Consider the following 56,249-nt stretch of genomic DNA (forward strand, 5'->3'; position numbering starts at 1 on the left):
CTATATGCCCAAGCCCGTCTGAACCCTTCGGGCATTGCGCCCACGACCACAAAAACGTCCACTCCTCGCCATGGCCAGCGTCAGGTCAGGCCCCGGCTCGTCTGGGCACTGGTGTCTTTCACGTTAAAAGGAAGCGGGTGTGCCTGGGTGGCGCACCCGCCGTCATAAGTTTCATGTGTCTGCTGGCCAATGTCGGCCGTTGAAAGGAGTGTGTCATGACCACCCAAACTAGCGTTAGTCTCAACTCTGCCCCGGACGTGGCAGCCCTGATTGAAAAAGACCGCATCCGCGGCAGCGTCTATACCAACGAGGCGCTGTTCGAGCAGGAGATGAAAAAAATCTTCCACAGCGGCTGGGTGTTCGTGGGGCACGACTCCGAAATCCCGAGCGCCGGCGAGTACGTGCGCCGCACGCTGGGCCTCGAAGAAGTGCTGATGGTGCGCCAGCGCGACGACTCGATCGCCGTGCTGGTCAACCGCTGCACGCACCGCGGCAACATGCTGCGCGTCGAAAAGCACGGCAAAGAGAAATACTTCACCTGCGCCTACCACGGCTGGGTGTTTGACCTCGGGGGCAATCTCAAAGACGTGCCCTACCCTGGTGGCTTCAAGAAAGACAAGTCTGATCTGGGCCTGCGCAAGTTGCGCACCGAGAGCTACCGCGGCTTCGTGTTCGCGAGCTTCAAGGACGACGTGCCGCCGCTGGCCGAGCACCTGGGGCGCGCAAAGATTTTGCTCGACCGTTCCTGCGACATGTCGCCCACGGGCCGCATCAAGCTCACGGCCGGCTGGGCCAAGCAGCGTTTTGCCTCGAACTGGAAGATGCTGCCTGAAAACGACACCGACGGCTACCACGTCAACGACGTGCACGCTTCGTTCGCGCAGGTCATCCGCTCGCAGTACGACACGGCCGTGATCGCCACCGAAGAAAGCCTGAAGTCGGAAACCAAGGACTGGGGCAACGGCCACACCGAACTGTATTTCTCGCCCACCTACAAACGGTATCTGGAGTGGCTCAACACCAGCGCCGACCGCTACCCCGACTATGTGGCGCAGATGAAAGCCTTCCACGGCGAAGCCAAGGCCGACCAGATTCTGCGCGACGGCCCGCCGCACGCGGCCATCTTCCCGAACCTGTTCCTCGGCGAGATGAACATCGTCATCTTCCAGCCCGTGAACGCGCACGAGTGCGTTCAGTGGCACACGCCCATGCTGCTCGAAGGTGCCTCCGACGAGCTCAACGCACGCATCATCCGCAACTCCGAGGGCGCGATGGGGCCGGCCGCTTTCCTGCTGGCCGACGACAGCGTGATCTCCGAGCGCCAGCAGATCGCCCTGCGCGGCGAAGACGCCTGGCTCGACCTCTCGCGCGGCCTGAATCGCGAGCATGTCGATGACATGGGCGTGGTCGTGAGCCACATCAGCGACGAGACGACCAACCGCGGCTTCTGGAACCACTACAAGTAGGTCATGACGGAGACGGCCTGAAACCCTGCTCCAGCAGAAAGACTTTTCCTTCCCCATTTCTTCCTTCATCCATCACCGCGCGCCGCGATGCTGCGCGCACCAGGAGCGTTGACATGACAACGATGACAGCCACGAAAGAACAAACCGCGACCGCCCCGGTCAGCGAGCGCGAGTACCGCATGGTGTGTGACTTCCTCTACCAGGAGGCGCGCCTTGCCGACGAGTCGCGCTACCTCGAATGGGAGGCGCTGGTCGAGGACGACATGGTCTATTGGGTGCCGCTGGGCGAGGGTGACTTCGACATGAACAAGCATGTCTCCATCATCGCCGACAACCGCTCGCGCCTGCGCACCCGCGTCGCGCAGCTGGCCACCGGCAAGCGCCATGCCCAGGTGCCGGTGTCGCCCATGCGCCGCCTGCTCAGCAATATCGAGGTGCAGCGTCTCTCCGACGACAGCTGGAAGGCGCAATGCAACTTCGTGCTCTACGAGCTGCGCAAGTCTTCCACGGGCCAGCTGGAAGTCTGGCCCGGCCGCGTCGAATACCACCTGCGCCGCCGCGCCGACGGCAGCCTGGGCATGTTCTTCAAGAAGGTCATGCTCGTGAACGGCGAGGAAGACGTGCCCAGCCTGGCGTTCATCATCTGATGCCCGCCATGGCAAAGTCCACAACGGAAAAGCCCCAGGCGAAAGCCGCCATCACGGGCTTGGGTTTCAGCGCCATGTCGCGCCAGCCCATAGGCAGCGTGCGCGAGCTGGCCGCATCGGCCATCCTCGCGGCGATTGCCGATGCGGGCCTGCGGGTCAAGGACATCGACGGCCTGCTGCTGAACAAAAGCCCTACGGCGCACACCGAAGAACTGCCGCTGCGCATGCAAAACGACATCGGCCTGCGCGATCTTTCCTTGCTCGCCGCTCTGGATTCGGAAGGCTCCACGGCGGTGCAGATGGTGCAATACGCTACGCTGGCTGTCGCTGCGGGGCTTGCCAAGGCGGTCGTTTGCGTGTTCTCTGACACGCCTATCAAGGAAAAAGGCAAGGGCGGAGGCGACACTTTCGCGCTGGCCATGCCCTTGTCCGGCATCGAGAGCTGGGAGGCGCGGCAGGGCTTTCTGGGCGCAACGGCGGGCTATGCGCTCGCGGCACGCCGGCACATGGCGCTGTACGGCACCACGCAGGAGCAGCTCGGCGCCTATGCGATCGCCTGCCGCCAATGGGCAGCGCTGAACCCGCAGGCGTTTTTGCGCAAGCCGATCACGCTGCAGGACTATTTGGCCTCGCCCTACGTGGTTGAGCCGTTTCGCGTGCTCGACTGCTGCTTTCCGGTCAACGGAGCGATCGCGCTCGTGGTCACGGCAGTGGATCGCGCGGCCGATGCGCCCAAGCCCCCCGCCTACATTCATGGTATGGGACAAGGTCACCGTGGCCGCTCGGGCCTGCGTGGCGACGAGCCCGAAGTGCTGACGGGTGCGGTGCAAGCAGGCAAGGCCGCGTACCGCAGCGCAGGTGTCACGGCGCGTGACGTAACGCAGTGCCAGTTCTATGACGCCTTTTCTTACGCGGGCGTGCTGAGTCTCGAAGGCTATGGCCTTGCCAAGCGCGGCGCCGGCGGTGCCTTCGTCGAACGCGGCCATACCGCGCCGGGCGGCAAGCTGCCGGTCAATACGGGCGGCGGCCATCTGTCGGGCTTTTACCTGCAAGGCATGACGCCGCTGTCCGAGGCCGTGATCCAAGCACGGGGCGCCGGCGGCGAACGCCAGGTCAAAAACGACCTGATCCTGGTCAGCGGCAATGGCGGCTGCCTCGACTACCACACCTGTGTGCTGGTGAGCCCGCACCAAAAACTCAATTGAGCGCGCCTGCCTGGAGAACACCCTATGGAAGCCATCGAACTGCACCGCTACGACGAGGAGTTCCTCGCCGGCATCGCCCAAAAGCAGCTGCTGATCGCCGTGAATCAGAAAACCGGCGCCGCGCTGGGCTACCACGAGCGCGGCTGGTGCGCCCAGCAAGACCCGAACGTGCGCTGGCAGCGCGCGAGCGGCAAGGCCGAGCTGTTGTCGTACACCGTCACGCGCCGCGCCTACTCGCCCGACTTTCCCGTGCCGCTGGTGCATGGCCTGGTTGAGCTCGAGGAAGGTCCGCGCTTGGTCTGTCGCATCGAGACCGATGCACCCGAGAGCGTGCAAGTTGGCATGGCCCTCCAAGCCGCTTTTGACGGCAAGGGCCTGATTTTCCGCATTGTGCGCGGTCGCACTGTGACCACCGCCGGACGCAAAACGGCGCGCACCACCACAAACCAAAGCAAGCCCATGGCGGCTTGAACTGAAGAAACCAGGAGATCCTTTTTCATGCTACCCCGCGACATGGTTCGGCGCTGTGCGCAGAACTATCCGACCAAGACCGCCTATCTGTGCGGCGACCGCAGCGCCACGTGGCGCCAGATGCACGAACGCTCCGACCGCTTTGCCGTGGCGCTGCAAAAGCTCGGCCACCGCAAGGATGACACCGTCGCCATCCTCACGCTGGAGACCATCGAAGTCTATGAACACTTCTTCGCCTGCATGAAGATAGGCGCGCCGCGCGTGGGTCTGAACACCCAGTACGCCTGGCCCGAAATGCTGCATGTGCTCAAAGACAGCGACACCAAGTACCTGCTCGTGCAGGCGCGCTGCAAGCACCTGATTGCAGATCACCTGGGCGACATCGCCGCTTTGGGCATCACGCTGATCGGCTACGGTGAAGGCCATGGCCTGCCGCTGGACTATGAGCAACTGCTCGCGCAGGCGCAGGGCGAGCCCGTCTGGCCGGCACTTGCGGGCGACGACGTGCTGTTCATCAGCTACACCTCGGGCACCACGGGCGTGCCCAAGGGCGTGCTGCTCACGCACGAGGGCGGCGCCAACTGCATCCTGCACTCGCTGATCCAGTTCGGCTTTTGCACGGACGATATCTGGTACATGCCGGCGGCCTCGGCCTGGGTCGTGATCATGATGACCTCGCTGGGTCTGGGCAACGGCATGACCATGGTGCTGCCCGATGGAGCGTTTCAGTTGCAGAACTATCTGCATGACGTGGAGCGCTTCAAAGTCACCGTAGGTCTGCTCGTGCCGACCATGCTGCAGCGCGCCATTGCCGAGGTGCGTGCCAACCCGGTGTATGACCTGTCTTCGCTGCGCCTGATGATCTACGGTTCGTCCCCGGCCACGCCCAAGCTCATCCGCGATGCCAAGGACACCTTCAAGGTGGCCTTGATGCAGACCTACGCGATGACCGAGGCCACGGGCGGCTGGATCAGCTACCTGACCGACAAAGACCACGATATGGCGCTGCGCGACGAACCGGGCTTGTTGAAATCGGTCGGGCGCATCGGCATCCACTACGACTGCACCATCCGCGACGGCGAGGGCACCATCTTGGCCCCGGGCGAAGTGGGCGAAGTCTGGCTGCGCGGCAACACGCTGATGAAGGGCTACCGCAACCTGCCCGAGGCCACGGCAGAGGCCCTGCCCGACGGCTGGCTGCGTACCAACGACATCGGCCGCCTCGACGAGCGCGGCTACTTGTATCTGATGGATCGCCAGAAGTTCCTCATCATCACCGGCGCCGTGAACGTGTTCCCGACCACGGTCGAAGCCGTGCTGGTCGAGCACCCGGCGGTCGAAGAAGTGGCCGTGGTCGGTGTGCCGCACCCCGAATGGGGCGAGGCCGTGGTCGCAGCGGTCGTCAAGCGCGCAGGGCATGCGCAAACCACGGCGGCGGAGCTCATCGACTTCTGCCACGGCAAGCTCAGCCGCCCCGAGACACCCAAGCACGTGGTGTTCGTGGACACGCTGCCCAAGACCTCGAACGCCAAGCTCAAGAAAAACGAGATCAAGGCCTGGCTCAGTTCCGAACCGGGACTCGTGCCTTGGAGTACGCAGGTCGAATAAACAGGAAAAGAAGTTTTCGGGAGCAGGTGCGCGCCACTTGCTCCCGGCAAGAAGACCCCCTCAACGCGAATCTCTCCTGGCAGGCCAGAGAGAACGCTTCACATCGAAAGACCAAGGAGACCATGATGAAAAACCGTTTCACCACACGCCTGGCGGCCACGCTGGCATTGGCCGCTTCGGCGCTGCTCGGCGCCACCGCCTGGGCGCAGGCTAAACCGCCTTTGAAGATCGGCGCCTATCTTTCCGTGACTGGCCCTGCGTCCTACCTGGGCGCGGGCGCCATGAAAACGGTCGAAATGTATGTGGACATGATCAATGCCGGCGGCGGCATCGATGGCCGCAAGATTGAGTTGTTCCGCTACGACGACGAATCCAGCCCGCCGCGTGCGAACACGCTCGTCAAGCGCATGCTCGACAACGACGGCGTGCAGGTGATCATCGGCGGCTCTACCACCGGGACGACGATGTCGGCCGTACCGCTGGTCGAGCGCGCTGGTGTGCCCATGCTGTCGCTCGCTGGCGGAACGGTGATCATCGACCCTGTGAAAAAGTTCGTCTTCAAGATGAATCAGACGGACGCCATGGCCATTACGCGCCTCTACGACCACATGCGCAAACGCGGCCTGGCCAACGTAGGTGTGATCGCGGGCACGGACGCCTTTGGCCGGGCCTGCCTCGCCGCGGCGCAGGAGGTAGCGCCGCAGCGAGGTGTCAAGATCGTGCGCGAGGAGTCTTTCAACGCCAAAGACACCGACATGACCGCGCAACTCACCAACTTGCGCCAAGTGCCGGGCATTCAGGCGATCCTGAACTGCGGCTTCGGCGAGCCGGCCGTCATCGTCACCAAGAACTACAAGCAATTGGGGATTCCCCTGCCGCACTACGGCACGCACGCGCTGGCTTCCGATACCTTCGTGAAGCTCGCCGGCGCTGCCGCAGAGGATATGGTGATGGCCAATGGCGCCATCCTGGTGTGGGATCAGCTGCCCGCCAACAACCCGCAGCAGGGTGTGGTGCAGGCCTACGTCAAGGCCTACCAGGCCAAGTATGGCGAGGTTCCGTCGTTTTTTGCCGGCAATGCGCACGATGCCATGCTGCTGATCCGCGAGGCTGTGCAGCGCACGGGCAGCGTAGATCCGGCCAAGCTGCGCGATGCGATCGAAGCCAGCTCCGTGCTCGGCGTGACCGGCCCTTTCCGCATGAGCCCGACGGATCACGTGGGGTTGACTGCCGCGTCCCTGCGCATCGTGCAGGTCAAGGATGGGCGCTGGAAGCTGCTGGAGTAAACACCTGTGGACGCTTTCATTCAGTTTCTGTCCTCCGGCCTCACGGAAGGGGCGCGCTACGCCTTGGTGGCGCTGGGCTTCACGCTGATCTACAACGCCAGCGGGGCGCTCAATTTTGCCCAGGGTGAATCGGTCATGATCGGCGGCATGGTCACGGCCGTGCTGCTGCAGACGCAGATGCCCTTCTGGCTGGCCATGCTGCTCGCGGTGCTCGCGGGCTTGGCGGTGTCTTTGCTGCTGCAGCGGGTGTTCACCTACACCCTGCAGCGTTCCGGGGTGCTGCAGGTGATCATCCTCACGGTGGCCTTCGGCATCATGTTGCGCGGCCTGGCCCATGTGCTGTGGGGTACGCAGACACGCTCGATCCCGCCATTCAGCGGCAGCGAGCCATTGCGCATCGGTGGTGCCACGATATTGCCGCAGGCGCTGTGGGTGATGGGCATCACGGCCGTGGTGCTGGCCGGGCTGGCATGGTTTTTCCGCCACAGCCGCACCGGGCGTGGCTTTGTCGCCGCCTCGCTGGACCCGACCACTGCGCAGCTCATGGGCATAGACGTCAAGCGTGTGCTGCTGTTGGCTTTTGGCCTGTCGGGTGTGCTGGGCGCGATCGGTGGCATCGTCACTGCGCCCATCACCTACACCTATGCCGATGTGGGCGTGATGGTGGGCCTCAAGGGCATCATCGCCGCGATCATCGGCGGCATGGGCAGCCCTTGGGGAGCGGTGTTCGGCGGTTTCGCGATCGGCCTGGCCGAAGCCATGACGGCGGGCTATGTGTCGTCCGCTTACAAGGATGCCGTGCCTTTCGTGATGATCGTGCTGCTGTTCATGGTCAAGCCCACGGGTTTGTTTGGCCGCCGGCGTGTGGAGCGTGTGTGATGGGAGTGATGGAATCTATGGCCCTTGCGGGTAAATCTGCGAAGGGGCGCACGGGCGAAAGTGTGACCCGTGGCGCAAGGCGTGGTGCGGCGCGCACGGCGTGGCTCGCGGCCCTGGCGCTGCTCGCTGCGGCGGTGTTTCCGTTGCTGGTGCCCAATCCGTTCTATCTGGCGGTGGCCAACCTGGTGTTCATCAACGCTGCCGTAGCCGTGTCGCTGACCTTGATGATTGGCACCACGGGGCAGCTGAGCCTGGGCCATGCGGCATTTTTTGCCAGCGGTGCGTACCTGTCGGCGTATCTCTCGACCATGCAGAACTGGCCGGTGCTGCTGGCCATCGTCTGTGCCGTGGCTGGCACGGTGCTGCTGGCCTGGCTCGTGGGGCGGCTGTTTCTCAAGCTGTCGGGCTATTACCTCGCGGTGGCCACGCTGGGGGTGGGTTTTTTGCTTGGCATCGTGTTGCGCAACGAGCCGCAGTGGAGCGGCGGACCGGATGGCATGTCCGTCAACCCGCTCACGTTCGCAGGCCACACCCTGCAAGGCGACGCCGCCTGGTACGGTGTGCTGCTGCTGGTGCTGGTGCTGACGGTGCTCGCCTCGGTCAATCTGCTGCGTTCTCCGGCGGGGCGTGCCTTGCGCGCGCTGCACGATGCCGAGATTGCCGCCACCACCATGGGCGTCGATGTGCAGAGCTACAAGGTGCGCATCTTCGTGTTTTCTGCGGCGATTGCCGGATTCATGGGCGCCTTGTATGCGCATTATTCGGGTTTCGTCACGCCGGATGCGGCTTCGTTTCTGCATTCCGTGCAATTCCTGATGATGGCCGTGGTGGGCGGCATAGGCTCCATCGCCGGAGCCGTGCTGGGCGCCGGCATCGTGACCTTGCTGCCGCATCTGCTGGCCAAGGCGGCCGAGTACGAGACCCTGGTGGTAGGTTGCATTCTGTTTGCGGTGGTGCTGCTCATGCCGCGCGGCATCGTGCCGACGCTGCGTGAACGCTGGCTTGCGCGCCGCGCTGCGCACCCGGGGGCACGCACATGAGCGCCGTCCTGCAAAGTCGTGCGGCAGAAAACGACATCGTGCGCCTGGAAGGCGTGCACAAGGATTTTGGCGGCCCCAAGGTGCTCGAGAACGTCACGTTCTCCTTGAGTCAGGGGCATGTGCACTCGCTGATCGGCCCCAATGGCGCGGGCAAGACGACGCTGCTCAACATCGTGAGCTGCCTCTATCGCCCGAGCGCCGGTCGGGTGCTGATCGACGGCCACGATACCGCCATGCTCGCGCCCCACGAGCTCGCCACGCTCGGCGTCTGCCGCACCTTCCAGAACCTCAAGATCTGCCGCAACATGACGGTGCGCGAAAACATCCTGCTGGGTGCGCACGTTGGTCTGCAGGGCGGACTCTGGGCCGGGATTTTGCGTCTGCCTGCGCTCGTGCGGCGCGACCGCGAGCTGAGCGACAAGGTGGAGGAACTGCTTGCCCTGGTGGGACTGGACGTTTCGCCCGACAGCCTGCCCGACGCCATGTCCTACGGTGCGCTCAAGCGGCTGGAACTCGCGCGGGCGCTGATTCGCACGCCGCGCCTGCTGCTGCTCGACGAACCCGCCGCGGGGCTCAACCCGAGCGAAAAGGTCGAGATGGGGCGCATCATCGAACGCCTGGCTGCGCAGCACATCACGGTGGTGTTGATCGAGCACGACATGAAGCTCGTGATGGGCGTGTCCGACCATGTGGTGGTGCTCAACTATGGCCGCTGCATCGCGCAGGGCACGCCGGCCGAGGTGGCACGCGACCCGGACGTGATCGCCGCTTATCTGGGCACCAAATGAATCCCCCCATCCCGCTTTGCGGTGCAAAGGAGCTATCCATGACGCAGCCTATTCCAAATGCTTCCCGCGCCTCGGGCGCTCAGCCGCTGCTGCGCCTGCGCGGCGTCGACAGCTGGTACGGCCACATCCAGTGCCTGCACGGCGTGAGCCTGGAGGTCATGCCAGGGCAGTTGGTGGCGCTGGTGGGCAGCAACGGCGCGGGCAAAACCACCTTGCTCAAAACCATCTCGGGCCTGCAGCCCCTGCGCGGCGGCAGCATCGAGCTGGACGGACAGCCCCTGGGCAAGCTGCCGGCGCACAGACGTGTCGGGCGCGGCGTTGCGCACTGCCCTGAAGGCCGTTGCGTCTTTGGGGACCTGTCCGTCGATGAAAACCTGCGCCTGGGCGGACAAACCCGCCCCAAGGCCGAAGTCGAGCGCGAGCTCGAACGCATGTACCAGCTGTTCCCCGCGCTCGCGAACCGGCGCAAGGAACATGCGGGGCTGCTCTCGGGTGGCCAGCAGCAGATGCTCGCGATCGGGCGTGCACTGATGAGCCAGCCGCGTCTGCTGCTGCTCGACGAACCCTCAATGGGATTGGCGCCGCTGATCGTCGAGGAGGTGTTCTCCATCATCGCGAACCTGCGGCGCGACGGCATGACCATCCTGCTCGTGGAGCAAAACGCGCACGAGGCGCTGCCGCTGGCCGACTGGGCCTATGTGCTCGAGAGCGGTCGCATTGTTCATGAGGGACGTGGCGCGGCGCTCATGGACGACCCGATGGTGCGCGCCGCCTATCTGGGGCTGGGCGTGGACGAGGATGCCCTGTGCGCGGCTGAGCCGCTGTTGGAGGCAGCCTGAAAATCGCTGCTTTGCCAAACTGCAGCCTGTTGATCAGTGCAACTCAGCTCTTGTGCTCACGAGGCTGGTTATGATGTTTCCCCCTGCGGGCCGCCGCTATGGACGGCCCGTTTCCTTTCCTGATTTTGGTTTATGAGCACTTCTGTTTCTCCCGCACCCCAAGCGCAAGGCGAAGGCGCTGCGCTGGCCTACACATTCATTGCCCGCACGAGCGAGGTCGAGCCCGGCTACGCGCTGCAGGTGCAGGTCGAGGGCCGGCCGCCGCTGGCGGTGGTGTGCCTCGAGGGCGAATACTTCGTCATGGACGACACCTGCACGCACGGTGACGCCTCCATGGCCGAGGGCGAGATCGTCGGCTGCGAGATCGAATGCCCTTTCCATGCCGGGCGCTTCGACATCCGCACCGGCGCGGCGACCACTTATCCCTGCACCAAGGCCTTGATGGTCTATCCGGTCAAGGTCGAGGACGAGCAGATATTCGCTGCGCTCGACGCGGGGCATTGCGCGGACGACGCGGCCTGATTGCGCGCAAGTCCTATATTCGTGGTCTTCTTTCTTGGGGGAGACGCGCCATGGACTTAGGGATAGCAGGCAAGTGGGCGCTCGTGTGCGGCGCGAGCAAGGGTTTGGGTTTTGGCTGCGCGCAGGCGCTGGTGCGCGAGGGCGTGAACGTCGTCATCAACGCGCGCAACGCTGAGACTTTGCAGCAGGCAGTAGCTAAATTGATAGCTGCTAGCCAAGACATATCAAGCGCTAGCGGCCAAAATGGCTTGAAACCCGTGGTGCTCGCGGTGGCTGCCGACATCACCACGCCCGAGGGCCGCGCTGCGGTGTTCAGCGCGCCTGGTGGGCCGGGGCGCGACTTCGACATTGTGGTCACGAACGCGGGCGGGCCGCCGCCGGGTGACTTCCGTGACTGGGAGCGCGCCGACTGGCTGCGCGCCATAGACGCCAACATGCTCACGCCGATCGAGCTCATCAAGGCCACCGTCGATGGCATGGCCGCACGCGGTTTTGGCCGCATCGTCAACATCACCTCGAGTGCGGTCAAGGCACCCATGAACGTGCTGGGCTTGTCAAACGGCGCGCGCAGCGGGCTCACGGGCTTTGTGGCTGGTCTCGCGCGCAGCAAGATCGCCGCGCAGGGCGTGACCATCAACAACCTGCTGCCGGGCAAATTCGCCACCGAGCGGCTGGGGGTTACCTTAGAGGCCATGGCCCAGGCTGCAGGTGTCAGCGGGCAGGAGATGCGCCGCCAGCAGCAGGCGCAGATACCCGCAGGGCGCTTTGGCACGCCTGAGGAATTCGGCGCCATCTGCGCCTTCCTGTGCAGCGTACAGGCCGGCTACCTCACGGGACAGAACATCCTGCCCGACGGCGGCGCCTATCCGGGTACGTTCTGAGCGAGGTGAAGGCGAGCGCGGGGAAACGGCTTCAGGCCCGCTGCGACGACACCCAGATACCGCCCACGATGAGCGCAAAAGCCGCGGCGTGAAACAGCTGCGGCGCCTCGCCCAGCAGCGCCGCCGAAAGCAGCGCCGCGAACAGCGGCGTGAGGTTGGAGAAAAAGCCCGCCACGGCCGGCCCCACGCGCTGCACGCCTATGCCCCAGCAACGGTAGGCCACGACGGCCGGGCCGATGGCGATGAACGCGAGTGCCACCACGAACAGCGCATTCCAGGTGATATGGCCGCGCCCCGTGGCCCACTCGAACGCCGAGAGCGCACCCGACCAGCCCAGACCAAAGACCACCTGGGCCATGAGCAAGCCGGCCCAGTCGCCACGCATGCCCGCGGGCGCGCTGGTGCGCACCAGCAGCCAGCTGTAAAAAGCCCAGGAAATCGCCGCGAGCAGCATGAACAGGTCGCCCGGCACCAGGCGCAGCGCGAGCAGCTGCGCCCACTCGCCGCGGCTGAGCACCAGCAGCACACCGCTGACCGACAGCAGCGCCCCTATCAGTTGCCGGGCTGCGACCCTGGCGCCGAAAAACAGCGCCCCCACGAGCAGCATCCAGACCGGCATGCTCGCGCCCACGAGCGTGACATTGATCGGCGTGGAAGTCTGCAGCGCCATGTATTGCAGCGCGTTATACAGGCCAATGCCCAGCAGCCCGAGCAGCGCAAACCGGCGCCACTGGCCCCATAGCGCACTGCCGGGCCGCAGCACGCCCCAGGCCAGCGGCAGCAGCAGCGCGAAGGCCAGCAGCCAGCGCAGAAAATTGAGCGTGAACGGCGAGACCAGCGTGTGCACCATGCGGCCCGCCACGGCGTTGCCCGCCCACATCAGCGGCGCGATCACGAGCAGGGCAGCGGTTGCAGGGGTGAGCTTTTGCGTCATGCCGCAACTGTAGCGGGCATGGCACGTTTGTGGCGCACAGCGTTTTGGATCATCAGACCTGCATGTTCATGATGTCGGTGTAGGCCTGCACCATGCGGTTGCGCACGTTGAGCGCGGCCTGAAAGCCGATTTGCGCCTTCTGGATCGCGAGCATGGTTTCTTCGAGGCTCACGGCGGGGTTTTCGAGCTGCACCTCGCGCTGCAGCTGCGTGGCCTGGTTTTGTGCCGCGCTCACCGATTGCAGCGCGCCCTTGAGTTCGCTGGCAAAGCCCGCGCTGCCCACACTGCCCGCACCTGCCTGCGGGGCTGCGGCGCGGCGCGCCAGACCGGCGCCCGCGAGGGGGACGGTGGAGCTTGAAATGCGCAGGTCCATGGCGATATCCTTGGGGTGGAACGAGGCGATGGCGCAATGCTAGTGGCGTGCGGGCGCTGCAGCACGCCGAAATAATGGTCAAATGAACGCCTTATCGGACGAACAGACCCGGGGAGCATGCGAATAATCACATGGCCCCAGAGTCTCGGCGCAGCTGCCTTTAGCATGCGCCGCGCGAGGAAACCACCAGAGCTTTTTCACGCACCATGTCCGCACTTGCCGAAATACCCAACACCCCGCCGGCGCGCGCGCCCTGGCAGCAGCGGCTGTCGGCGCTGGACGCGCCGCAGCGCCTGCGCCTGGGGCTTGGCCTGGCCTTGCTCGTGGCGCTGCTCGTGGCCGCCGTGGTGTTCGGCCGCCAGGCCGACTACCGCGTGCTGTTCGCCAATTTGAGCGACAAGGACGGCGGCGCCATCGTCGCGCAGCTCGCGCAGATGAACGTGCCCTACAAGTATTCCGAAGGCGGCGGCGCGATCCTCGTGCCGGCCGAGCGCGTGCACGACGTGCGCCTGCGCCTGGCGACGCAGGGCCTGCCCAAGGGTTCGGTCACGGGCTTCGAAATCATGGAAGGCGGCAACCGCTTCGGCATGACGCAATTCCAGGAACGGGTCAACTTCCAGCGCGGGCTCGAAGGCGAACTCACGCGCTCGATCCAGGCCCTGTCTTCGGTGCAAAGCGCGCGCGTGCACCTGGCGCTGCCCAATCAGAACGGTTTTTTCCGCGAGCAGCAAAAGCCCTCTGCCTCGGTACTGCTGAGCCTGTACCCGGGGCGTACGCTGGACCGCGCGCAGATCGCGGGCATCGTGCATCTTGTGTCCTCTAGCGTGCCCGAGATGTCGCCTGCAGACGTGAGCGTGCTCGATGACAGCGGCAAGCTGCTTTCGCAAGCGCCCGATGCTGCCAACGGTGGCGCCGACGCGCAGCAGCTGGCATACCAGCAGCAGCTCGAGCAGCAGTATGCGCGCCGCATCATGGACATCCTTGAGCCCGTCGTGGGGCCCGGCAACGTGAAAGCGCAGGTCACGGCCGAGGTCGATTTCAGCCAGACCGAGTCCACCTCCGAGCAGCACCGCCCCAACCTCGCGCCCGAGGCCAGCGCCGTGCGCAGCCAGCAGGTGGTGGAAAGCACGGGCCCGCAGCCGGCGGGGCCGCCCGCAGGCGTGCCCGGTGCCACGAGCAACCAGCCGCCAGGCGCCTCGAGCGCGCCCATCAATGGCGCCTCGGCCCCGCTGGCAGCGGCCAACGGCCAGCAACAGGGCGCGCCTGCGGGCGCCGCAAACAAACGCGAATCGATCACCAACTACGAGGTGGACAAGACCGTGCGCGTGACGCGCGAAAACCCCGGCGCCGTCAAGCGCCTGTCCGCTGCCGTGGTCGTGAACTACCAGACGCTCGAAGACAAGGGCAAGACCGTGACCAAGGCGCTCACGCCCGAGCAGGTCGAACGGATGACCGCGCTGGTGCGCGACGCCATAGGCTTCAACAAGGAGCGTGGCGATTCGGTCAACCTCATGAATGCGCCGTTCCAGGCGCTCGCCGCTGCGCCGTCCGAACTGCCGCTGTGGAAGCGCCCCGAAACCCTGGACCTGCTGCGCAGCTATGCGTGGCCCCTGGGTGCCGTGCTGCTCGCGGCGCTTGTGCTGTGGGGGCTGGTGCGCCCGGTGCTGCTGGGTGCGCGCAAAGCCGAGGCCGCCGGGCGCAGGCTCGATGCGCTCGAAGCCGAGCAGCCCGAGCGCCCGCCCCTGCCGGCGCCTGCGGCCCGCACCGAGGCCCTGCCTGCGACGCCCGAGCAACTGCGTCTGGAAGAGGCACGCTCGCTGGCCAAGCAAAACCCGGTAGCCGTGGCCAACATCCTCAAAACCTGGGTGAATGGCGAGACCCTCCCAGGATGAGCACGTGTCACACCGTATCTTGTTGAGATGACGCCACCATGGATGAGCAAGGTCTGAACAACGCCGCCATTTTGCTGATGTCCCTGGGCGAGGAGGAGGCGGCAGAGGTCTTCAAGCACCTCTCGCCCAAAGAGGTGCAAAAGCTCGGCGAGACCATCGCACGCATGCGCACGGTCTCGCGCGAGAAGGTTGATGAGGTCATCAACCGCTTTTCCGACGCCGCAGCGGCGCAAAGCCTGCTCGTGTCCGACACCGGCAACTATGTGCGCGCGGTGCTCAAGCGTGCGCTCGGCGACGACAAGGCGGCGCTGCTGATCGACCGCATCCTGCAAGGCGGCGACGTGTCGGGCATAGAGAGCCTGAAATGGATGGACCCGCTGTCCGTCGCCGAGCTGCTGCGCAACGAGCACCCGCAGATCATCGCCGCCATCCTCGTGCACCTGGACCCTGACCACGCGGCGGACATCCTCAAGCAGTTCAACGAACGCCAGCGTGCCGAAGTCATGCTGCGCGTGGCCACGCTCGAGGGCATTCAACCCACGGCGCTCAAGGACCTCAACGAAGTGCTGTTCCAGGTGCTCGCTGGTGGCGACAAGGTGCGCAAGAGCTCGCTCGGCGGGGTCAAGGCGGCCGCGGAAATCATCAACCTGCTCGGTGGCGCCATGGAAGGCGCCGTCATCGAGGCTATCCGCGGCTTCGACCCGGACCTGGCGCAGAAGATCATGGACAAGATGTTCGTGTTCGACGACGTGCTCAAGCTCGACGACCGCTCCATACAGACCGTGCTCAGGGAAGTGGCGTCGGAAACGCTGGTCGTGGCGCTCAAGGGCGCCGGGCCGGAGTTGCGCGAAAAGTTTTTCAGCAACATGTCTTCGCGCGCCGCCGAGGCGCTGCGCGAAGACCTCGAGTCGCGCGGCCCCATGCGCCTGTCCGAAGTCGAGGCGCAGCAAAAGGAAATTCTCAAGACGATACGGCGCCTGGCCGACGAAGGCCAGGTCACGCTAGGCGGAGGCGGCGAAGATGCCCTCGTCTGACGCGCGCCACTACGCACGCTTCATCCCGAGCGAGGAGGTCGGCGAGGTCACGCAGTGGACCTTCGGCACCGTGACCGCCGAGGGCGTGCAAACCCCGTCCATTGAGGCCGAACTGCCAGCAGCGGTCGCGCCTACGGTGGAGGAGCTGGCGGCGCAATTGCAGCAGGTGCATGATGAAGCCTATGCCCAAGGCCTTGCCGCGGGGGTGGAGCAAGGCCGCCAGCAAGCCAGCCTCGAATGGCAGCAGCGTCTCGACGACTACATCGCACACCAGGGCCAGCAGGCTGCCGAGCGGCTGCAGGCCATGCACCAATCTTTCGCGCAGGCGCTCGACGCGCTGCAGCAGCAGCTCGCGCAACAGGTGCTGCAGCTGGCGTGTGAGCTCGCACGCCAGGTGGTGCGGCGCGAACTCGCCACCGACGCGCAGGCGCTGCTGCCCGTGGTGCACGAAGCCGTCGAGCAACTGCTCGCCGAAGGCCGGCCCGCGCTGGTGCGCCTGCATCCTGCCGACAAAGAGGCGCTCGGCCCCGCGCTGCAGGCCGCCTTTGCGCAGGCCAGCGGCGTGCAATGGCTGGCCGATGCCAGCGTGCCAGTCGGCGGCTGCCAGGTCGAGTCGGGCGGCACGGTGATCGACGGGCGCCTTGAAACACGCTGGGAGCGCGCTATCGCCGCGCTGGGGCTGGAGTCGGCCTGGCAGACCTCGCCCTCCACCTCGCCTTCCTCAGCGCCTTCCTCAGCAGCGCCTGAAGACACGCCTGCCAATACGTCTGCCAGTACGCCGGCAGCGGGCCGCAGCGCGCCACAAGCCATGGAGGCCGGGCATGGCGATTGAGCCCGGCGCCTGGGAGCGCTTTTTGCAGGAAGCCCGCGACCGCGCGCGCGCCGAGCTGCCTTTGCAAAGCAGCGGCACGCTCACGCGCCTGACCGGGCTGGTGCTCGAGGCCAGCGGCATCCGTGCGCCCGTGGGCGCGCAGTGCACGGTGCAAATGCCGGGCCAGGACGCTGTGCTCGCCGAGGTCGTGGGCTTTGCGGGCGACCACGCCCTGCTCATGCCCGCGGGCGACATCCAGGGACTCTCGCGCGGCGCGCGCGTGGTGCCTGCCGCACCCTATGTGCCCGTGCCGCGCCTGGGCGAGCCGCCGCGCCCGCCCTTGCGCGGCGGCGTGCTGCGCCTGCCCATGGGCGCGGGCCTGCTCGGGCGCGTGGTCGACGCGCAAGGCCAGCCACTGGACCACGGCGGGCCACTCGCGGACATTGCCGCCGTACCGCTGGGCCGCGGCCAGATCAACGCCATGGAGCGCGACCCCGTACGCACGCCGCTCGACACCGGCGTGCGCGCGATCAACGCCTTGCTCACGGTGGGGCGCGGCCAGCGCCTGGGGCTTTTTGCGGGCTCGGGCGTGGGCAAGAGCGTGCTCCTGGGAATGATGGCGCGCTACACGCAGGCCGACGTAATCGTGGTCGGGCTCATCGGCGAGCGCGGGCGCGAAGTCAAGGAATTCATCGAAGACATCCTCGGCGATACAGGCCGCGCGCGCTCGGTCGTGGTGGCGGCGCCGGCCGACGCGCCGCCGCTGCTGCGCATGCAGGGCGCGGCCTACGCCACGGCCATCGCCGAGCATTTCCGCGACCAGGGCCAGCATGTGCTGCTGCTCATGGATTCGCTGACGCGCTACGCCATGGCGCAGCGCGAGATTGCGCTGGCCATCGGCGAGCCGCCGGCCACCAAGGGCTACCCGCCCTCGTGCTTTGCCAAACTGCCGCAGCTCGTCGAGCGCAGCGGCAATGGCCTGCACGGCGTGGGCTCGATCACGGCGTTCTACACCGTGCTGTCCGAGGGCGACGACCAGCAAGACCCGATCGCTGACGCCGCGCGCGCCATCCTCGACGGCCACATCGTGCTCGCGCGCGCGCTCGCCGAGGCCGGGCATTACCCGGCCATAGACATCGAACAATCGGCCTCGCGCGTGATGCACAGCGTGGTGCCGCGTACGCACCTCGAGCTCGCGCGGCGCTTTCGCGCGCTCTATTCGCGCTACCAGAAAAGCCGCGACCTGATCCAGGTCGGCGCCTACATGCCCGGCACCGACCCGCAGCTCGACGAAGCGATCCGCCTGCAGCCGCAAATGGCGGCCTTTTTGCAGCAGGACATGTACGAAGCCGCGACGCTCGAACAAAGCGTGCAGGCCATGGCGCAATTGCTGGATGCCTAAATCATGAGCAACGCCCAAACCTTGAATGCCTTGCGCATCGCCATCGACATGGCCGAACGCGAGCGCGATGCCGCGCGCCAGGGCCTGCAAGGCGCGCTGTCCGCACAACAGGCCGCGCAGGCCCAGCTCGAGCAGCTGCAGTCCTACGCGCAGGAGACCGAAGCGCGCTGGGGCCCGCGCGCCGACGCGCGCCTGCAGCCGCAAGTGCTGCAGCACCACTACCAGTTCATGGGGCGCCTGCAGCATGCCGCGGGCCTGCAAACCCAGGTGCTGCAAGGCCACGCTGCGCGCGTGCAGCAAACGCAGGATCAGCTCCTGAAGGCCGAACAGCGCTTGCTGAGCCTGCGCAAGCTGCTATCCCATAAAGAGCGCGAGCAGCACCAATTGCAAGTGCGCCGCGAGCAAAAACAGACCGACGAGCGCGCCATGTTGCAGCACCGCCTGCGCACACAGGCTACCCGCGCCCCATAAACCCGAATCGCCGACGCAGCCCCCGGAGCAATGACCATGGAACCCGCACGCATCGCCCCCGCCCCGCATCCGGCCAGCGCGCCGCAGCCAGCGCAGCCCTCGTCTGGCAAAACCTTCGACAAGGCCGCAGCAGGCACGCCGACGCAGGCGGGCGCGCAGGGCGCTGGCAGCTTTGCCGCCTTGCTGCTTGCGCTAGGAGCCTGTCGGGCTTTGGGCGTCGATAGCGAGAATGCGCCCCAGCGAGCTCAGTTTTTGCCGGATTCGCCGCCCCATAGTGGTGCTATGGGGCAAGAAGCCGGTAAAAAATGGGCCGCTGCGGCGCATTCGCAGCCGACGATCCCAAAGTCCGACAGGCTCCTAGATGGCGCCGCGGCGCAACCCACGGACACGCCCGCATTCGGGCAGGACGCCCTGGGCGGCATAGCCGCGAACAGCGCATCGGCGCCAGACGATGGCGCCCTGGACGTAGCCGTCGCTATGGCCGATCCCGCCGCGCTGGCGGCGTGGCAGGGCGCGCTGAGCGGCCAGCATGTGCAAGGCACAGCCCAGGGCACGGCGGGAGGTGCGGCGGGCGATGGGACGAATGGAACCGCGAAAGAAGGGCTGCTGGCCGGTGTAGGCCGCGGCATGGCGTTCGACGCGCCGGCCACCATTGCACAACCCCATGGCCTGGTTGCGCAGACGGCGCAGCTCGATCGCGCGGCTGATGCCACCGACCTCCAAGGGTTTCAGGGGCAGCAAGGGCCGCAGGCCGCGCAGGCCTTGCGCCGCACCCTGGCGCGCAGCGCAGCGCAGGCACAGGCGGGCCTTGCGGACAGCGCGGCGGCGCAAGCCGCGGCGATACCCGGCGCAACCGCGGTGCAGGGCGGCCACAACGGGGCGGACGTGCTGGCTGCTGGCCCGCAAGCCGCGCAAACCGATGCCGCCAGCGCCAGCACGCGCGGTGGTGCCGACGCCGCGCCGCGCAGCGATCCGCCATCGGCCACATTGCAGGCCACGCCAGCGACGGCGCAAACCGCAGCGCGCGATGCGCTCATCGCCGCCGCGAGCGCAGCGACCGCTGGCACGGCAGGCGATGGCTTGCGCGCCAAAGGCCGCGCGGGTGACGGCGGCGCCGCTTCGCCCGTCGTACCCGCAGCCGGCGGCAGCACTTTCGCGGCGACGCTGCAGCAGGCCGCAGGCGCCGTCGATGCCAGCGCCGTGCTCGCCGATCCGGCGCAGGCCGGGGCCGAAGACCGGCTCGCGCAGCAGATCAGCTACTGGGTGCACCAGACCACGCAGAACGCCGAAATGACCGTCGATCAAGGCGGCGCCGCGGTGCAGGTCAGCGTGTCTCTCACGGGCAACGAAGCGCGCGTGCACTTCATGACCGACCAGGCGCAGGCGCGCGCGCTGCTCGACGCGAACATGGCGCAGCTGCGCGAGCTGCTGCAAGGTCAGGGGCTGGTGCTCACGGGTACGAGCGTGGGCACCACGGCGCAGGGCCAGGGGCAGGCTGGTGGCGGACAGGCGCAGGAGCCGTCGACGCCAGGGCGGCCCGGCCGCGCACAAAGGGTGGTCGTGACCGCGCCAGCGGGCGCGGGCGGCGGGCTGCGCGCGGGTGTGGACCTGCGGCGTGCGCTGGACGTGTTCGCCTGAGTTCCCTACCCCGCTCGGGGGCCGCAGCTGCCTGAAAGTTATGTGCCTTTTATGCCGTTTACGCAGACCTATCAAGCGCTAATAGCTATGGTTTTCGATAGTCAAGGCATGGCGTTCGTGATCGCGTCCGAAGTGGCCGGGGGCGCATTCCCGGCACCTGCGGCAGCCGTGCGGATGCGCTTTTTTCCGGGATTTTCCCGGCGCTATTCTGGCTATGATCCGGGGCCCGGTCGCCCATAATGGCCCCACTGCTGCTTTGCGCAGCGCGCTTGCCTGACCCTCCTGCCGAACGCATTCATCCAAGGAATCCGAACGTGCCTCCCCCTTCCCCCGCAGCCCCTGCAGCGCCGGCCAAAAGCAAGAAACGGCTGGTCATCGTCCTTGTCGTGGTGCTCGTGCTGCTCGTCGCAGGTGGCGGTGCTGCGGCGTGGTTCATGTACCAGCGTGCCAATGCAGCCCTTGAAGACGATGCCGACGCCGCTGCGCCTGCGCATAAGGGAAAGGCCAAGGCGGAGCCGGCCGCGCCGCCCACCTACCTGCCGCTCGACAACATGGTGGTCAACCTGGCCGACCCTGGCGGCGACCGCTTCGCGCAGATCGGCATCACCTTGGAGCTGTCCGACGCCAAGGCATCCGACCAGGTCAAGCAATACCTGCCCACCATACGCAACGCCATCCTCATGCTGATCTCGCAGCGCAGCTCTGAAGATCTTTTGCGGCGTGAGGGCAAGGAGGCTTTGGCGGAGGACATTCGCCGCGAGGTCTCGCGCCCGCTCGGTTACGCGGTGCCGGAAAAAGGCGCAAGCACGGCGCGCGACGGGCATGGCAGCGCCGACAACCCGGTGCGGCGCGTGCTGTTCTCGAGCTTCATCATCCAATAGCCGGGCAAGGAGCGCGCATGAGCGAAGCATTTCTGTCCCAGGAAGAGGTCGATGCCCTGCTCGAAGGCGTCACAGGCGAGAGCCAGAAGGCGGCCAAGGAAACCGTCGAAACCGGCGGCGTGCGCAGCTACGACCTCGCGAGCCAGGAGCGCATCGTGCGCGGGCGCATGCCCACGATGGAGATCGTCAATGAGCGCTTCGCCCGCAACTTCCGCATCGGCCTGTTCAACTTCATCCGCCGCAGCCCCGAAATTTCCGTGGGCACCGTCGCGGTGCAGCGTTACAGCGCGTTTTTGCGCGAGCTCGTGGTGCCCACCAACTTCAACCTCATGGCCGTGCGCCCCTTGCGCGGCAGCGGTCTGATCGTGTGCGAGCCGTCCATCGTCTTCGGCATCATCGACACCTTGTACGGCGGCGTGGGGCGCTTTCAGACGCGCATCGAGGGGCGTGACTTTTCGCCCACCGAGCAGCGCGTGATCCAGCGCCTCGTCGACGTGATCAGCGCCGAATACAAAAAGGCCTGGCAAGGCATTTATCCGCTCGAGCTCAGCTACCAGCGCTCGGAAATGCAGCCGCAGTTCGCCAATATCGCCACGCCCAGCGAAATCGTCGTGTCCACGGCGTTCCAGCTCGAAATCGGCGAACTCGCGGGCGCCATCCACATCTGCATGCCCTACGCCACGCTCGAGCCTATACGCGACATCCTCTACTCCTCGACGCAGGGCGACTCGATCGAGGTGGACCGGCGCTGGGTCAAGGTGCTCTCGCGCGAGATCCAGGCCGCCGAGGTCACGCTGGTGGCCGAGCTCGCGCGCACCGAGCTCACGGTGGAGCAACTGCTCGCGATGAAGCCGGGCGACTTCATCGAACTCGACCGCCAGCCGCGCATTCAGGCTTCGGTCGATGGCGTGCCATTGTTCGAATGCCAGTACGGCACGCACAACGCCAAATACGCGATCCGCATCGAAGAGTCCCTGCACAAGTCTGATGCGGGCTGGATGGGAGAAAGACATGGCCACTGAAAACCACCCCGAACACAGCGCCGCAGGCGACGAAGACACGTTTGCCGACTGGGCGCAGGCGCTTGAGGAACAAAAAGCCGCGGACCAAAATCCGCACGACGCCGAGCAGGGCGGCCCGCTCTCGGGCGAGCCCGTGCACCCCGCGAGCGCCGCCGCCGAGCCGCCCGTGGGTGACATCAGCCGCGTGCTCGACATTCCCGTGCAGCTCTCGGTCGAACTCGGGCGCACCAAGGTGCCGATCAAATACATCCTGCAGCTCGCGCAGGGCTCGGTGGTCGAGCTCGACGCGCTCGCGGGCGAGCCCATGGACGTGCTGGTCAACGGCTACCTGATCGCCCAGGGCGAGGTCGTGGTGGTGAACGACAAGTTCGGCATCCGCCTGACCGACGTGGTCACGCCGTCCGAGCGCCTGCGCCGACTCAGCCGCGGCTGAGCCCAGGAAGGTCACGACATGGCCAACATGAGCCAGACACTCGCACTGTTGGTGCTGTTCGTGGGCGCGCTCGCGCTGCTGCCCTGGCTCGTGCGGCGCCTGCAGCAGCGCCGGCTCGCCGACACGGGCGCGATGGGGGCCGGCGTGCGCGTGCTCGCTGCCGTGGCCGTGGGGCCGCAGCAGCGCGTGCTCACCGTCGAAGTCGGCCCCGAGGGGGCGCGCAGGTGGCTTGTGCTCGGCGTCACGGCGCAGCACATCAGCTGCCTGCATGTGCTGCAGCCCGGCGCGCAAGCCAAAGCCGGGGCCATGCCGCGGCCCGAAGCATTTGGCGCTCCGGCAGCGGCACCGGGCCCCGCACCGGAGATAGACCCCGGCGCGGCGTCGTTCGCACAGGCCATGGCGCAGACGCAACCCACGCAGGGCAAGGGCGGGCATGGCTGAGCGCGCACGCCAGCAGTGGCAAACGGTAGCGCGCCGCGCCGTGCTGGCGCTCGCAGGCGTGCTGCTCGTGCCCTGGCCTGCGCTCGCGCAGACGCCCGGCACGCTGCCCCTGCTCGTGGGCAGCGGCAGCGCGGGCACGAGCTATTCCGTGCCTATCCAGACGCTGCTGTTTTTCACAGCGCTGTCCTTTTTGCCCGCGGTGCTGCTCATGATGACCGCGTTCACGCGCATCGTGATCGTGCTCTCGCTGCTGCGCCAGGCGCTGGGCACGCAGGCGGCGCCGCCCAATCAGGTCATCATCGGGCTGTCGCTGTTCCTCACCTTTTTCGTCATGGGGCCGACGCTGGAGCGCGTCTACCAGGACGCCTACCTGCCCTACACCAAGAGCACGCTGAGCTTCGAGCAGGCGCTCGACAAGGCCGAGGTGCCGCTGCGCGGCTTCATGCTCCGGCAAACGCGCCAGTCCGACTTTGCCCTGTTCGCGCGCCTGGCCAAGCTCGACGCCCAAACCACCGCCGAGACCGCGCCGCTGCGCGTGCTGGTGCCGGCGTTCGTGACCAGCGAGCTCAAGACGGCGTTCCAGATCGGCTTCATGGTGTTCATCCCCTTCCTCGTGATCGACATGGTGGTCTCGAGCATCCTCATGTCGCTGGGCATGATGATGCTCTCGCCCGTGCTCGTGGCGCTGCCGTTCAAGCTGATGCTGTTCGTGCTCGCCGACGGCTGGAACCTGCTCATAGGCTCACTCGCCGCGAGCTTCGTGACCTGAGAGGCTGAACGAACCCGCCATGAACGCCCAAACCGTCCTCACCATGGGCCAGGAGGCCCTGATGCAGCTGCTCATGATCTCCATGCCGGTGCTCGGCGCGGTGCTGCTCGTGGGCCTGCTCGTGAGCATCTTCCAGGCCGTCACGCAGATCAACGAGGCCACGCTCGCCTTCGTGCCCAAGCTCGTCGCCGCGGTGCTCGTGTTCGCGCTCGCAGGCCCCTGGATGCTCAGCACGCTGGTGGACTACATCCGCCGCACGCTGGAGGCCATCCCCGGCGCAGTGGGTTAGGTCAGGTTGACCAGGCCGCCCGGCAAGCCATGATCTCCCTCTCCGAAGCCCAGCTCGTGGCCTGGATCGCGCCGCTGCTGTGGCCGTTTTTGCGCGTGCTCGCGCTGTTTTCGGTGGCACCGGTGTTTTCCATGCGCGCCATCCCCATGCGCGTGAAAATTGGCCTCGCCTTTTTCGTGGCGCTGTGCGCGCAGGCCGTGCTCGCCGAGCAGCCGCGCATAGACTTCACAGGGCCCGCGGCGCTGGGCGCGATCGTGCAGCAGCTCACCGTGGGCCTGGCCATAGGCTTTGCCGTGCGCCTGGTGTTCGCCGCGGTAGAACTCGCGGGCGAGGTCGTGGGCCTGCAAATGGGCCTCAACTTCGCTTCGTTCTTTGACCCCACGAGCAACGCCCAAACGAGCGCCGTGGGGCAGTTCTTCGGCCACATGGCGACGCTGCTTTTCATCGTGATCAATGGGCATTTGCTCGTGCTCATGGCCGTGGTGAAGAGCTTCGAGCGCTTTCCTGCCGATGGCAGCTTTTTGCAGGCGCTGGCCACCATGCAGGTCACGCAACTGGGGGCTGCGGTGTTTTCGAGTGCGCTGTGGATCGCGCTGCCCATGGTCGCGCTGCTGCTGTTCGTGAACCTCGCGATGGGCATCATCTCGCGCGTGGCGCCGCAGATGAACATCTTTGCCGTGGGCTTTCCCGTCACGCTGAGCGTGGGCCTGCTGGGCATCGCCGCCACCCTACCCATGCTGGAGCAGCCTCTGCTCGCGCTGCTACAGCGCGCGCTTGATCTGTTTGGCTGACAAGCGGCGCCGAGCCTAAACCCCCACTGCAATAGACGTCATCAGCACACGCCGCCGAATTCCCGAGGGCCTTGCATTACTATTGACCCCAAATTTTGAACTTGGAGAGCTCCATGAGCGCCGTAGCTGAAAACATTGCCACTGAAATGCCCGCCCCCATTAACTTCACCGACAGCGCAGCGGCCAAGGTGGCGGATTTGATCGCCGAAGAAGGCAACCCTGACCTCAAACTGCGCGTATTCGTGCAGGGCGGGGGTTGCTCCGGCTTCCAGTACGGCTTCACCTTCGACGAAGTCGTGAACGAGGACGACACCACCATGGTGAAGAACGGCGTCACCTTGCTGATCGACGCCATGAGCTACCAGTACCTGCTCGGCGCCGAGATCGACTACAAGGAAGACCTGCAGGGCGCGCAGTTCGTGATCCGCAATCCCAACGCCACGTCCACCTGTGGCTGCGGGTCGAGTTTTTCCGTTTGAGAACCGGTTCTGAAAGCGGTTCGCCCCGGCCAATCCTTCAGGCCGGGTAGATCGCACCAAGCACACGGGCGCCGCGGGCGCCCGTGACGCTTTGCAGATTGCCAGGTTCGCCGCGCAGCGCCTGCCGCGCGAGCCAGGCAAAGGCCGCGGCCTCGACCTGCTGCGCCGGCAGGCCCAGCGCGTCGGTGGGCTGCACCGCGTGCTGCGGCAGCCGGCGCTGCAAGCGCTGCAACAGGTCGGAGTTGTACGCGCCGCCACCGCACACGGCGAGCAATTTGCTATTCTCAACATAGCGTAAAGCGCTTTCTGCACAAGCGCTGGCGGTCAATTCTGCCAAGGTGGCCTGCATGTCTTCGGGCGCGGGCGGTGCGTGTTCGGCGAGGTAGGCGTGCAGCCGCTCCTCGAGCCACGCGGCGTTGAACAGGTCACGCCCGGTGCTCTTGGGCGGCGGGGCTTGGAAAAACGGCTCCTGCTGCAGCGTCGCAAGCAATGCGGGCAGCACCTGCCCGCGCGCGGCCCAGGCGCCTTGCGCGTCGTAGGGCTGGCCGGTGTGTTGTTGGCACCAGTGGTCGAGCAGCATGTTGCCGGGGCCACAGTCAAAGCCCAGCACGCTGCCGTCGGCGCGCAGCACGCTCAGATTGGCGATGCCGCCGAGGTTGAGCACGAGCACGGTCTCGCCCGCGCGGCTAAATACCTGCTGGTGGAACGCCGGCACGAGCGGCGCGCCCTGCCCGCCCGCGGCGATGTCGCGGCTGCGAAAGTCTGCCACCACGGTGATGCCGCAAAGCTCGGCGAGCAACGCCGGGTTGCCCAGCTGCAGCGTGTAGCCCGTGCCGTCGAAGGCGAGCGGGCGGTGGCGCACGGTCTGCCCATGCGCGCCGATGGCACGCACGGCCTCGGGGCGTGCACCGCTCGTGGCGAGCAGCGCTTGCACCACCTGCGCATAGCTGCGCGCAATCGCGTTGCCGGCGAGCGCGGCCTGGTGCAATTCGCCCGGCGCAGGCGTGTGCAGGGCGAGCAGCTGTGCTTTCAATTCGGGAGCTAGTGGCGCAGATGCGGCGGCCACTACGGCCCATTTTGGCTTAGAAAAATCGACGAGCACGCCGTCCACGCCGTCGAGCGAGGTGCCCGACATCAGGCCGATATAAAGCTCGGACATGGACGGGCGTCGATGGTGGTGCGTCGGGTGGTGCGAGGCGGCGGTGCGCTGACCGGGGCCGGGCGCTGCACCGCGGCGCGAAGGATCAGTCGGCGCTGGCTTGCTGCACGCGCGCGGCAGCGTCGAGCTCTATGCGCATGTTGCGCGCGAGGCGCTCGAACGCGGGCCGGGCGGCAGCCGCCACCGGCGCAGCGGCGGCGCTTTGCTGCGCCATGATCTGCGGGTCTTGCTGTTTGCCATCGACGCGGAACTCGAAATGCAGGTGCGGCCCCGTGGCCCAGCCCGTCGCGCCCACCGCGCCTATGGTCTGGCCCTGCTCCACGCTCTGGCCCTTGCGCACGTCGATGCGGCTCAGGTGCGCATAGACGGTGACATGCGCCTTGTCGTGCTGTACGAAAACCACGTTGCCGTAGCCGTTTTGCACGCCCGCGAATGCGACCACGCCGTTGCCCACGGTGCGCACGGGCGTTCCCGTAGGTGCAGCAAAGTCGGTGCCCAGGTGCGCGCGCCACTGCTGCAAGATGGGGTGAAAGCGCATCGCAAAACCGCTAGAGACGCGCGAAAACGCCACCGGCGCGGCGAGGAAGGCTTTGCGCAGGCTTTGCCCGTCGAGCGTGTAATAGGCGCCCTTGGCCGCGCCGGGCTCCTGAAACCAGACGGCCTGGTGCGTCTTGCCGTTGTTGTGAAACTCGGCGCTGAGCACGCGGCCGCTGCGCAGCGGCTCGCCGTCGGCCTCGAGCACTTCATAGACCAGCGAGAAGCTGTCACCACGGCGCAGCGCGCGGCGAAAGTCGATGTTGGCGCCGAAGATCTCGGCCAGCTGCACGGCCACGGCGTCGGGGATGCCCGCGGCGTCGGTGGCCGCGAACAGCGAGCTTTGGATGATGCCGCCCCCAAGGCGGGTTTGCGCGACCAGCGGTGCGCTCTCGATGCGCGCGCCAAAGCGCTCGGCCTCACGCTCGACCACCAGGCGCTGGAAGGTATTGCTGTCGTCGGGCGCCCAGCGCACGGTGAGCTTGCGCAGGCGGTGGTCGTCGGTGGTTTCGACCGACACCAGGCGCCCTGTGCGCCCGAGCAGGTGCTGGCGCGCGACGTCACTCGCGCGCAAGAACGCCGCCGCGGCCGGATCGGCCACGCCCAGGCGCTGCAGCAGCGACTCTGCGGTGTCGCTGCTGCGCGTGAGTTCGGAGCGGTAGAGCGAAAAACCCGGCGCCTGGAGCGCGTCGAGCGCCGTGCCGTCGGCCAGCGACTCGACGGGGTAGCTGATCTGGCGCACGGGCAAGTCGGCCGCATCGGGCGCGAAAGCCGCCACGGCAAATGCGCCGCCACCGCCCGTGAGCAGCAAGGCTGCCACGGCGGCGGTGATACGGCGGGGGTGTTTTTGTGCGGTGCGCGACAGTTGCGCAATCAATGCCTTGCTGGCAGTGGTCAAACCATGGATCAAGATCTATCCCCAAACTGCAAGGGCTGCCGGGCCCATACGCTGGCGCCGAGCCAGCGCTGCCAAGGCAGCCGCCCCAAGCGCGCAGACCAAGACTGCGCAAGCAAAACACTGCGGAACCCTTGGGCCGCGCGGCATGCAGGCCCAAAGACTCCCCCGGAAAAGGGCAGGCGGTGCGGCACTAAAATCCGGCGCCACCCCCCAAAGTGGGCCGAAGTATAGCGACGCCCGTTGCGCCGGCATCCCTGAAAACCCTATGAATCCTTCCGCCGTTACAAAATACCCCGTGACCGATGCCGTGCGGCACGCGCTCGAAGTCACCTTGCGCGGTGTCGAAGAGCTGCTGCCACAGGACGCCTGGGTGCAAAAGCTCGCGCGCGCCGAGGCCACGGGCCAACCGCTGCGCATCAAGCTGGGGCTGGACCCGACCGCGCCCGACATCCACATCGGCCATACCGTGGTGCTCAACAAGATGCGCCAATTGCAGGATTTGGGTCACCAGGTGATCTTCCTGATCGGCGACTTCACGAGCCTGATCGGCGACCCATCGGGGCGCAACACCACGCGCCCACCGCTCACGCCCGAGCAGATCAAGGCCAACGCCGAAACCTACTACCGCCAGGCCAGCCTGGTGCTGGACCCCGCGCGCACCGAGATCCGCTACAACAGCGAGTGGAGCGAGCCGCTGGGCGCGCGCGGCATGATCGAGCTCGCGGCCAAATACACGGTGGCGCGCATGATGGAGCGCGACGACTTCCACAAGCGCTTCAGCACCGGCCAGCCCATCAGCGTGCACGAGTTCCTCTACCCGCTGATGCAGGGCTACGACTCGGTCGCGCTCAGGAGCGACCTCGAGCTCGGCGGCACCGACCAGAAGTTCAACCTGCTCATGGGCCGGCACCTGCAGCAGGAATACGGCCAGGAGCCGCAGTGCATCCTCACCATGCCGTTGCTCGAGGGGCTCGATGGCGTCGAGAAGATGTCCAAGAGCAAGAACAATTACATCGGCATCACCGAAGACGCCAACACCATGTTCGCCAAGGTGATGAGCATCTCGGACACGCTGATGTGGCGCTGGTTCACACTGCTGTCGTTCCGCTCGCTCGCCGAGATCGAGCGGCTCCAGCAGGAGGTCGCCGCCGGGCGCAACCCGCGCGACGTCAAGGTGCTGCTGGCCAAGGAAATCACCGCGCGCTTTCATTCGCCACAGGCGGCCGATGCGGCCGAGCAGGACTTCGTGCTGCGCAGCAAGGGCGGCGTGCCCGAGCAGATTCCCGAAGTGCGGCTCACGGGCGCGCCGCTGGGCATAGGTGCGCTGCTCAAGCAGGCGCAGCTCGCGCCCTCGACGAGCGAGGCGAACCGCCTTATCGACGGTGGCGGCGTGCGCGTCGATGGCGGCGTGGTCAGCGACAAGGGCCTCAAGCTGCCCGCGGGCAGCTACGTGGTGCAGGTGGGCAAGCGCAAGTTTGCGCGCGTGACCTTGGCTTGAGCTTTGCCGCTGGAAGGAAAAGTGATGACAGCACTCGACATCGTCGTCATGGCGGCCGGCAAGGGCACGCGCATGAAAAGCCGCATTCCCAAGGTCTTGCAGCGCCTCGCGGGGCGGGCGCTGCTGCTGCACGTGCTGGGCCAGGCGGCGCGGCTCGCGCCGCGGCGCGTGGTCGTGGTGACGGGGCACGGCGCTCCTGAAGTAGAAGCTGCTTGCGCCCGTTCCATGGGCGTTGAGGGCTATTTTGACCATCAATTCGAGCTGCAGTGCGTGCGCCAGGAACCGCAGCTCGGCACCGGGCACGCGGTGCAGCAGGCGGCGCCGCTGCTCGCGGACGACGGCCTCGTGCTCGTGCTCTCGGGGGACGTGCCGCTCACGCAGGCCGACACGCTGCGCGCGCTCGTCGCCGCGGCGCAGGGCGAGCGGCTCGCGCTGCTCACCGTGACGCTGCCCGACCCTACGGGCTACGGCCGCATCGTGCGCGCCGCGGACGGCAGCGTGCAGCGCATCGTCGAGCACAAGGACGCGAGCGCCGCCGAGCGCGCGCTCGATGAGATTTACAGCGGCATCATGGCCGTGCCCGCGCGTCTGCTCAAGGGCTGGCTCGCGCGCCTCAGCAACGACAACGCGCAGCGCGAGTATTACCTCACCGACGTGGTCGCCATGGCCGTGCAGGACGGTGTGCCCGTGGTCGCGCACTGCATCAGCGACGCGCTGCAGGTCGCGGGCGTGAACAGCCCCGCGCAGCTCGCGGCGCTCGAGCGCGCGCACCAGGCGCGCCAGGCGCAAGCGCTGATGGAGCAAGGCGTGCGCCTGGCCGATCCGGCGCGCTTCGACCTGCGCGACGACGCCTACAGCGGCACACCTGCCGAGCTGCGCTGCGCGCAGGACGTGGAGATCGACGTGGGCTGCATCTTCACGGGTCGCGTGGAGCTCGGCGAGGGCGTGCAGATCGGCGCGCACTGCCACATCAGCAACGCGCGCATCGCCGCGGGCGCGGTGATCCACCCCTACACGCACATCGCCGGCGAGCAAGCCGGTGTGGACGTCGGCCCGGGTGCTTTGGTCGGCCCGTTCGCGCGCCTGCGCCCCGGCGCGCAGCTCGGGCCGCAGGTGCACATCGGCAACTTCGTCGAAGTCAAAAACAGCACGCTGGCCGAAGGCGCCAAGGCCAACCACCTCGCCTACCTCGGCGACGCCAGCGTGGGCGCGCGCGTGAACTACGGCGCCGGCAGCATCACCGCGAACTACGACGGCGCGAACAAGCACCGCACCGTGCTCGAAGCCGACGTGCACGTGGGCAGCAACTGCGTGCTCGTCGCGCCCGTGACGGTGGGCGCGGGCGCCACCGTGGGCGGCGGCTCGACCATTGCCAAAGACGTGCCCGCGGGAGCGCTCAGCGTGGCGCGCGGCAGGCAGGTCAACATCCCCGGCTGGCAGCGGCCGGTCAAGCAAGCCAAGGCTTGACCATGCCGGTCCTGCCCTCCGGCGCCAGCGCACCAGACGAGCCGCAGACCGTGGCCGACGGCCTGGGCGCCTTGTCCGACAGCACTGACGTGGCCCAGCTGCGCGCCGCGCTCGCGCAATGCCGGCAGCACAACGCCGCGCTCGCAGCCGCGCAGGAGGAATTCTTGCGCGCCGTCTCGCACGACCTGCGCGCGCCGCTGCGCCACGTCACGGCCTATGGCGAGCTCGTGCGTGAATTGCTCACCGAATTGCGCGGTGACTCCGCAATCCAGCCCGCTATGGTCGAAGGACAAAAGCAGACCGTGCAAGAGGCGCTCGACTTCCTCGCGACCATGGTGCAGTCGGCGCAGCGCATGGGGCGCATGCTCGACGGGCTGCTTGCGCTCTCGCGCGCACAGCGGGCGCCGCTCGCGTGCGCGCCGGTCGCACTGGCGCCGCTGCTCGCCGAGCTGCGTGCTCAGCTTGCGCCCGAAGCCGCCGGGCGCACCGTCGAGTGGCAGATAGCCCCCGACCTGCCCGCGCTGTGGGCCGACGCAGCGCTGCTGCGCGAGGTGCTGCACGAGCTGCTGGGCAATGCGCTCAAGTTCACGCGCGGGCGTGCCGTGGCGCGCATCGCGGTGCGCAGCGCGGGTGCAGACGGCGACTGCTGTGTGCTGCTCGTCGAAGACAACGGCGTGGGCTTCGAGACGGCGCGTGCGGGCGCCTTGTTCGGCGTGTTCCAGCGCCTGCACCGCGAAGAGGACTTCGCTGGTGTGGGCGCGGGCCTCGCGCTGTGCCGCGCCATCGCCGAGCGCCACGGCGCGCGCATCGCCATCACCGCCGTGCCCGACGCGGGCTGCACCGTGCGCCTGAGTTGGCCGCGCGCCAGCACCGGTGCCTCACCAGGCTGACGCTGGCTGCAGGTCCATCGTGCTCACACGGCAGGTGCGAATGCGGTCACGGGCGCGCTCGCCACGCTATTGCGCCCGGTTTTTTTGACTTCGTACAGCGCGGCCTCGGCGGCAGACATCCAGGCGCGCAGGTCGCTGTGGCCATGCTCGGCGCAGGCCACGCCCACACTGCAGGTGAAGTGCACTTCGGGCATGTCGCGCAGTTGCAGTCCTTCCACCTGCGCGCGAATGCGCTGCGCAATCTGCAAGGCATCCGCGAGTTGCATGCCCGGCAGCAGCACGGTGAATTCGTCGCCGCCGTAGCGGCCCGCGCAGTCGGTGGCGCGCACATTTCGTCGCACCACCTGGGCCAGCGCGCGTATGACTTCGTCGCCCACGCTGTGGCCGTGGGTGTCGTTGATGTGCTTGAAGTGGTCTATGTCAAGCATCAGCATGCAGGCCGGTGCGCCATGCGTATGGCAGGCGCGCAGCGCTGCTGTGGCTTGCTCTTCCCAGTGGCCGCGGCCATAAAGACCCGTGAGCGCGTCGATGCGGCGCAGCGCGTCGAGCTCCTGGTTCTGCCGCGTCACCTTGCGGATCAGGCGGTGGCTGCTCATGCTCGACGAGAGCGTGTGCACGATGAGCATGGGCAGGCACGCGAGCATCACGCGCATGGAGCTTTCGGGCGCCCAGTGAAAGCCTGCGAGCAGACCACCCAGGAGCGTTCCGGCGAGCAGCCCCAGCAAAGACATGATCCACAGCCCGCGTATGCCTGAGGCGATGCGGTCCATCATGGCCAGCGTGACCACGAGCACGCTGGGCAGCAGGTTGAAGTGCATCAAAGGCAGCAGCACACCGAAGAAAAAGGTGTCGAGCACCAAATTGAAGATTTCGGTGCGGTAGCGGTTGCTGCTGTATTTGGAGATCAGGTAGGCCAGATGGGGCCACAGATAGCACCCGAACAGGAAAAACCCCCAGGCGGGCCAACTCGCATGGCGCTCCCAGAACACCGTGCCCACCGCGAGACCGCCCAAGCCCAGGCCCAACACGCGCAAGGGATAGACGATGCGAAAAAAATGCTGCTGTGAAGGATGCACGGCGCGACCAGGTGATGGCAGGGAGGGCTGCGGAGCGTGTGACCAGAACCGCTGAAGCGGCAAAGTGTAAGTTTCAGCCAGCGTCAAGCGCAAGATAAATTTGGTTCCGCGCCGCCCTCAATGTGTGACTTGTAAAGAGACGCCGGGCGCAGCCAGGCTGCAGCAGGGCTGCGGACCTTGCCCCTAAAATGCCGCGCGTCAATGGCTGCCGCCCCGGCGGCCTTTGTTTTCCCTTCATCACCGGGGCCATGTCGAGGAAAACCATGTGCAAAAACCTCATGCGCCGGCGCGCGTTCGGCCTGGGCCTGGGCGCATTCGCGGGCGCCACCTTGCTTCCCGCCGCTTTCTCCCAGACCCGCACCACGGCAGCGTCCGCGGCCGTGCCCATGCCCGTCGCTGCCGCACCGCTCAAGGTCGGTTTCGTCTATGTCTCTCCGGTCACGGACGCGGGCTGGACGCACCAGCACGACCTGGGCCGCAAGGCCGTGGAGGCGGCGCTGGGCGCGCGCGTGCAGACCCGTTACGTCGAAAACGTGCCCGAGGGCGCGGACGCCGAGCGCGTGCTGCGCGAGCTCGCCGCGTCGGGCCATCAGCTCATCTTCACGACCAGCTTCGGCTACATGGAGCCCGTGCTGCGTGTGGCGCGCGACTTCCCGCAGGTCAAGTTCGAGGCCATCACCGGCTACAAGACCGCGCCCAACGTGGCCACGGCGAACGCGCGCTACTACGAGGGGCGCTACCTCGCGGGCATCGCCGCGGCGCGGCTTGCCGCGGGCGGTGTGGCCGGCTACGTGGCGGGCTTTCCCATCCCCGAAGTGCTGCAGGGGTTGAACGCCTTCACGCTGGGCATGCGTTCGGTCAACCCAGCGGCGCGCATCAAGCTCTTGTGGCTGGACGCCTGGTTCGATCCGCCGCGCGAGCGCGACGCCGCGATGACGCTGATGAACCAGGGTGCCGAAGTGCTCGCGTTCCACACGGGCTCGAGCGCGGTGATGGCCGCGGCGCAGGAGCGCGGCAGGCTCGCGATCGCCTACCACAGCGACATGCGCAGCGTGGCGCCCGACGCGCAGCTGCTGGCCGTGGTGCACGAATGGGGCGGCTACTACACCGAGCGCGTGCGCGCCGTGCTCGAAGGGCGCTGGCAAAGCGGCAATTTCTGGGGCGGCGTGCGCGCGGGCATGGTGCGCGTGGGCGCCTTCGGGCCCAAAATGCCGCGCGCCGTGCAGGCCGAGCTGCTGGCGGCGCAGCAGGCCATCGCCGACGGGCGCCTGCGGCCTTTCGCTGCGGGCCGCCAAGCGGTGCGCGACAACCAGGGCCGGGTGGTGATCCGCGCGGGCCAGGCGCTCGGTGACGCGCAGATTTTGCAGATGAACTGGCTCGTCGAAGGCGTGCAGGGAACCTTGCAGCGCTAAGTATTGGTAGTGAAAATGCCTTTTACGCTGATGTAGAAACCACTTGCAGCTATCTAATAAGTAGTATCTTGCCGTCGGCGTAGCGCCGCGTACAAGCCTAGGAGCCTGTCGGACTTTGGGCGTCGAAAGCGAGAATGCGCCCCAGCGAGGCCAGTTTTTGCCGAATTCGCCGCCCCATAGCGGGACTATGGGGCAAGAAGACGGTAAAAAATGGGCCGCTGCGGCGCATTCGCAGCCGACGATTCCAAAGTCCGACAGGCTCCTAGCTGGCAAACAAGTTGCTACGCTTGCGGGCATGACGATGAAAGCCTACCGCGGTGCCTTGCTGTATTTCACCGGGCCTGGGCAAGCCCATTACGAATCCGACGGGCTGCTCGTCGTCGGCCCCGGCAAGCCCGATGCTGCCGATACCGCTGGCGCCACCGCGGCCTTGAATTGCCCGCGCGTGCTCGCCGTGGGCAGCTACGGCGCGCTTGCGCCGCGCTTCGCGCAACTGCCGAGCACGCACTTTGCAGGCCGCATCCTCGCGCCTGGCTTCGTGGACATGCACATCCACTACCCGCAGACCGACGTGATCGGAGCGCCTGCCGAAGACCTGCTCGACTGGCTCGAGCGCTACACCTTCCCGCACGAGGCGCGCTTTGCCGATCCTGCGCACTGCGCTGCGGTGGCCGAATTCTTCCTCGACGAACTGCTGCGCCACGGCGTGACCACGGCGCTCACCTTTGCCACTTCGCACCCGGCCTCGGTCGATGCGTTGTTCGCCGCGGCGCAGCGGCGGCGCATGCGCCTCATCACCGGCAAGGTGCTGCAAGACAGGCATTCGCCCGAAGGCGTGCGCGACGACACCGTGCAAAGCCTGCGCGACACCGAGGCGCTGATCGGGCGCTGGCACGGCGTCGATCGGCTCGGCTACGCGATCACGCCGCGCTTTGCCCCCACGAGCACGCCCGCGCAACTGCGCGGCGCGGGCGAACTAGCGGCGCGCTACCCGAGCACCTGGATCCAGTCGCACGTGGCGGAAAACGCGAACGAAGTGCGCTGGGCGCGCGAGCTGTTCCCCGCCGCGCGCAGCTACCTCGCGGTCTATGACGACTTCGGCCTGATGCGCGAGCGCGCCGTGTATGCGCACTGCATCCACCTCGATGCCGCCGACCGCGCGCTGCTGCGCCAGCGCCACACGGCCGCCGCCGTGTGCCCGAGCAGCAACCTGTTTCTCGGCAGCGGCTTTTTCGACTACGCCGCCGCCGCGCGCGCGGGTTTTAGCTATGGTTTGGCGAGCGACGTGGGCGGCGGCACAGGCTTCAGCCCTTTTCACACCATGCTCGCGGCCTACTACGTGGCGCGCGAGGGCCAGACCAAGCAGGGCCTGGGCCTCACGCCGCAGCAGCTGTGGTGGCAACACACGGCAGGCGCTGCGCAGGCATTGGGATTGGCGGGCGTGGTCGGCAACCTGCAGCCGGGCTGCGAGGCCGACTTCCTCGTCCTCAACCCCGCCGCCACCCCGCTGCTCGCACGCAAGACGGCGCAGGCCGGCAGTCTGGACGAATTGCTGTTCGCGCTGATCGTGCTGGGGGATGACCGTGTCGTGGAGCGCTGTTTGGTGGCAGGGCAGGGGTGATTCCCTCCCGGACGATCAGGCCGGCCTCAAAGCGATCCGCTCCGGCGCATTCATAGATAGCCGACGACTCCAAAGTCCGACGGGCGTCTGAATCAGAGGCTCAGTGGGTGGTCGGCGCGCTGCGCCCCACGGGCTGCAGCGGCCAGGTCAGCGCGAGCCACAGCGCCGTGAGCGCGGCGGTCGCGGCGAACAGGCCCGGCGCGCCGGCCCAGCGCACCAAGGCCCCGCCCAGCGCTCCGCCGGCGAACAGGCCCAGCGACTGCAGGGTGTTGTAGCTGCCCAGCGCCGCGCCGCGCAGCTGCGGCGGCGCCATGCGCGAGACCAGGCTGGGTTGCGTGGCCTCGAGCGCGTTGAAGCCGCAAAAGAACACGAACAGCAGCGGCGCGAGCAGCCACAGCGTGGCGTGCCAGCCGCTCGCCGCGAGCAGCCCCAGCGCCACTTGCACAAGCAACACGCAGCCAATCGCGCCGAGCAGCGCCGCGCGCAGCCGCCCGCGCCGCTCGAGCGCGAACAGCCCGCCCATCGCAAGGAAGGACAGCACCACGGCGGGCAGATAGACCTCCCAGTGCTCGGCTTTGGGCAGGCCGGCCTGCACCAGCATCGCGGGCACGGCCATCCACATGCACAGCTGCACCGTGTGCAGCGCGAACACGCCGACATTCAGGCGCAGCAGGTCGGGGTGTGTCCAAACGTCGGCCAGGCGCCCCTGCGCTGCGGTGGCCTGCGCATGCTGCGCGGGCTCGGGTGGCACCCACCACAGCACCACGGCCACGCCCGCGAGCGCGAGCGCGCAAGTCAGGCCGAACAGGCCCGCAAGGCCTATGCGCGCAGCCAGCGCCGGCGCCGCCACGAGCGCAATGGCAAACATCAGGCCGATGCTGCCGCCCACGAGCGCCATGGCCTTGGTGCGCACGCCGTCGCGCGTCTGGTCGGCCAGCAGCGCCGTGACGGCGGCTGACACTGCGCCCGCGCCCTGCAGCGCGCGGCCCGCGAGCACGCCCGTGAGCGTGTGCGCAAGCGCCGCGATCAAGCTGCCCGCGGCAAACACCAGCAGCCCCGCGACGATCACGCGCTTGCGCCCCCAGCGGTCCGAGGCCATGCCCAGCGGCAGCTGAAACACCGCCTGCGTGAGCCCGTACATGCCCATGGCCAGGCCCACCAGCGCGGGGTCGTCGCCGCCGGGGTACTTGCGTGCCTCGAGCGCGAATACCGGCAGCACGAGGAACAGGCCCAGCATGCGCAGCGCAAAGATCAGCGCGAGCGACACGCTCGAGCGCCGCTCGAGCGCCGTCATGGTGGTGTCGGGGATTTTCGGCCGTGCCGCAGCGGGCGCAGAGCGGGAACGGGAAATGGTGGGCGAGGACACGATGGGTTCTGGCATGCAAAAAACGGACCGCGAAAAAGCGCAAAAAACAGGGCGCAGGGTGGGCACAGCAGCAGCGGCAAATCAGGCCGCAAACGCGCGCCCGGATTGTGCGCCTTTCGCCGTCAGTGTGTGCCCGCGGCCGGAAGTTCCGCGGCACGTGTCTAGGAGCCTGTCGGACTTTGGGCGTCGATAGCGAGAATGTGCCCCAGCGAGAGCAGTTTTTGCCGGATTCGCAGCCCCATAGCGGGACTATGGGGCAAGAAGACGGTAAAAAATGGGCCGCTGCGGCGCATTCGCAGCCGATGATTCCAAAGTCCGACAGGCTCCTAGGGCCCAGCAAATGCCAGAACGCCTCACTATCATGGGAGGTTTTCCCTGAGCAAGCCCTCGTGTCCCACCCTACCGCCGATTCCGCCGACCGTGGCCTTGCCGCGCCAGGCACACCTTCTGGCGCGGCGCCTGCGCAGGCATCCATACGCATCCGCGGCGCGCGCACGCACAACCTCAAAAACATCAGCCTCGACATTCCGCGCCACCAGCTCGTGGTGATCACGGGGCTGTCGGGCTCTGGCAAGTCGAGCCTGGCTTTCGACACGCTCTACGCCGAGGGCCAGCGCCGCTACGTTGAGAGCCTTTCGACCTACGCGCGGCAGTTCCTCGGGCGGCTCGACAAGCCCGATGTCGATGGCATCGAGGGTCTGTCGCCCGCGATCAGCATCGAGCAAAAAGCCAGCAGCCACAACCCGCGCTCCACCGTGGGCACGGTGACCGAGGTGCACGACTACCTGCGCCTGCTCTGGGCGCGCGCCGGCACGCCCTACTGCCCCGAGCACGGCCTGCCGCTCGCGGCGCAGACCGTGAGCCAGATGGTCGATGCCGTGCTCGCGCTGCCCGCCGACACGCGCATCCTGGTGCTCGCGCCCGTGGCGCGCGGCAAGAAGGGCGAATTCGCCGAGCTGTTCACGCAGATGCAGGCGCGCGGCTACGTGCGCTTTCGCGTCGATGGCCAGGTCTATGCCTACGAGGATCTGCCCGCGCTGCGCAAGACCGAGAAGCACGACGTTGATGTGGTCATAGACCGGATCAAGGTGCGTGCCGACGCGCAGCAGCGCCTGGCCGAGAGCCTGGAGGCCGCGCTGCGCCTGCTCGTCGAACTGGGCAGCGAGGGGCGTGGGCGCGTGCTGGTACTCGAACTGGACGGCGGCAGGGAACACTGGTTCAGCAGCCAGTTTGCGTGCCCGGTGTGCAGCTACAGCGTGCCGCCGCTCGAGCCGCGGCTGTTTTCGTTCAACGCGCCGCAGGGTGCCTGCCCGGTGTGCGACGGGCTGGGCCACTGCGAGGTGTTCGACCCCGCGCGCGTGGTTGCGTTTCCGGAGCTGAGCCTCGCGGGCGGCGCGATCAAGGGCTGGGACCGGCGCAACGCCTATTACTTCAGCCTGCTCGAAAGCCTGGCGCGGCATTACGGCTTCGACCTCGAAGCGCCGTTCGCATCACTGCCGCCCAAGGTGCAGCAGGTGATCTTGTACGGCTCGGGCACCGAGGCCATCCCTTTCAGCTATCCGCTCGATAGCGGTCAAGGCAAGACTGGCGGCGCGCGCATGGTGGTCAAGGAGCACCCGTTCGAAGGGATTTTGCCGAACATGGCGCGGCGCTACCGCGAGACCGATTCTGCCGTGGTGCGCGAGGAACTCGCGCGCTACCGCAGCACCCAGCCCTGCCCCGAATGCCAGGGCGCGCGCCTGCGCCGCGAGGCGCGCCACGTGAAGGTGGGCGAGGGCGCGCAGGCACGCACCCTCCACGAGATCAGCCGCGCCACGCTGGGCGAGGCGCACGCCTGGTTCGCGCAGCTCAAGCTCAGCGGCGCCAGGGCCGACATCGCCGCGCCCGTGGTGCGCGAGATCGCCACGCGGCTGCAATTCCTGAACGGCGTAGGGCTCGACTATCTGAGCCTGGAGCGCAGCGCCGAGACACTCTCGGGCGGCGAGGCGCAGCGCATCCGCCTGGCGAGCCAGATCGGCTCGGGCCTCACGGGCGTGATGTACGTGCTCGACGAGCCCAGCATAGGCCTGCACCAGCGCGACAACGACCGCCTGATCGCCACCCTGCAGCGCCTGCGCGACCTGGGCAACAGCGTGATCGTGGTCGAGCACGACGAGGACATGATGCGCGCGGCCGATCACCTGATCGACATGGGGCCGGGCGCGGGCGTGCACGGCGGGCGCGTGATGGCGCAGGGCAGCGTGGCCGAGCTGTGCGCGCACCCCGAATCACTCACCGGCCGCTACCTTGCGGGCGTGCTGCGCATCCCCGTGCCCGCGCGGCGCACGCCCTGGCTGCCGGTGCGCGCCGCGGCGCCGCACGAGGGCGACAAGCACGGCAAAGGGCGCGGGCGGCGCCCCCAAAGCACCGCGGGCGACGGTGCCCACGCAGGCGCCGCGGCGGCGCAACAGACGCCGGGCGCGCAGGGCCTGCAGACGGGGCAAGGCGCCGAAATTCCGGGCGCGGCCAGCGCGGCCAGCGCGGACATGTCCGCCGGCCTGCAGGCGCTGCGCATCGTCGGCGCCACGGGCAACAATCTGCAGGACGTGACGGTGGACTTTCCCGTGGGCCTGTTCACCTGCGTCACGGGCGTGTCGGGCTCGGGCAAGAGCACGCTGGTCAACGACACGCTCCACAAAGCCGTGGCGCGCCAGCTCTACCGCGCGCATGACGAGCCCGCGCCGCACCGCGGCATGCAGGGCCTCGAATACTTCGACAAGGTCATCAACGTCGATCAGTCGCCCATAGGGCGCACGCCGCGCAGCAACCCGGCCACCTACACGGGCCTGTTCACGCCGATCCGCGAACTGCTCGCCGAAGTGCCCGCGGCGCGCGAGCGCGGCTGGGGGCCGGGGCGCTTTTCCTTCAACGTGCCGGGCGGGCGCTGCGAGGCCTGCGAGGGCGACGGCGTGGTCAAGGTGGAGATGCACTTCCTGCCCGACGTCTATGTGCCCTGCGAGCTCTGCCACGGCCAGCGCTACAACCGCGAGACGCTCGAGGTGCAGTGGAAGGGGCGCAACATCGCGCAGATTCTCGACCTCACGGTGGAAGACGCGCTGGGCTTTTTCAAAGACCAGCCGGCGATCGCGCGCAAGCTGCAGACCTTGCACGACGTGGGCCTGTCGTACCTGCGCCTGGGCCAGGCCGCGACCACGCTCTCGGGCGGCGAGGCGCAGCGCGTCAAGCTCGCGCAGGAGCTCTCGCGCCGCGACACCGGGCGCACGCTCTACATCCTCGACGAGCCCACCACGGGCCTGCACTTTGCCGACGTCGCGCTTTTGCTCGAGGTGCTGCAGCAGCTGCGCGACGCGGGCAACACCATCGTCGTGATCGAGCACAACCTCGACGTCATCAAGACCGCCGACTGGATCATCGACATGGGCCCCGAAGGCGGCGCGGGCGGCGGCCGCGTGGTGGCGGTGGGCACGCCCGAGGCCGTCGCGGCGAATCCGGCGAGCCACACCGGGCGCTACCTGCAAAAATACCTATAAAAAAAGGCATTTGTGCAGGTGCAGCAAGCACAAGCAGCTATTTATTGTGAAGCATCTGCACGCGCCGCGTTGAGTGCGTCGCGCGTGTGCAGGGCCGCGGCGCGCGCGGCTGCGGCGAAGTCCTCCTTGGCCGAGGCGTAGAGGATGGCGCGCGATGAGTTCACGATGATCGGCCCCTCGGCGCGCAGCCCGGCGCGCACCGTGGCCGCGGCGTCGCCGCCCTGTGCGCCCACGCCGGGGATCAGCAGCGGCAGCGTGGGCGCGAGCGCGCGCACGCGCTCGATCTCGGCCGGGTAGGTCGCGCCCACCACGAGGCCGAGCTGGCCGTTGCGGTTCCACGGCCCTTGCGCCAGGCGCGCTATGTGCTCGTACAGCAGCGGCGCGCCGGGCACGCTCGCGAGGCGCTGGTTTTGCAGGTCGTCGCCGCCGGGGTTGGACGTGCGGCAGAGCAAAAAAGCGCCTTTGCCGGGGTAGTCGAGGTAGGGCGCGACCGAGTCGAAGCCCATGAAGGGCGAGAGCGTGACGGCGTCGGCGCCGTAGCGCTCGAACGCCTCTTTGGCGTACTGCTCGGCGGTGGCGCCGATGTCGCCGCGCTTGGCGTCCAGGATCACCGGCACCTGCGGCGCATGGCAGCGGATGTGCTGCAGCAGGCGTTCGAGCTGCTCTTCCGCGCCGTGCGCGGCAAAGTAGGCAATCTGGGGCTTGAACGCGCACACCAGGTCGGCGGTGCTGTCCACGATGGCGGCGCAAAAATCGTACATCTTGCGCACGTCGCCGCGCCAGGCGCCCGGAAAGCGCTCGGGGTCGGGGTCCAGCCCCACGCAGAGCATGGAGTCGTTTTGCGCCGTGGCCGTACGCAGCAGCTCGAGAAAGTCCATGGCGTGCCTCTTTGCAGTGACTTCAGGGTTACGCAGGTACGAGCCCCTCGGCCGCGCGTTTTTCGAGGATTTCGAATGCCGGCAGCGTCTTGCCCTCGAGCACCTCGAGAAACGCGCCGCCGCCCGTGGAGATGTAGCCGATCTGCTTTTCGATGCCGTATTTGGCGATCGCGGCCAGCGTGTCACCGCCGCCGGCGATGCTGAACGCGGGCGAGGCGGCAATCGCCTGGGCGATGGTGCGCGTGCCATTCTCGAACGCCGGGAACTCGAACACGCCCACGGGGCCGTTCCACACGATGGTGCCCGCGGCCTTGAGCTGCGCGGCCAGGCGCGCTGCGGTCTCGGGGCCGATGTCGAGGATCAGGTCGTCGGCTTCGACGGCCGTGGCCGGCTTCACGCTGGCCGGCGCGTCGGCGGCAAAGACCTTGGCCGTGACCACGTCGGTCGGGATCGGCACCTCGGCGCCGCGCGCGCGCATGGCCGCCAGCACGGCCTTGGCCTCGCCTACGAGGTCGGGCTCGGCCAGGCTCTTGCCTATGGGCAGGCCCGCGGCGAGCATGAAGGTGTTGGCGATGCCGCCGCCCACGATGAGCTGGTCCACCTTCTGCGCCAGGCTTTGCAGGATGGTGAGCTTGGTCGAAACCTTGGAGCCCGCGACGATGGCCACGAGCGGGCGCTTGGGCTGGGCGAGCGCGCGCGTGATGGCGTCGATCTCGGCCGCAAGCAGCGGCCCCGCGCAGGCGATGGGCGCGTACTGCGCGATGCCGTAGGTGGTGGCCTCGGCGCGGTGCGCGGTGCCGAAGGCGTCGTTCACGTAGATGTCGCACAGCGCCGCGAGCTTGCGTGCGAGCGCGGGGTCGTTTTTCTTCTCGCCGACGTTCAGGCGGCAGTTTTCGAGCAGCACGACCTCACCGGGCGCGACCTGCACGCCATCGACCCAGTCGCGCCGCAGCGCCACCTTGCGCCCGAGTAGTTCGGAAAGGCGCTCGGCCACGGGCGCGAGCGAGTCTTCGGGCTTGAACTGGCCCTCGGTCGGTCGGCCCAGGTGGCTCGTGACCATCACGGCCGCGCCCGCGTCGAGCGCGAGCTGGATGCAGGGCACGGAGGCGCGGATGCGCGTGTCCTCGGTGATGCGGCCGGCGTCGTCCTGCGGCACGTTGAGGTCACTGCGGATGAAGACGCGCTTGCCGCGCACGAGTCCCTGTGCGCACAGGTCGGAAAAGCGAAGAATGTTCATGAGAAAAGGGGCTTGCGGAAGGTGGACAGCGGCTGATTCTAGGAGCATGTGCCGCTTTGTCCACTTTACGCTGTCACCACCCCAGGCCGATGTGCAGCGGCAGATACACCAGCATGCCCACGACGATGGTGCCCAGGATGCCGCGGCGCCAGAAGTAGTAGCCGCCCGCGCACAGCAGCGCGGGCAGGCGTGCGTCGCGCAGTGTGGCGATGAGGTGGCCGTTGCTCATGAAAAGCTCGGGCGCGATCACCGCCGTGAGCGCCGCGAGCGGTGCGTACTTGAGGCCGCGTTTGAACCATTCTGGCAGCGGCATCTCGCGCTGCGAGAGCATGAAAAAGGAGCGCGTCACCACGGTGATCGCGGTCAGGCCCAGCACGGCCAGCAGGTATTCGCCCCAGCCCATGTTCATGGCGTGCGCTCCGTGGGCTGGGCGTTGGTGGACGCGGCGGGTGCGCCTTGGGCGGGCGGTGCAGCGGTCCGCGACGTGCTCGCGCCCGTCACCACGCTCGAACCCGCCGCGCGCAGCGCCACGGCAGGCTTGCGCAGGCGCCGCTCAGCCGCCTCGGCCAGCAGCCCGGCCGCGACGGCGGCAGCGATGGCGACCAGGATGTTGAGCTTGAGCGGCAGCGTAAACGCCGCGATCGCCGCCGCGGCAGAAACCACGGTCGCGATCCATGCCGGGCGATCGACCAGCATGGACAGCAGCACGCCCAGCAGCGCCAGCACGCCGGCAAAACCCAGCCCCCACGACAGCGGGATGGCGTTGGCGAGCACGATGCCCGCGATCGATGGCACCTGCCAAGCCAGCCAGTTGAGCAGCGACGCGCCCCAGAAATATGCGAGCTGCCCTGGCGCGGGGCGCGGCTCGGGGTAGCGCTGCATGAAAAAAACGAAGATCGCGTCGCCGCTGAAGTAGCCTATGGTCAGCCGCTGCAGCAAAGGGCGGTGCACGAAATAACTACGCCAGAGGTTGCTGAAGATGACGAAGCGCAGGTTCACGCAGGTCGCCGTGAGCCAGACCACCCACAGCGGCGCGCCCGTGGCCAGCAGCGGCAGCACCGCGAGCTGCGCGCTGCCCGCATAGACGAACAGCGACATCACGATGGCCATGGACACCGGCATGCCACTCTTGACCATGGCCACACCCGTGACCAGCCCCCAGGCGCTGATGCCCAGCGCGGTGGCGAGCATGTCCTTGGCGGCGAGGCGAAACTCGGGCTCGCGCGCAAGGGCGCGCAGCGACTGCGGGGTGCGCACCCCGTCGCCGTGCGCGTGCTCGCGTCCGCTGCTCATGCGCTTGCGCTCATGCCACTGTGGACGCAGTGCCGAGCACCTGTCCGGGCTGCAGCGCAAAGCCGCGCAAGAACTCGGCCGCCGCCAGGCGCTTGCCGCCCGTGCGCTGCAGCAGCGTGAGGCGCAGCGCATCCGTGCCGCAGGCCACCGTGATGCCCGCGTCGTCTATAGACAAAATCTGGCCGCAAGGCACATCTGACGGGCGCTGGTAGCTCATGATTTCAGAGCTCCAGAGCTTGAGCACGGTGCCGCCAAGCGTGGTGCTTGCGCCTGGGAAGGGGTCGAAGGCGCGGATACGACGCTCGATGACCGCTGCGGGCTGCGCCCAGTCGATCAGGCTCTCGGCCTTGTCGATCTTGGGTGCGTAGCACCCCCCTTGTTCAGGCTGCGGCCGGGGCTGCAGCTGCCCTGCTTCAGCCAACTGCAGCGCCTGCACGATCAGGCGCGCGCCGAGCGCGGCAAGCCGATCGTGCAGCGTGCCCGTGGTGTCGTGCGCCAGGATGGGCGTGGCCTCGGTGAGCAGCATGGGGCCGGTGTCCAGGCCCGCGTCCATTTGCATGATGGTCACGCCGGTCTCGGCGTCGCCCGCCTCGATGGCGCGGTGTATGGGCGCGGCGCCGCGCCAGCGCGGCAGCAGGCTCGCGTGGATGTTCAGGCACCCGAGCCGCGGCAGATCGAGCACCCATTGCGGCAGGATCAGGCCGTAGGCTGCCACCACCATCGCGTCGGGCCGGGCGTCCTGCAGCGCAGCACGCGCGGCTTCGGCGTCTTGCGGGTATTTGCCGTCCAGACGCAGGCTGCGCGGCTGCGCCACAGGGATGTCATGGGCTTGCGCCAACTGCTTGACCGCCGAGGCCTGCAGCTGCATGCCGCGCCCCGCGGGCCGGTCGGGCTGCGTGAGCACCAGCGGCACGCGAAAACCCGCTGCCAGCAGCTGCGCCAGCGCCACACTTGCGAATTCGGGGGTGCCGGCAAAGACGATGTTCATGCGCGGTGCTTTGGGGCGGTCAGAAGTCGTGCTCTCTGCCGCCCGAGAATTCGTCGGCAAACATCACCCGGCGCACCACGCCCGCGCGGTCTATGTGGACGTAGGCGAAGCGGCGCGTGCCCAGGTCGTCGATGAAGTGGTACGTCCAGATGTCGCCGTCGAAGCGCGCGACCTGCTCGAGCCGGATCGGCGGGCCGAAGCTGGCCTCGACGTCGCGCGCGCTCCATTGGTTGACGGGGATGGATTCAAAGCGCTGCTGCGTGAGCACCTGCGTGGTGCGCACGAGGCGCCCGCTCGCGTCGAAGTCGAGGTGGAACACCTGGTAGCCCGCGGGCAAGGTCGAATACAGCAGGCGCTGACCGCCGTCGGGCAGGCTCTGCGTGCTGCGCGGCGCGCCCAGGCGCGCGAGCACGTCTTCGCGCAGCGCGCCGGGCTTTTCCCAGTCGGGCGAGGCGCAGGCGGCGAGCAGCAGCAGCGCCAGGCTGGCCGCGGCGCGGCGCAGCGCCGGCCCGCCAGAATGTGCCATCGAGCAGGATTTCATGCGCGGGCCTCCTCGCGCTGCTGTTTGAGCAGCTTGGTCTTGATGCGGTTGCGCTTGAGTGGCGAGAGGTATTCGACGAACACCTTGCCCAGCAGGTGGTCGAGCTCGTGCTGTATGCACACGGCCAGCAGCCCCTCGGCCTCGATGACTTGCTCCTGCCCCTGCGCGTCGAGCGCGCGCACGCGCACCGCGCGCGCTCGCGCCACGCCGTCGTAAATGCCGGGCACCGAGAGGCAGCCTTCCTCGCCCTCTTGCCTTTCCTCGCTGGCCCAGAGGATCTCGGGGTTGATCAGCGCCATGGGCTGGTTGCGCTCCTGCGACACGTCGATCACCACCACGCGCTCATGCACGTCGATCTGCGTCGCCGCAAGGCCTATGCCCTTGGCGTCATACATGGTCTCGAGCATGTCGGCAACCAGCGCCTGGACGCGCGCATCCACGCTCGCCACCGGGCGCGCGACGGTGCGCAGGCGGGGGTCTGGGTAGCAAAGAATCGGAAGGACGGCCATGGCTCTGGGCAGGGAAAATAAATAGCAAAAGCGGCGCGGCGGGCGGTGCCTGTGCGCGAAAAATGTCGCTATTTTCGCTACTTTCAAGCGCTCTTGCGGCGCCCAGGCGCAATAATCATTGCCCCGGCGAGGGCTTGCACAGAGAATTCCGGGTGATCTTCATCGAACAAAGGAATCCCATGATGGTGGCATCGATGCGCATGCAATGTGCTGGCTGGGGGAGGGCCGCGGTGCTTGCCGCGGCAACGGGCGTCGCCTTGGCGGCCGCCTTGTATGCGCCCAAGGCGCAGGCGCAGAAATACCCCGTCACCAGCGGTCAGCGCGCCACGGCGCAGCAGGTGGCGCAGCGCGGCGTGCCCCTGTCTGAGCTGGCGCCCAACGCGCCCGACAAATACGTGGTCAAGCGCGGCGACACCTTGTGGCATATCTCGGGCATGTACCTCCAGCGGCCCTGGCGCTGGCCCGAGCTCTGGGGCATGAATCTGCAATCCATCCGCAACCCGCACCTGATTTATCCGGGCCAGACGCTGTACCTGCTCAAGGATGGCGGCTATGCGCGCCTCGCCACCAGCCCCGCGGGCGAGCCAGAAACCGTGCGCGTGACGCCGCGCGTGCGCACCGACAGCCTTGCCGACTCGGCCCTGCCCACGCTGGACCCGAAAGTGATAGAGCCCTTCCTCGAAGAGCCCTTGATCGTCGATGAAGAGGCGCTGGCAAACGCCCCGCACATCGTCGCCACCACCGAGGATCGTGTGCTCATGGCCGAGGGCCAGCGTATCTATGCGCGCGGCCCGGCCGATGCGCCCATGCAGCTCGGGCCCGACAAACCGCGCTATTTCCGCATCTACCGTGACGCCAAAGCGCTCAAAGACCCGGAAACCGGCGAAATTCTGGGCTACGAGGCGCATTACCTCGGCAAGGCCGAGTTGCTGCGCAGTGAAACCCCGGGCTCGGCCGGCACCGAGCAGGCGCCTGCCGCCGACCCCATCCCCGCCACCCTGCAGCTTGGGCTGACGAAAGAAGAGGTGCGCGCCGGCGACCGCCTGCTGCCCGCGCCGCCGCGCGAATTCCTCAACTTCATCCCGCGCGCACCGCAGCTGCCTGTGGATGCGCGGGTGGTGTCGGTCTATGGCAGCGCCGCGCTCGCCAATGCCGCGCAAAGCCAGGTGATTTCGCTCAACCGTGGCACACGCGACGGCATGGAAGCCGGCCAGGTGCTAGCCATCCTGAGCAAGGGCGCGCGCATCGTGGACAAGGCCGACCCCGACCGGCCCATGGTGCAACTGCCCAGCGAGCGCAACGGTCTGGCCGTGGTGTTTCGCACCTTCGAGCGCGTGTCCTACGCGCTCATTGTCGAAATCCACACGCCCGTGCGCATGGGCGACAAGCTGACCAATCCGCAATAAAGCGGTGTCCACCGCCAGCACCCCAGACATCGCCAGCCACCCTGCGTCGGCATGGAGCGCGAAGAACTCGCCGCCTGGCTGCGCCTGAGCGTGACGCCGGGCGTGGGGCGCACTGCGGCGCGCAAGTTGCTTGCGGCCTTCGGCCTGCCGCAGGCGGTGTTCGCACAATCGGTGCAGATGCTCGAGCGCTGCGTGAGCCCGGCGCAGGCGCGCGCGCTGCACACCCTGCCCGAAGGCTTCGAGGACTTGTGCGCACGCACCTGGGCCTGGCTGCACGCAGAGGACGCTGGGCCAGCACAAGGGCCGGCGCATGCGCTGCTGAGCCTGGCCGACGCGGCATATCCGCGCGCGCTGCTCGACACCGAGGACCCGCCGCTGCTGCTGTATGCGCTCGGGCCTGCCGAAGTGCTGCAGGGCGACCCGTTCGCCCAGGGCCGCTGCCTGGCCATGGTGGGCAGCCGCAACCCCACGGCGCAAGGCACCGAAAACGCGCGCCAATTCGCCCGCGCGCTGCACGCGGCGGGCCTGTGCATCGTCTCGGGCCTGGCGCTGGGCATAGACGCGGCGGCGCACGAGGGTGCCTTGGAGAGCGCCGCAGCAGAGGCGCCAGCGCGTGCATGGCCCGCCACGATCGCCGTCGTCGGCACGGGGCTGGACCGCGTCTATCCGCGCCGCAACCTCGAGCTGGCCCGGCGCATCGCAGCGCAGGGCCTGATCGTGAGCGAATACCCGCTGGGCACGCCCCCGCTCGCGCCCAACTTTCCGCAGCGCAACCGCATCATCGCGGGCTTGTCGCGGGGCACATTGGTCGTCGAGGCCGCGCCGGCCTCGGGCTCGCTCATCACGGCGCGGCTCGCGGCCGAGCAGGGGCGCGAGGTGTTCGCGATCCCCGGCTCCATCCACGCACCGCAGTCGCGCGGCTGTCATGCGCTCATACGCCAGGGCGCCAAGCTCGTCGAAAGTGCGCAGGACGTGCTCGAGGAGCTGCGTCTGCCCGCCCCCGCGGCGGCGCCAGCCCAGGAGCAGCGGGCCCCCGATGCGCCCGCGCCTGCCGAGACGCCCGAAAGCCCCTTGCTGCAGGCGCTGGGTTTCGACCCCATAGGCTTGGATGCGCTGCTTGCGCGCACCGGCCTCGATGCGGCCACGCTGCAGGTGCAATTGCTCGAGCTCGAACTCGCGGGCAGCGTGGCGCGCCTGCCCGGCGGGCTGTTTCAGCGCACAGGGCGCGCCTGAAAAGCTGAGAGTCTTTCGTCCATGGCCGCCTTGCACACCCAAACACCCCCGCGCGTCGTTGCAAATGCGCGCCATAGCCCGAGCTATGGCTGCGCTTTGCGCCGCTATCGGTGGCGTTTTGATGCGCCTTTCGGCCGCGGCCAAAAAACTCTCAGCCTCTGAGCAGGCACGGACGGTGCCGGCCGGGAGTTCACAAGGGGGCCATCCGGCTTTGTTGGACAATGCGGGGCTTTCCGCCGACGGCCACCGGTGGTGTTTTCCTCGGCAAAACGACTTTTCCTCACCGCAAACACACCATGAGTGCATTTCACGAAGAGCGCGTGCTCAGCGTCCACCACTGGACCGACCGATTGTTCAGCTTTACCACCACGCGCGATCCGGCGCTGCGGTTTTCCAACGGCCACTTCACGATGATCGGCCTGCTCGTCGAGGGCAAGCCGCTGCTGCGCGCCTACAGCATCGTGAGCCCGAATTACGAAGAGCATCTGGAGTTTTTGAGCATCAAGGTGCCCGACGGCCCGCTGACCTCGCGCCTGCAGCACATCCAGGTGGGCGACAGCATCATCGTGGGCAAAAAGCCCACGGGCACGCTGCTCATAGACTACCTGCTGCCGGCCAGGCGCCTGTACCTGTTCTCTACGGGCACGGGGCTGGCGCCGTTCATGAGCATCATCCGCGACCCGGCCACCTACGAAAAGTTTGCCGAGGTGGTGCTCGTGCACGGCGTGCGTCTGGTGTCCGAGCTGGCCTACCACGAGTACCTCACGCAGGAGCTGCCGCAGCATGAAATCCTCGGGGAGATGGTGCGTGCGCAGCTGCGCTACTACCCCACAGTGACGCGCGAGCCCTTTGTAAACCAGGGCCGTATCAACGACCTGATCGACAGCGGCAAGCTGTTTGCCGACCTCGGCGTGCCGCCGCTGGACCCGCAGGTGGACCGCGCCATGCTCTGCGGCAGCCCGGCCATGCTGGCCTCGCTCAAAACCATTCTCGAAGCGCGGGGCTTCAAGGAAGGCAGCACCACGACGCCCGGCGACTTCGTGGTCGAGCGCGCCTTCGTGGACAAGTGACACGCCGCGCGGCGCATGGCAGCCCCTACGCGCTCGCGGTTCCCCAGTCCGAAGGGCTCCTACTGCGGGTACTGCGGCGCCGGCGCGGGCTCGTTGCCGACGAGGCGAAAGCCCCGGCCTTCGAGCACCACGGGCGCGCCTACGGGTACGGACTGGGCGCGCTGGAAGTAGCGCACCGAGCCGTCGTCCATGCGCACGTGCACTTCATAGACCGTCTCGGTGCGGCTGCGTTTTTCTATGGTGTTGCCCAGGTAGCCGCCCCCTACGGCGCCGGCCACGGTGGCGAGCGCGCGCCCCGTGCCGCCGCCCACCTGGTTGCCCAGCACCCCGCCGAGCACGCCGCCCGCCACGGCACCGACGCCGCTGGTAGGTGCAGACTTCTGGATGGCCCGCACCGACTCGACGCGGCCGCAGACCGCGCACACGGGCGCGACAGGGGGCACGGGCTGTGGCGCCTGCGCCACCGGCTGGGGCGCCGCAGCCGGTGCAGTGGTGGTGGCGGTAGTGCCTGCACGCGGCGCGACCGCATGCGGGCGCGCGGGCCGTGCCGGCGCGGGCGCATGGAGCGGCGCGTTGGTCGCCGCCGGCGCGGCACCTGCGGCAGTTTGTGCTGCTATCGTTCCAGGAGCTTGCTGCGCCGGTTGATTCTGCGTCTGGGGCGCTTTTTCTTCTATGACTTCGGATTCCGGCGTGCGCGCCGCGACCTCGGCTTGCTGCTCTTGTTCTTGTGAGGCGGCCTTGTGCTGCTGTGCGATCAGCGTGCCGCCCAGCGCAAGCACGGCCAGCGTGAGCGCACCTACCGCACCCCACAGCCATTTGAGGGTCGATGATGGGGCCGGCGCAGCAGGCTGCTGCGCATCGGCCGTGGAAGAAAACGTGTTCATGGGCTTTTCTCCTCTCGCATGAAACAAGACCAACTGGGGTTTGGAGTCAAGCTTAACGATTACAAGGGGCGCAGGTTTGGCCTGTTTGTAAATGCAGTGACAAATACGGACAAAGTAGGCTGGGTTGAAACCCAGCTTACCCTGCGCGCACTGGCAAGCGACGACAAGGCTACAAATTCGGCGCCAGCAGGCGCTGCAACTCGCCCAAGTCCATGCCGCGGCGCTGCGCCAGGTCTTGCAGCTGGTCTGGACCTATCCTGCCGACGTTGAAGTAACGGCTTTCGGGGTGGCTGAAGTAAAAGCCGCTCACGCTCGCCGCTGGCGTCATGGCCAGGCTGTCGGTCAGGTGCATGCCGATGTCGTGCGCCTGCAGCAGCTCGAACAGGCCGCGCTTGATGCTGTGGTCGGGGCAGGCCGGGTAGCCGGGCGCAGGGCGGATGCCGCGGTATTGCTCGGCGATGAGTTGCTCCACGCTCAGCGCTTCGTCGGCAGCGTAGCCCCAGAGCTCGCGGCGCACGCGCGCGTGCAGCCATTCGGCGCAGGCTTCGGCCAGGCGGTCGGCCAGCGCCTTGAGCATGATGGCGCTGTAGTCGTCGTGCTGGCCCAGAAATTCGGCCTCTTTCACGTCCACGCCCAGGCCCGCGGTGACGGCAAACGCGCCCAGGTAGTCGCGCAGCGGCGCCCGGCTGTCGATTTGAGCATCATTTTGGCCGCTGGCGCTTGTTGCGCCTGCGCTAGCAGCTCTTGATTCAAGAGCATTCTGCATCACTTCACGAGGCGCCACGAAGTCCGCCAGGCAGCGGCTGGGGCGCATCTGGCCGTCGGGGCCGGGCTGCTTTTCGGTCTGCTGGCGCAGGCCGTGCCACACGAGCACGGGCGTTTGCCGCGCCTCGTCGGCATAGAGCGCGATGTCGTCGTCGCCCACGCGGTTCGCGGGCCAAAAGCCGACCACCGCGTTGGCCGTGAGCCAGCGGCCAGCGACGATCTTTTGGAGCATGGCCTGCGCGTCGGCAAACACGCGCTGCGCCTCGGCGCCCACGACCTCGTCGTGCAGGATCGCCGGGTATTTGCCCGCCAGGTCCCAGGTCTGGAAGAACGGCGTCCAGTCGATGTAGGGCACCAGGTCGGCGAGCGCAATGTTGCGGAACACGCGCCGGCCGATGAAGTGCGGCACGGGCGGCTGGTAGTCGGCCCAGGCGATGGGCGTTTTGTTCGCACGCGCCTTGGCCAGCGGCCACAGCGGGGTTTGCTTTTTGTTTGCGTGCAGCGCGCGCACTTTGTCGTAGTCGGCGCGCAAGTCAGCGAGGAACTGCGCGCGCTGCTGGCCCAGCAAGCCCTGCGCCACGCCCACGCTGCGCGAGGCGTCGGGCACATAGACCACGGGGCCGTCGTAGTGCGGCGCGATTTTCACCGCGGTGTGCACGCGGCTGGTGGTGGCGCCGCCGATCAGCAGCGGAATCTGGCGCTCGCGGAAGTACGCGTCCTTTTGCATCTCGGCCGCCACGTGCTGCATTTCTTCGAGGCTGGGGGTGATCAGGCCCGACAGGCCCACGATGTCGGCGCCCACCTCCTTGGCCTTGGCCAGGATGTCGTGGCAAGGCACCATCACGCCCATGTTCACGACCTCGAAGTTGTTGCACTGCAAGACCACGGTGACGATGTTCTTGCCGATGTCGTGCACGTCGCCCTTCACGGTGGCGATGACGATCTTGCCTTTGCTCTGCACGGCGACGCCGGCCTCGGCCTGCGCGGCTTTTTCGGCCTCGATGTAGGGCAGCAGATGCGCCACGGCCTGCTTCATGACGCGCGCGCTCTTGACCACCTGCGGCAAGAACATCTTGCCTGCACCGAACAGGTCGCCGACCACGTTCATGCCGTCCATCAGCGGCCCTTCGATCACGTGCAGCGCGCGCCCGCCGCGCGCGAGCACCTCGCGGTAGGCTTGTTCGGTGTCTTCGGTGATGAACTCGGTCACGCCATGCACCAGCGCGTGCGTGAGGCGCTCTTGCACCGTGCCTTCGCGCCAGGCGAGCTTTTTGCTGTCGTCGCGCGCGGCGCCCTTGGCGCTTTCGGCGACCTCGATCAGGCGCTCGGCCGCGTCGGGGCGGCGGTTCAGGATCACGTCCTCGACGCGCGCGCGCAGCTCGTGGTCGAGCTCGTCATAGACGCCTATCATGCCCGCGTTGACTATTCCTAAGTCCATGCCCGCGCGGATGGCGTGGTAGAGAAACACCGTGTGGATCGCCTCGCGCACCGGATCGTTGCCGCGGAAGCTGAAACTCACGTTGCTCACCCCGCCCGACACCTTGGCGCCCGGCAGGTGCCGCTTGATCCAGCGCGTGGCTTCGATGAAGTCCACCGCGTAGTTCGCGTGCTCCTCGATGCCCGTGGCCACGGCGAAGATGTTGGGGTCGAAGATGATGTCCTCGGGCGCAAAGCCGACCTCATCGACGAGGATGCGGTAGGCGCGCTCGCAAATCTCGATCTTGCGCTGAAAGCTGTCCGCCTGGCCCTGCTCGTCGAAGGCCATCACCACCGCCGCCGCGCCGTAGCGCCGCACGAGGCGCGCCTGGCGTTGGAACTCGGCCACGCCTTCCTTGAGACTGATCGAATTGACGATGCCCTTGCCCTGCACGCAGCGCAGGCCCGCTTCGATCACGCTCCACTTGGAGCTGTCGATCATGATGGGCACGCGCGCGATGTCGGGCTCGGAGGCAATGCAGCGCAAAAAGCGCACCATCGCGGCCTCGCTGTCGAGCATGGCTTCGTCCATGTTCACGTCGATGATCTGCGCGCCGTTTTCGACTTGTTGGCGTGCCACGGCCAGCGCCTCTTCGAACTGGCCGTTCAGGATCAAACGCGCAAACGCCTTGGAGCCGGTGACGTTGGTGCGCTCGCCGATGTTGACGAACAAGGTATCGGGGCCGATGACCAGCGGCTCGAGGCCCGAGAGCCGCAGTGGAGGAGGGGAAGCTTGCGTCATGAAAAGACTCACCTGAAAAAGCCAATGCAGGTGAGCGTCGTTGGGCAAAAGGGAAAGCCCGCCAAGCCTGACCGGCTGCGGGCCGGCTGCAACGCTCCTTGGCGGCAAGGGGGCGATTTTACGGGGGCGCGTGGGCGCTCCTGGTAGGAGCTGGGGGCTTTGCTGGGCCGTCGATTGCTATTGAGGAAAGAGCTGCTTGCGCTTTATGTTCCTTGGCAAATGGCCAAAAACACCCAAAATCCCTCTACATTGCGCCTTTGCGTCGCCCGCCATGCGCCGGCACCTGTGAAGGCGCGCAGCGGCGCAAAATTCAGCGAAAGAAGGCGCTCGGCGACTGCCCGAACTGGCGCTTGAACATGGTGGCAAAGGCGCCGGGGCTGTCGTAGCCCAGGGCCAGCGCGACGTCGATCACCTTCTGCCCCTGGGCCAGCCGCTCCAGCGCTTGCAACAGGCGCGCCTGCTGGCGCCAGCGGCCAAAGCTCATGCCGGTGTCGCGCTGAAACAGGCGCTGCAGAGTCTTGGCGTTCACCCCCAGCCGGCGTGCCCAATCGTCGAGCGTCGATGGGTCGTCGGGCCGGCGCTCCAGCTGGGCGCAAATGCGTTTGAGCCGCGCGTCGCTCGGGTTGGGCAGGTGCATGGGCAGCACCGGCAGGGCGTGCAGCTCGTCGAGCAGCAGGCGCATCAGGCGCCCGTCGCGCGAATCGGCGGTGTAGGGCACGGGAACCGCAACGGCCGCCTGAATGAGTTCGCGCAGCAGCGGCGAGATGCCCACCACCTGCGCCTGCGTGGCCAGGCCGGGCGCGGCGTCGGGCCGCACGTACAGGCTGCGCATGCGCAGCGCGCCGATGCTGCGCACCTGGTGCACCGTGCCGGCTGGCATCCAGATGGCGCGCGTGGGCGGCACGATCCACTGGCCGCCCTGCGCCAGCACCACCATCACGCCGTGCACCGCGTGAATCAGCTGGTGGTGGTGCGGATGCTGGTGGTCGCCCGTGCTGCTGCCGGCCGGGTAGTCGGTGGCGCGCGTGGTGACCGGCAGGCGGCTGCCATCGATCTCGGCCAGCGAGGGCGTGCCGAACAGCGGGGCGGAGGGCGGTGGCATGGTGTGTCCTTTTCAGAAAGATAGCTTCCCTAATAGCGCAAGCAAGACACGCATGCTAACCCTAGGATGGGCGCCCATGACTACCGCACTCTCCTCCCACGAAACGGCAGCGCCGATGCCAGCCGCCCGGCCTGGCGTGGCCTTCGGCATTCTGGGCGCCATCAGCGCGTCGCACCTGCTCAACGACATGATGCAGTCGCTGATTCTGGCCATGTACCCTGTGCTGCAGGGCAATTTCAACCTCAGCTTCGGCCAGATCGGGCTGATCACGCTCACCTACCAGGTCACGGCGTCGCTGTTTCAGCCGCTGGTCGGTTGGTACACCGACCAGCGCAGCACCCCCTATTCACTGCCAGTGGGCATGTGCTTTACCTTGAGCGGGCTGCTGTTGCTGGCGTTTGCGGGCCAGTTCTCCACGGTGCTGCTGGCGGCGGCGCTGGTGGGCACCGGCTCGTCGATTTTTCACCCGGAATCCTCGCGCGTGGCGCGCATGGCCTCGGGCGGGCGGCACGGGCTGGCGCAGTCGCTGTTTCAGGTGGGCGGCAACACCGGCAGCGCGCTGGGGCCGCTGCTGGCGGCGGCGGTGATCGTGCCTTTTGGCCAGCGCAGCGCGGCCTGGTTTGCGCTGGCGGCGTTGGTGGGCATTGGGCTGCTCGCGCGCGTCAGCCGCTGGTACGCGCACCAGCACCGCGCGGCCCCGGCAGCGCCGCGCGCTGTGGCGGGCAAGGGCCTGAGCCGCGCGCAGGTGCTGGGCGCGGTCGCGGTGCTGCTGGTGCTGATCTTCTCCAAGTATTTCTACATCGCCAGTCTGTCGAGCTACTACACCTTTTACCTGATGCACCACTTCGGCGTGTCGGTACAGAATGCGCAGCTGCTGCTGTTCGCGTTCCTGCTCGCCTCGGCGCTGGGCACGCTGATCGGCGGCCCGCTGGGCGACCGCATCGGCCGCAAGCCGGTGATCTGGTTCTCCATCCTGGGCGTGGCGCCCTTCGCGCTGCTGCTGCCGCATGCCAACCTGCCGTGGACGGTGGCGCTCACGGTGCTCATCGGCCTGGTGCTTTCATCGGCCTTTTCGGCCATTTTGGTGTACGCGCAGGAGCTGATTCCCGGCAAGGTGGGCATGGTGTCGGGCCTGTTTTTCGGCTTCGCCTTCGGCATGGGCGGCCTGGGCGCGGCCGTGCTGGGCGTACTGGCCGACCACACCAGCATCGAGTATGTCTATCAGGTGGCGGCCTACCTGCCGCTGCTGGGCATCGTGGCGGCGCTGCTGCCCAAGGTGGGCGGCGCCAGGAAGCCCACCTGAAAAATTCCTGATTCGATAGCTTGCAGCGCTCTACCAACAAAGGCTCAATCCATTTTTCGAAACTGACGTGCGCTCAAAC

General features: G+C 67.4%; 53 protein-coding genes and 1 riboswitch (1 of these 54 running past the window's edge). Of the genes, 36 read left to right on the top strand and 17 right to left on the bottom strand.

Translation table 11 applies throughout. The features are described 5' to 3' along the window. The first annotated feature begins 215 nt into the window (after positions 1-215). The 12 genes from FK527_RS02635 (at position 216) to FK527_RS02690 (ending at position 11,632) form a co-directional block, all read left to right on the top strand. Positions 216-1,466, top strand: coding sequence for an aromatic ring-hydroxylating oxygenase subunit alpha (locus FK527_RS02635; RefSeq protein ID WP_144729455.1), 1,251 nt, complete (start codon positions 216-218; stop codon positions 1,464-1,466). Positions 1,467-1,579: 113 nt separating this feature from the next. Then, on the top strand, positions 1,580-2,113 hold the full coding sequence (locus FK527_RS02640) for an aromatic-ring-hydroxylating dioxygenase subunit beta (RefSeq protein ID WP_246072643.1): 534 nt from the start codon (positions 1,580-1,582) through the stop codon (positions 2,111-2,113). An 8-nt stretch (positions 2,114-2,121) separates the two neighbouring features. Continuing rightward, entirely contained in the window at positions 2,122-3,318 is a 1,197-nt protein-coding gene (locus tag FK527_RS02645; protein ID WP_222116120.1) for a thiolase family protein, read from the top strand. Between the two features lie 24 nt (positions 3,319-3,342). Beyond that, positions 3,343-3,789, top strand: coding sequence for a Zn-ribbon domain-containing OB-fold protein (locus FK527_RS02650; protein ID WP_144729457.1), 447 nt, complete (start codon positions 3,343-3,345; stop codon positions 3,787-3,789). Between the two features lie 27 nt (positions 3,790-3,816). Further along, a complete protein-coding gene (locus tag FK527_RS02655) occupies positions 3,817-5,397 on the top strand; it encodes a class I adenylate-forming enzyme family protein (RefSeq protein WP_144729459.1) in 1,581 nt (526 codons plus the stop codon). A gap of 125 nt (positions 5,398-5,522) precedes the next feature. Further along, complete coding sequence (locus tag FK527_RS02660; protein ID WP_186298365.1) at positions 5,523-6,683, top strand: ABC transporter substrate-binding protein; 1,161 nt, start codon at positions 5,523-5,525, stop codon at positions 6,681-6,683. A gap of 6 nt (positions 6,684-6,689) precedes the next feature. Beyond that, the gene (locus FK527_RS02665) at positions 6,690-7,562 is read left to right on the top strand and encodes a branched-chain amino acid ABC transporter permease (protein ID WP_144729463.1); all 873 of its coding nucleotides are present in this window, start codon (positions 6,690-6,692) and stop codon (positions 7,560-7,562) included. Continuing rightward, positions 7,562-8,602: a branched-chain amino acid ABC transporter permease gene (locus FK527_RS02670; protein ID WP_222116121.1), complete on the top strand. Its 1,041-nt coding sequence runs from the start codon at positions 7,562-7,564 to the stop codon at positions 8,600-8,602. The genes FK527_RS02665 and FK527_RS02670 overlap by 1 nt, the downstream gene beginning before the upstream one ends. Further along, positions 8,599-9,390, top strand: a complete 792-nt coding sequence (locus FK527_RS02675) for an ABC transporter ATP-binding protein (RefSeq protein WP_144729465.1) — start codon at positions 8,599-8,601, stop codon at positions 9,388-9,390. The genes FK527_RS02670 and FK527_RS02675 overlap by 4 nt, the downstream gene beginning before the upstream one ends. A gap of 86 nt (positions 9,391-9,476) precedes the next feature. Continuing rightward, entirely contained in the window at positions 9,477-10,229 is a 753-nt protein-coding gene (locus tag FK527_RS02680) for an ABC transporter ATP-binding protein (RefSeq protein ID WP_144729980.1), read from the top strand. 132 nt (positions 10,230-10,361) lie between these two features. Next, positions 10,362-10,751 (top strand): non-heme iron oxygenase ferredoxin subunit, encoded by a 390-nt coding sequence (locus FK527_RS02685; RefSeq protein ID WP_144729467.1) that lies wholly within the window; start codon positions 10,362-10,364, stop codon positions 10,749-10,751. 50 nt (positions 10,752-10,801) lie between these two features. Continuing rightward, positions 10,802-11,632, top strand: a complete 831-nt coding sequence (locus FK527_RS02690) for an SDR family oxidoreductase (protein ID WP_144729469.1) — start codon at positions 10,802-10,804, stop codon at positions 11,630-11,632. Between the two features lie 31 nt (positions 11,633-11,663). Here FK527_RS02690 and FK527_RS02695 read toward each other — a convergent pair whose 3' ends face one another. Together FK527_RS02695 and fliE are read right to left on the bottom strand one after the other, a co-directional pair. After that, the gene (locus FK527_RS02695; RefSeq protein ID WP_144729471.1) at positions 11,664-12,566 is read right to left on the bottom strand and encodes a DMT family transporter; all 903 of its coding nucleotides are present in this window, start codon (positions 12,564-12,566) and stop codon (positions 11,664-11,666) included. A 52-nt stretch (positions 12,567-12,618) separates the two neighbouring features. After that, a complete protein-coding gene (gene fliE / locus FK527_RS02700) occupies positions 12,619-12,939 on the bottom strand; it encodes a flagellar hook-basal body complex protein FliE (protein ID WP_144729473.1) in 321 nt (106 codons plus the stop codon). Positions 12,940-13,145: 206 nt separating this feature from the next. Here fliE and fliF point away from each other — a divergent pair, with 206 nt between their 5' ends. From fliF to erpA, 14 genes are all read left to right on the top strand, one after another. Continuing rightward, positions 13,146-14,831: a flagellar basal-body MS-ring/collar protein FliF gene (gene fliF, locus FK527_RS02705; protein ID WP_144729475.1), complete on the top strand. Its 1,686-nt coding sequence runs from the start codon at positions 13,146-13,148 to the stop codon at positions 14,829-14,831. A gap of 38 nt (positions 14,832-14,869) precedes the next feature. After that, positions 14,870-15,865 (top strand): flagellar motor switch protein FliG, encoded by a 996-nt coding sequence (gene fliG, locus FK527_RS02710; protein ID WP_144729477.1) that lies wholly within the window; start codon positions 14,870-14,872, stop codon positions 15,863-15,865. Next, a complete protein-coding gene (locus tag FK527_RS02715; protein ID WP_144729479.1) occupies positions 15,852-16,697 on the top strand; it encodes a FliH/SctL family protein in 846 nt (281 codons plus the stop codon). The genes fliG and FK527_RS02715 overlap by 14 nt, the downstream gene beginning before the upstream one ends. After that, the gene (gene fliI / locus FK527_RS02720) at positions 16,687-18,078 is read left to right on the top strand and encodes a flagellar protein export ATPase FliI (RefSeq protein WP_144729481.1); all 1,392 of its coding nucleotides are present in this window, start codon (positions 16,687-16,689) and stop codon (positions 18,076-18,078) included. Before FK527_RS02715 ends, fliI begins: the two co-directional genes overlap by 11 nt. A 3-nt stretch (positions 18,079-18,081) precedes the next feature. Next, the gene (gene fliJ / locus FK527_RS02725; RefSeq protein WP_144729483.1) at positions 18,082-18,549 is read left to right on the top strand and encodes a flagellar export protein FliJ; all 468 of its coding nucleotides are present in this window, start codon (positions 18,082-18,084) and stop codon (positions 18,547-18,549) included. A gap of 36 nt (positions 18,550-18,585) precedes the next feature. Then, positions 18,586-20,187, top strand: a complete 1,602-nt coding sequence (locus FK527_RS17445; protein ID WP_246072644.1) for a flagellar hook-length control protein FliK — start codon at positions 18,586-18,588, stop codon at positions 20,185-20,187. 314 nt (positions 20,188-20,501) lie between these two features. After that, positions 20,502-21,068, top strand: a complete 567-nt coding sequence (locus FK527_RS02735; protein ID WP_246072645.1) for a flagellar basal body-associated FliL family protein — start codon at positions 20,502-20,504, stop codon at positions 21,066-21,068. Between the two features lie 17 nt (positions 21,069-21,085). Continuing rightward, entirely contained in the window at positions 21,086-22,090 is a 1,005-nt protein-coding gene (gene fliM, locus FK527_RS02740) for a flagellar motor switch protein FliM (protein WP_144729488.1), read from the top strand. Next, entirely contained in the window at positions 22,080-22,523 is a 444-nt protein-coding gene (gene fliN / locus FK527_RS02745) for a flagellar motor switch protein FliN (RefSeq protein WP_144729490.1), read from the top strand. The genes fliM and fliN overlap by 11 nt, the downstream gene beginning before the upstream one ends. A gap of 18 nt (positions 22,524-22,541) precedes the next feature. Further along, complete coding sequence (locus FK527_RS02750) at positions 22,542-22,964, top strand: FliO/MopB family protein (protein WP_425460396.1); 423 nt, start codon at positions 22,542-22,544, stop codon at positions 22,962-22,964. Beyond that, positions 22,957-23,733, top strand: a complete 777-nt coding sequence (gene fliP, locus FK527_RS02755; RefSeq protein ID WP_144729492.1) for a flagellar type III secretion system pore protein FliP — start codon at positions 22,957-22,959, stop codon at positions 23,731-23,733. Before FK527_RS02750 ends, fliP begins: the two co-directional genes overlap by 8 nt. A 19-nt stretch (positions 23,734-23,752) precedes the next feature. After that, complete coding sequence (fliQ, locus tag FK527_RS02760; protein ID WP_144729494.1) at positions 23,753-24,022, top strand: flagellar biosynthesis protein FliQ; 270 nt, start codon at positions 23,753-23,755, stop codon at positions 24,020-24,022. A gap of 29 nt (positions 24,023-24,051) precedes the next feature. Continuing rightward, entirely contained in the window at positions 24,052-24,813 is a 762-nt protein-coding gene (gene fliR / locus FK527_RS02765; RefSeq protein WP_144729496.1) for a flagellar biosynthetic protein FliR, read from the top strand. A 113-nt stretch (positions 24,814-24,926) separates the two neighbouring features. Further along, positions 24,927-25,292, top strand: coding sequence for an iron-sulfur cluster insertion protein ErpA (gene erpA, locus FK527_RS02770; protein WP_144729498.1), 366 nt, complete (start codon positions 24,927-24,929; stop codon positions 25,290-25,292). 37 nt (positions 25,293-25,329) lie between these two features. Here the strand turns inward: erpA and FK527_RS02775 are convergent, their stop codons facing one another. Together FK527_RS02775 and FK527_RS02780 are read right to left on the bottom strand one after the other, a co-directional pair. Next, positions 25,330-26,451, bottom strand: coding sequence for an anhydro-N-acetylmuramic acid kinase (locus tag FK527_RS02775; protein WP_144729500.1), 1,122 nt, complete (start codon positions 26,449-26,451; stop codon positions 25,330-25,332). Positions 26,452-26,536: 85 nt separating this feature from the next. Further along, on the bottom strand, positions 26,537-27,895 hold the full coding sequence (locus FK527_RS02780; RefSeq protein WP_144729502.1) for a M23 family metallopeptidase: 1,359 nt from the start codon (positions 27,893-27,895) through the stop codon (positions 26,537-26,539). 253 nt (positions 27,896-28,148) lie between these two features. Here FK527_RS02780 and tyrS point away from each other — a divergent pair, with 253 nt between their 5' ends. Genes tyrS through FK527_RS02795 form a run of 3 tightly spaced genes read left to right on the top strand, consistent with a single transcriptional unit; the run spans position 28,149 to position 31,738 of the window. Continuing rightward, positions 28,149-29,381 (top strand): tyrosine--tRNA ligase, encoded by a 1,233-nt coding sequence (tyrS, locus tag FK527_RS02785; RefSeq protein WP_144729504.1) that lies wholly within the window; start codon positions 28,149-28,151, stop codon positions 29,379-29,381. 24 nt (positions 29,382-29,405) lie between these two features. Then, positions 29,406-30,848 (top strand): bifunctional UDP-N-acetylglucosamine diphosphorylase/glucosamine-1-phosphate N-acetyltransferase GlmU, encoded by a 1,443-nt coding sequence (glmU, locus tag FK527_RS02790; protein WP_144729506.1) that lies wholly within the window; start codon positions 29,406-29,408, stop codon positions 30,846-30,848. 2 nt (positions 30,849-30,850) lie between these two features. Beyond that, positions 30,851-31,738, top strand: coding sequence for a sensor histidine kinase (locus tag FK527_RS02795; RefSeq protein WP_144729508.1), 888 nt, complete (start codon positions 30,851-30,853; stop codon positions 31,736-31,738). Positions 31,739-31,761: 23 nt separating this feature from the next. Here FK527_RS02795 and FK527_RS02800 read toward each other — a convergent pair whose 3' ends face one another. Continuing rightward, on the bottom strand, positions 31,762-32,814 hold the full coding sequence (locus tag FK527_RS02800) for a sensor domain-containing diguanylate cyclase (protein ID WP_144729510.1): 1,053 nt from the start codon (positions 32,812-32,814) through the stop codon (positions 31,762-31,764). Positions 32,815-33,092: 278 nt separating this feature from the next. Here FK527_RS02800 and FK527_RS02805 point away from each other — a divergent pair, with 278 nt between their 5' ends. Then, positions 33,093-34,226: a BMP family ABC transporter substrate-binding protein gene (locus tag FK527_RS02805; RefSeq protein WP_144729989.1), complete on the top strand. Its 1,134-nt coding sequence runs from the start codon at positions 33,093-33,095 to the stop codon at positions 34,224-34,226. A gap of 301 nt (positions 34,227-34,527) precedes the next feature. Then, the gene (guaD, locus tag FK527_RS02810; RefSeq protein WP_144729992.1) at positions 34,528-35,847 is read left to right on the top strand and encodes a guanine deaminase; all 1,320 of its coding nucleotides are present in this window, start codon (positions 34,528-34,530) and stop codon (positions 35,845-35,847) included. Between the two features lie 100 nt (positions 35,848-35,947). On the opposite strand, the gene FK527_RS02815 is transcribed toward guaD, so the two are convergent. After that, on the bottom strand, positions 35,948-37,141 hold the full coding sequence (locus FK527_RS02815; protein WP_144729995.1) for an MFS transporter: 1,194 nt from the start codon (positions 37,139-37,141) through the stop codon (positions 35,948-35,950). 545 nt (positions 37,142-37,686) lie between these two features. On the opposite strand from FK527_RS02815, the gene uvrA reads away from it, so the two are divergent. After that, positions 37,687-40,743 carry an excinuclease ABC subunit UvrA gene (gene uvrA / locus FK527_RS02820; protein ID WP_246072655.1) on the top strand — a complete coding sequence of 1,019 codons (3,057 nt, stop codon included), beginning with the start codon at positions 37,687-37,689 and terminating at the stop codon, positions 40,741-40,743. 41 nt (positions 40,744-40,784) lie between these two features. Here uvrA and pyrF read toward each other — a convergent pair whose 3' ends face one another. From pyrF to def, 7 genes are all read right to left on the bottom strand, one after another. Then, positions 40,785-41,621 carry an orotidine-5'-phosphate decarboxylase gene (gene pyrF, locus FK527_RS02825; protein WP_144729512.1) on the bottom strand — a complete coding sequence of 279 codons (837 nt, stop codon included), beginning with the start codon at positions 41,619-41,621 and terminating at the stop codon, positions 40,785-40,787. A gap of 28 nt (positions 41,622-41,649) precedes the next feature. Then, on the bottom strand, positions 41,650-42,858 hold the full coding sequence (locus FK527_RS02830) for a phosphoglycerate kinase (protein ID WP_144729514.1): 1,209 nt from the start codon (positions 42,856-42,858) through the stop codon (positions 41,650-41,652). 73 nt (positions 42,859-42,931) lie between these two features. Next, positions 42,932-43,267, bottom strand: a complete 336-nt coding sequence (locus FK527_RS02835; protein WP_144729517.1) for an AzlD domain-containing protein — start codon at positions 43,265-43,267, stop codon at positions 42,932-42,934. Then, positions 43,264-44,151: an AzlC family ABC transporter permease gene (locus FK527_RS02840; protein WP_144729519.1), complete on the bottom strand. Its 888-nt coding sequence runs from the start codon at positions 44,149-44,151 to the stop codon at positions 43,264-43,266. Before FK527_RS02840 ends, FK527_RS02835 begins: the two co-directional genes overlap by 4 nt. Positions 44,152-44,161: 10 nt before the next feature. Beyond that, positions 44,162-45,139 carry a methionyl-tRNA formyltransferase gene (fmt, locus tag FK527_RS02845; RefSeq protein WP_144729521.1) on the bottom strand — a complete coding sequence of 326 codons (978 nt, stop codon included), beginning with the start codon at positions 45,137-45,139 and terminating at the stop codon, positions 44,162-44,164. Between the two features lie 19 nt (positions 45,140-45,158). Next, positions 45,159-45,680, bottom strand: a complete 522-nt coding sequence (locus FK527_RS02850; RefSeq protein ID WP_246072647.1) for a hypothetical protein — start codon at positions 45,678-45,680, stop codon at positions 45,159-45,161. Further along, complete coding sequence (gene def, locus FK527_RS02855) at positions 45,677-46,189, bottom strand: peptide deformylase (RefSeq protein WP_144729523.1); 513 nt, start codon at positions 46,187-46,189, stop codon at positions 45,677-45,679. The genes FK527_RS02850 and def overlap by 4 nt, the downstream gene beginning before the upstream one ends. 179 nt (positions 46,190-46,368) lie before the next feature. On the opposite strand from def, the gene FK527_RS02860 reads away from it, so the two are divergent. From FK527_RS02860 to FK527_RS02870, 3 genes are all read left to right on the top strand, one after another. After that, the gene (locus FK527_RS02860; RefSeq protein WP_144729525.1) at positions 46,369-47,595 is read left to right on the top strand and encodes a LysM peptidoglycan-binding domain-containing protein; all 1,227 of its coding nucleotides are present in this window, start codon (positions 46,369-46,371) and stop codon (positions 47,593-47,595) included. A 51-nt stretch (positions 47,596-47,646) separates the two neighbouring features. Then, positions 47,647-48,828: a DNA-processing protein DprA gene (dprA, locus tag FK527_RS02865; RefSeq protein WP_144729527.1), complete on the top strand. Its 1,182-nt coding sequence runs from the start codon at positions 47,647-47,649 to the stop codon at positions 48,826-48,828. A gap of 296 nt (positions 48,829-49,124) precedes the next feature. Then, positions 49,125-49,898 (top strand): ferredoxin--NADP reductase, encoded by a 774-nt coding sequence (locus FK527_RS02870; protein WP_144729529.1) that lies wholly within the window; start codon positions 49,125-49,127, stop codon positions 49,896-49,898. 59 nt (positions 49,899-49,957) lie between these two features. Here FK527_RS02870 and FK527_RS17680 read toward each other — a convergent pair whose 3' ends face one another. The 3 genes from FK527_RS17680 to FK527_RS02885 form a co-directional block, all read right to left on the bottom strand. Next, on the bottom strand, positions 49,958-50,782 hold the full coding sequence (locus FK527_RS17680; protein ID WP_144729531.1) for a glycine zipper 2TM domain-containing protein: 825 nt from the start codon (positions 50,780-50,782) through the stop codon (positions 49,958-49,960). A gap of 169 nt (positions 50,783-50,951) precedes the next feature. Further along, positions 50,952-53,765, bottom strand: coding sequence for a methionine synthase (gene metH / locus FK527_RS02880; RefSeq protein ID WP_144729532.1), 2,814 nt, complete (start codon positions 53,763-53,765; stop codon positions 50,952-50,954). A gap of 25 nt (positions 53,766-53,790) precedes the next feature. Further along, positions 53,791-53,871: riboswitch (S-adenosyl-L-homocysteine riboswitch) on the bottom strand. 204 nt (positions 53,872-54,075) lie between these two features. Beyond that, positions 54,076-54,867: an AraC family transcriptional regulator gene (locus FK527_RS02885; protein WP_144729534.1), complete on the bottom strand. Its 792-nt coding sequence runs from the start codon at positions 54,865-54,867 to the stop codon at positions 54,076-54,078. Positions 54,868-54,943: 76 nt separating this feature from the next. Here FK527_RS02885 and FK527_RS02890 point away from each other — a divergent pair, with 76 nt between their 5' ends. Next, positions 54,944-56,170 (top strand): MFS transporter, encoded by a 1,227-nt coding sequence (locus tag FK527_RS02890; protein WP_144729537.1) that lies wholly within the window; start codon positions 54,944-54,946, stop codon positions 56,168-56,170. Between the two features lie 73 nt (positions 56,171-56,243). Here FK527_RS02890 and FK527_RS02895 read toward each other — a convergent pair whose 3' ends face one another. Next, a protein-coding gene (locus FK527_RS02895) for a threonine ammonia-lyase (protein WP_144730004.1) crosses the window boundary here: on the bottom strand, positions 56,244-56,249 show its final stretch. Its footprint extends 1,206 nt past the window's final position; 6 of the gene's 1,212 nt are visible here — the last part of the coding sequence; its start codon lies beyond the right edge, outside the window; it ends in the stop codon at positions 56,244-56,246.

Source organism: Extensimonas perlucida, from assembly GCF_007655255.1.
GTDB classification, from domain to species: Bacteria; Pseudomonadota; Gammaproteobacteria; order Burkholderiales; family Burkholderiaceae_C; genus Extensimonas; species Extensimonas perlucida.

Bases quoted from the DNA above. Each gene is read 5' to 3' on its own strand.
- FK527_RS02635 (WP_144729455.1), top strand. From the start codon at position 216: ATGACCACCCAAACTAGCGTTAGTCTCAACTCTGCCCCGGACGTGGCA.
- FK527_RS02640 (WP_246072643.1), top strand. From the start codon at position 1,580: ATGACAACGATGACAGCCACGAAAGAACAAACCGCGACCGCCCCGGTC.
- FK527_RS02645 (WP_222116120.1), top strand. From the start codon at position 2,122: ATGGCAAAGTCCACAACGGAAAAGCCCCAGGCGAAAGCCGCCATCACG.
- FK527_RS02650 (WP_144729457.1), top strand. From the start codon at position 3,343: ATGGAAGCCATCGAACTGCACCGCTACGACGAGGAGTTCCTCGCCGGC.
- FK527_RS02655 (WP_144729459.1), top strand. From the start codon at position 3,817: ATGCTACCCCGCGACATGGTTCGGCGCTGTGCGCAGAACTATCCGACC.
- FK527_RS02660 (WP_186298365.1), top strand. From the start codon at position 5,523: ATGAAAAACCGTTTCACCACACGCCTGGCGGCCACGCTGGCATTGGCC.
- FK527_RS02670 (WP_222116121.1), top strand. From the start codon at position 7,562: ATGGGAGTGATGGAATCTATGGCCCTTGCGGGTAAATCTGCGAAGGGG.
- FK527_RS02675 (WP_144729465.1), top strand. From the start codon at position 8,599: ATGAGCGCCGTCCTGCAAAGTCGTGCGGCAGAAAACGACATCGTGCGC.
- FK527_RS02685 (WP_144729467.1), top strand. From the start codon at position 10,362: ATGAGCACTTCTGTTTCTCCCGCACCCCAAGCGCAAGGCGAAGGCGCT.
- FK527_RS02690 (WP_144729469.1), top strand. From the start codon at position 10,802: ATGGACTTAGGGATAGCAGGCAAGTGGGCGCTCGTGTGCGGCGCGAGC.
- FK527_RS02695 (WP_144729471.1), bottom strand. From the start codon at position 12,566: ATGACGCAAAAGCTCACCCCTGCAACCGCTGCCCTGCTCGTGATCGCG.
- fliE (WP_144729473.1), bottom strand. From the start codon at position 12,939: ATGGACCTGCGCATTTCAAGCTCCACCGTCCCCCTCGCGGGCGCCGGT.
- fliF (WP_144729475.1), top strand. From the start codon at position 13,146: ATGTCCGCACTTGCCGAAATACCCAACACCCCGCCGGCGCGCGCGCCC.
- fliG (WP_144729477.1), top strand. From the start codon at position 14,870: ATGGATGAGCAAGGTCTGAACAACGCCGCCATTTTGCTGATGTCCCTG.
- FK527_RS02715 (WP_144729479.1), top strand. From the start codon at position 15,852: ATGCCCTCGTCTGACGCGCGCCACTACGCACGCTTCATCCCGAGCGAG.
- fliI (WP_144729481.1), top strand. From the start codon at position 16,687: ATGGCGATTGAGCCCGGCGCCTGGGAGCGCTTTTTGCAGGAAGCCCGC.
- fliJ (WP_144729483.1), top strand. From the start codon at position 18,082: ATGAGCAACGCCCAAACCTTGAATGCCTTGCGCATCGCCATCGACATG.
- FK527_RS17445 (WP_246072644.1), top strand. From the start codon at position 18,586: ATGGAACCCGCACGCATCGCCCCCGCCCCGCATCCGGCCAGCGCGCCG.
- fliM (WP_144729488.1), top strand. From the start codon at position 21,086: ATGAGCGAAGCATTTCTGTCCCAGGAAGAGGTCGATGCCCTGCTCGAA.
- fliN (WP_144729490.1), top strand. From the start codon at position 22,080: ATGGCCACTGAAAACCACCCCGAACACAGCGCCGCAGGCGACGAAGAC.
- FK527_RS02750 (WP_425460396.1), top strand. From the start codon at position 22,542: ATGGCCAACATGAGCCAGACACTCGCACTGTTGGTGCTGTTCGTGGGC.
- fliP (WP_144729492.1), top strand. From the start codon at position 22,957: ATGGCTGAGCGCGCACGCCAGCAGTGGCAAACGGTAGCGCGCCGCGCC.
- fliQ (WP_144729494.1), top strand. From the start codon at position 23,753: ATGAACGCCCAAACCGTCCTCACCATGGGCCAGGAGGCCCTGATGCAG.
- fliR (WP_144729496.1), top strand. From the start codon at position 24,052: ATGATCTCCCTCTCCGAAGCCCAGCTCGTGGCCTGGATCGCGCCGCTG.
- erpA (WP_144729498.1), top strand. From the start codon at position 24,927: ATGAGCGCCGTAGCTGAAAACATTGCCACTGAAATGCCCGCCCCCATT.
- FK527_RS02775 (WP_144729500.1), bottom strand. From the start codon at position 26,451: ATGTCCGAGCTTTATATCGGCCTGATGTCGGGCACCTCGCTCGACGGC.
- tyrS (WP_144729504.1), top strand. From the start codon at position 28,149: ATGAATCCTTCCGCCGTTACAAAATACCCCGTGACCGATGCCGTGCGG.
- glmU (WP_144729506.1), top strand. From the start codon at position 29,406: ATGACAGCACTCGACATCGTCGTCATGGCGGCCGGCAAGGGCACGCGC.
- FK527_RS02795 (WP_144729508.1), top strand. From the start codon at position 30,851: ATGCCGGTCCTGCCCTCCGGCGCCAGCGCACCAGACGAGCCGCAGACC.
- FK527_RS02805 (WP_144729989.1), top strand. From the start codon at position 33,093: ATGCGCCGGCGCGCGTTCGGCCTGGGCCTGGGCGCATTCGCGGGCGCC.
- guaD (WP_144729992.1), top strand. From the start codon at position 34,528: ATGAAAGCCTACCGCGGTGCCTTGCTGTATTTCACCGGGCCTGGGCAA.
- FK527_RS02815 (WP_144729995.1), bottom strand. From the start codon at position 37,141: ATGACGGCGCTCGAGCGGCGCTCGAGCGTGTCGCTCGCGCTGATCTTT.
- pyrF (WP_144729512.1), bottom strand. From the start codon at position 41,621: ATGGACTTTCTCGAGCTGCTGCGTACGGCCACGGCGCAAAACGACTCC.
- FK527_RS02830 (WP_144729514.1), bottom strand. From the start codon at position 42,858: ATGAACATTCTTCGCTTTTCCGACCTGTGCGCACAGGGACTCGTGCGC.
- FK527_RS02835 (WP_144729517.1), bottom strand. From the start codon at position 43,267: ATGAACATGGGCTGGGGCGAATACCTGCTGGCCGTGCTGGGCCTGACC.
- FK527_RS02840 (WP_144729519.1), bottom strand. From the start codon at position 44,151: ATGAGCAGCGGACGCGAGCACGCGCACGGCGACGGGGTGCGCACCCCG.
- fmt (WP_144729521.1), bottom strand. From the start codon at position 45,139: ATGAACATCGTCTTTGCCGGCACCCCCGAATTCGCAAGTGTGGCGCTG.
- FK527_RS02850 (WP_246072647.1), bottom strand. From the start codon at position 45,680: ATGAAATCCTGCTCGATGGCACATTCTGGCGGGCCGGCGCTGCGCCGC.
- def (WP_144729523.1), bottom strand. From the start codon at position 46,189: ATGGCCGTCCTTCCGATTCTTTGCTACCCAGACCCCCGCCTGCGCACC.
- FK527_RS02860 (WP_144729525.1), top strand. From the start codon at position 46,369: ATGATGGTGGCATCGATGCGCATGCAATGTGCTGGCTGGGGGAGGGCC.
- dprA (WP_144729527.1), top strand. From the start codon at position 47,647: ATGGAGCGCGAAGAACTCGCCGCCTGGCTGCGCCTGAGCGTGACGCCG.
- FK527_RS02870 (WP_144729529.1), top strand. From the start codon at position 49,125: ATGAGTGCATTTCACGAAGAGCGCGTGCTCAGCGTCCACCACTGGACC.
- FK527_RS17680 (WP_144729531.1), bottom strand. From the start codon at position 50,782: ATGAACACGTTTTCTTCCACGGCCGATGCGCAGCAGCCTGCTGCGCCG.
- metH (WP_144729532.1), bottom strand. From the start codon at position 53,765: ATGACGCAAGCTTCCCCTCCTCCACTGCGGCTCTCGGGCCTCGAGCCG.
- FK527_RS02885 (WP_144729534.1), bottom strand. From the start codon at position 54,867: ATGCCACCGCCCTCCGCCCCGCTGTTCGGCACGCCCTCGCTGGCCGAG.
- FK527_RS02890 (WP_144729537.1), top strand. From the start codon at position 54,944: ATGACTACCGCACTCTCCTCCCACGAAACGGCAGCGCCGATGCCAGCC.